Annotated in this window: 40 protein-coding genes and 1 tRNA gene (2 of these 41 only partly in view); 21 read left to right on the top strand and 20 right to left on the bottom strand. The window is 37.3% G+C overall.

What is annotated here, in order from left to right; genetic code table 11:
- Nucleotides 1-703, bottom strand: the 5' portion of a protein-coding gene (locus tag MR062_RS04100) for a LytR/AlgR family response regulator transcription factor (RefSeq protein ID WP_242202812.1). It extends 80 nt beyond the left edge of the window; only the first 703 of its 783 coding nucleotides appear in the window; the start codon lies at nt 701-703; the stop codon falls past the left edge of the window.
- A 510-nt stretch (nt 704-1,213) separates the two neighbouring features.
- Between MR062_RS04100 and MR062_RS04095 the strand changes: the two genes are divergently transcribed.
- Genes MR062_RS04095 through MR062_RS04085 form a run of 3 tightly spaced genes read left to right on the top strand, consistent with a single transcriptional unit; the run spans nt 1,214 to nt 7,037 of the window.
- Entirely contained in the window at nt 1,214-4,417 is a 3,204-nt protein-coding gene (locus MR062_RS04095) for a SusC/RagA family TonB-linked outer membrane protein (protein WP_242202811.1), read from the top strand.
- Between the two features lie 11 nt (nt 4,418-4,428).
- Nucleotides 4,429-6,129, top strand: a complete 1,701-nt coding sequence (locus MR062_RS04090) for a SusD/RagB family nutrient-binding outer membrane lipoprotein (protein ID WP_242202810.1) — start codon at nt 4,429-4,431, stop codon at nt 6,127-6,129.
- A 14-nt stretch (nt 6,130-6,143) separates the two neighbouring features.
- Entirely contained in the window at nt 6,144-7,037 is an 894-nt protein-coding gene (locus MR062_RS04085; protein ID WP_242202809.1) for a hypothetical protein, read from the top strand.
- Between the two features lie 72 nt (nt 7,038-7,109).
- On the opposite strand, the gene lspA is transcribed toward MR062_RS04085, so the two are convergent.
- The 4 genes from lspA to MR062_RS04065 are packed head-to-tail and all read right to left on the bottom strand — an operon-like array spanning nt 7,110 to nt 10,521.
- Nucleotides 7,110-7,604 carry a signal peptidase II gene (gene lspA, locus MR062_RS04080; protein WP_242202808.1) on the bottom strand — a complete coding sequence of 165 codons (495 nt, stop codon included), beginning with the start codon at nt 7,602-7,604 and terminating at the stop codon, nt 7,110-7,112.
- Nucleotides 7,605-8,498, bottom strand: a complete 894-nt coding sequence (gene fabD / locus MR062_RS04075; RefSeq protein ID WP_242202807.1) for an ACP S-malonyltransferase — start codon at nt 8,496-8,498, stop codon at nt 7,605-7,607.
- 53 nt (nt 8,499-8,551) lie between these two features.
- Nucleotides 8,552-9,598, bottom strand: a complete 1,047-nt coding sequence (locus MR062_RS04070; RefSeq protein WP_242202806.1) for a DUF6340 family protein — start codon at nt 9,596-9,598, stop codon at nt 8,552-8,554.
- A gap of 11 nt (nt 9,599-9,609) precedes the next feature.
- Complete coding sequence (locus MR062_RS04065) at nt 9,610-10,521, bottom strand: dihydrofolate reductase (RefSeq protein WP_242202805.1); 912 nt, start codon at nt 10,519-10,521, stop codon at nt 9,610-9,612.
- Between the two features lie 278 nt (nt 10,522-10,799).
- Between MR062_RS04065 and MR062_RS04060 the strand changes: the two genes are divergently transcribed.
- A complete protein-coding gene (locus tag MR062_RS04060) occupies nt 10,800-11,096 on the top strand; it encodes an isoamylase early set domain-containing protein (RefSeq protein ID WP_242202804.1) in 297 nt (98 codons plus the stop codon).
- A 44-nt stretch (nt 11,097-11,140) separates the two neighbouring features.
- Here MR062_RS04060 and MR062_RS04055 read toward each other — a convergent pair whose 3' ends face one another.
- The 5 genes from MR062_RS04055 to MR062_RS04035 form a co-directional block, all read right to left on the bottom strand.
- Nucleotides 11,141-11,965, bottom strand: coding sequence for a thymidylate synthase (locus tag MR062_RS04055; RefSeq protein WP_242202803.1), 825 nt, complete (start codon nt 11,963-11,965; stop codon nt 11,141-11,143).
- Nucleotides 11,966-12,217: 252 nt separating this feature from the next.
- Nucleotides 12,218-13,753, bottom strand: coding sequence for a NupC/NupG family nucleoside CNT transporter (locus tag MR062_RS04050; protein ID WP_242202802.1), 1,536 nt, complete (start codon nt 13,751-13,753; stop codon nt 12,218-12,220).
- 10 nt (nt 13,754-13,763) lie between these two features.
- The gene (locus MR062_RS04045) at nt 13,764-14,375 is read right to left on the bottom strand and encodes a bifunctional nuclease family protein (protein ID WP_242202801.1); all 612 of its coding nucleotides are present in this window, start codon (nt 14,373-14,375) and stop codon (nt 13,764-13,766) included.
- A 121-nt stretch (nt 14,376-14,496) separates the two neighbouring features.
- Nucleotides 14,497-15,456, bottom strand: coding sequence for an electron transfer flavoprotein subunit alpha/FixB family protein (locus MR062_RS04040; RefSeq protein WP_242202800.1), 960 nt, complete (start codon nt 15,454-15,456; stop codon nt 14,497-14,499).
- Between the two features lie 136 nt (nt 15,457-15,592).
- Complete coding sequence (locus MR062_RS04035) at nt 15,593-16,345, bottom strand: electron transfer flavoprotein subunit beta/FixA family protein (protein ID WP_242202799.1); 753 nt, start codon at nt 16,343-16,345, stop codon at nt 15,593-15,595.
- 233 nt (nt 16,346-16,578) lie between these two features.
- Here MR062_RS04035 and MR062_RS04030 point away from each other — a divergent pair, with 233 nt between their 5' ends.
- The 3 genes from MR062_RS04030 (at nt 16,579) to MR062_RS04020 (ending at nt 22,069) form a co-directional block, all read left to right on the top strand.
- Nucleotides 16,579-17,559: a pyruvate dehydrogenase complex E1 component subunit beta gene (locus MR062_RS04030; RefSeq protein WP_242202798.1), complete on the top strand. Its 981-nt coding sequence runs from the start codon at nt 16,579-16,581 to the stop codon at nt 17,557-17,559.
- Nucleotides 17,560-17,783: 224 nt separating this feature from the next.
- On the top strand, nt 17,784-20,288 hold the full coding sequence (locus MR062_RS04025) for a DUF5686 and carboxypeptidase-like regulatory domain-containing protein (RefSeq protein WP_242202797.1): 2,505 nt from the start codon (nt 17,784-17,786) through the stop codon (nt 20,286-20,288).
- A 221-nt stretch (nt 20,289-20,509) separates the two neighbouring features.
- Complete coding sequence (locus MR062_RS04020; RefSeq protein WP_242202796.1) at nt 20,510-22,069, top strand: beta-N-acetylhexosaminidase; 1,560 nt, start codon at nt 20,510-20,512, stop codon at nt 22,067-22,069.
- 70 nt (nt 22,070-22,139) lie between these two features.
- Here the strand turns inward: MR062_RS04020 and MR062_RS04015 are convergent, their stop codons facing one another.
- Both MR062_RS04015 and MR062_RS04010 read right to left on the bottom strand, forming a co-directional pair.
- Nucleotides 22,140-22,922 carry a 3-keto-disaccharide hydrolase gene (locus tag MR062_RS04015; RefSeq protein WP_242202795.1) on the bottom strand — a complete coding sequence of 261 codons (783 nt, stop codon included), beginning with the start codon at nt 22,920-22,922 and terminating at the stop codon, nt 22,140-22,142.
- A gap of 79 nt (nt 22,923-23,001) precedes the next feature.
- Nucleotides 23,002-25,221 (bottom strand): M1 family metallopeptidase, encoded by a 2,220-nt coding sequence (locus MR062_RS04010; RefSeq protein WP_242202794.1) that lies wholly within the window; start codon nt 25,219-25,221, stop codon nt 23,002-23,004.
- Between the two features lie 124 nt (nt 25,222-25,345).
- Between MR062_RS04010 and MR062_RS04005 the strand changes: the two genes are divergently transcribed.
- The 3 genes from MR062_RS04005 (at nt 25,346) to MR062_RS03995 (ending at nt 29,503) form a co-directional block, all read left to right on the top strand.
- A complete protein-coding gene (locus MR062_RS04005) occupies nt 25,346-25,873 on the top strand; it encodes an inorganic diphosphatase (RefSeq protein WP_242202793.1) in 528 nt (175 codons plus the stop codon).
- A 131-nt stretch (nt 25,874-26,004) separates the two neighbouring features.
- On the top strand, nt 26,005-28,395 hold the full coding sequence (locus MR062_RS04000; protein ID WP_242202792.1) for a sodium-translocating pyrophosphatase: 2,391 nt from the start codon (nt 26,005-26,007) through the stop codon (nt 28,393-28,395).
- Between the two features lie 112 nt (nt 28,396-28,507).
- Complete coding sequence (locus tag MR062_RS03995) at nt 28,508-29,503, top strand: App1 family protein (RefSeq protein WP_242202791.1); 996 nt, start codon at nt 28,508-28,510, stop codon at nt 29,501-29,503.
- A gap of 460 nt (nt 29,504-29,963) precedes the next feature.
- Here the strand turns inward: MR062_RS03995 and MR062_RS03990 are convergent, their stop codons facing one another.
- Genes MR062_RS03990 through MR062_RS03975 form a run of 4 tightly spaced genes read right to left on the bottom strand, consistent with a single transcriptional unit; the run spans nt 29,964 to nt 33,593 of the window.
- Nucleotides 29,964-30,578 (bottom strand): deoxynucleoside kinase, encoded by a 615-nt coding sequence (locus tag MR062_RS03990; protein ID WP_242202790.1) that lies wholly within the window; start codon nt 30,576-30,578, stop codon nt 29,964-29,966.
- A gap of 4 nt (nt 30,579-30,582) precedes the next feature.
- Nucleotides 30,583-31,362, bottom strand: coding sequence for a hypothetical protein (locus MR062_RS03985; RefSeq protein ID WP_242202789.1), 780 nt, complete (start codon nt 31,360-31,362; stop codon nt 30,583-30,585).
- Nucleotides 31,363-31,396: 34 nt separating this feature from the next.
- The gene (locus MR062_RS03980) at nt 31,397-32,080 is read right to left on the bottom strand and encodes a response regulator transcription factor (RefSeq protein ID WP_242202788.1); all 684 of its coding nucleotides are present in this window, start codon (nt 32,078-32,080) and stop codon (nt 31,397-31,399) included.
- Nucleotides 32,073-33,593, bottom strand: coding sequence for a sensor histidine kinase (locus MR062_RS03975; RefSeq protein WP_242202787.1), 1,521 nt, complete (start codon nt 33,591-33,593; stop codon nt 32,073-32,075). The genes MR062_RS03980 and MR062_RS03975 overlap by 8 nt, the downstream gene beginning before the upstream one ends.
- Nucleotides 33,594-33,716: 123 nt before the next feature.
- On the opposite strand from MR062_RS03975, the gene MR062_RS03970 reads away from it, so the two are divergent.
- The 5 genes from MR062_RS03970 (at nt 33,717) to MR062_RS03950 (ending at nt 42,398) form a co-directional block, all read left to right on the top strand.
- Nucleotides 33,717-34,565: a GLPGLI family protein gene (locus tag MR062_RS03970; RefSeq protein ID WP_242202786.1), complete on the top strand. Its 849-nt coding sequence runs from the start codon at nt 33,717-33,719 to the stop codon at nt 34,563-34,565.
- Nucleotides 34,566-34,666: 101 nt separating this feature from the next.
- Nucleotides 34,667-35,542, top strand: a complete 876-nt coding sequence (locus tag MR062_RS03965) for a GLPGLI family protein (protein WP_242202785.1) — start codon at nt 34,667-34,669, stop codon at nt 35,540-35,542.
- A gap of 45 nt (nt 35,543-35,587) precedes the next feature.
- Nucleotides 35,588-38,299 (top strand): carboxypeptidase-like regulatory domain-containing protein, encoded by a 2,712-nt coding sequence (locus MR062_RS03960; RefSeq protein WP_242202784.1) that lies wholly within the window; start codon nt 35,588-35,590, stop codon nt 38,297-38,299.
- A gap of 429 nt (nt 38,300-38,728) precedes the next feature.
- Nucleotides 38,729-38,811, top strand: a tRNA-Tyr gene (locus tag MR062_RS03955).
- Between the two features lie 803 nt (nt 38,812-39,614).
- Nucleotides 39,615-42,398 carry an alpha/beta hydrolase family protein gene (locus MR062_RS03950; RefSeq protein ID WP_242202783.1) on the top strand — a complete coding sequence of 928 codons (2,784 nt, stop codon included), beginning with the start codon at nt 39,615-39,617 and terminating at the stop codon, nt 42,396-42,398.
- 113 nt (nt 42,399-42,511) lie between these two features.
- Here MR062_RS03950 and metK read toward each other — a convergent pair whose 3' ends face one another.
- Nucleotides 42,512-43,765, bottom strand: coding sequence for a methionine adenosyltransferase (gene metK, locus MR062_RS03945; RefSeq protein WP_242202782.1), 1,254 nt, complete (start codon nt 43,763-43,765; stop codon nt 42,512-42,514).
- A gap of 652 nt (nt 43,766-44,417) precedes the next feature.
- Between metK and ilvD the strand changes: the two genes are divergently transcribed.
- The 5 genes from ilvD to ilvA all read left to right on the top strand — a co-directional run bounded on the left by ilvD (nt 44,418) and on the right by ilvA (nt 51,392).
- On the top strand, nt 44,418-46,103 hold the full coding sequence (gene ilvD / locus MR062_RS03940; protein WP_242202781.1) for a dihydroxy-acid dehydratase: 1,686 nt from the start codon (nt 44,418-44,420) through the stop codon (nt 46,101-46,103).
- A gap of 41 nt (nt 46,104-46,144) precedes the next feature.
- Nucleotides 46,145-47,881 carry a biosynthetic-type acetolactate synthase large subunit gene (gene ilvB / locus MR062_RS03935; protein ID WP_242202780.1) on the top strand — a complete coding sequence of 579 codons (1,737 nt, stop codon included), beginning with the start codon at nt 46,145-46,147 and terminating at the stop codon, nt 47,879-47,881.
- Between the two features lie 124 nt (nt 47,882-48,005).
- A complete protein-coding gene (gene ilvN, locus MR062_RS03930; RefSeq protein ID WP_242202779.1) occupies nt 48,006-48,539 on the top strand; it encodes an acetolactate synthase small subunit in 534 nt (177 codons plus the stop codon).
- A 15-nt stretch (nt 48,540-48,554) separates the two neighbouring features.
- Nucleotides 48,555-50,030: a ketol-acid reductoisomerase gene (ilvC, locus tag MR062_RS03925; protein WP_242202778.1), complete on the top strand. Its 1,476-nt coding sequence runs from the start codon at nt 48,555-48,557 to the stop codon at nt 50,028-50,030.
- Between the two features lie 96 nt (nt 50,031-50,126).
- Nucleotides 50,127-51,392: a threonine ammonia-lyase IlvA gene (ilvA, locus tag MR062_RS03920; RefSeq protein WP_242202777.1), complete on the top strand. Its 1,266-nt coding sequence runs from the start codon at nt 50,127-50,129 to the stop codon at nt 51,390-51,392.
- On the opposite strand, the gene MR062_RS03915 is transcribed toward ilvA, so the two are convergent.
- The 3 genes from MR062_RS03915 to MR062_RS03905 form a co-directional block, all read right to left on the bottom strand.
- A complete protein-coding gene (locus tag MR062_RS03915) occupies nt 51,389-53,632 on the bottom strand; it encodes a DUF7133 domain-containing protein (RefSeq protein ID WP_242202776.1) in 2,244 nt (747 codons plus the stop codon). The genes ilvA and MR062_RS03915 overlap by 4 nt on opposite strands.
- A 488-nt stretch (nt 53,633-54,120) precedes the next feature.
- Entirely contained in the window at nt 54,121-55,566 is a 1,446-nt protein-coding gene (locus MR062_RS03910) for a Gfo/Idh/MocA family protein (protein ID WP_242202775.1), read from the bottom strand.
- 20 nt (nt 55,567-55,586) lie between these two features.
- Nucleotides 55,587-56,351 carry a 3-keto-disaccharide hydrolase gene (locus MR062_RS03905; protein WP_242202774.1) on the bottom strand — a complete coding sequence of 255 codons (765 nt, stop codon included), beginning with the start codon at nt 56,349-56,351 and terminating at the stop codon, nt 55,587-55,589.
- Nucleotides 56,352-56,660: 309 nt separating this feature from the next.
- Between MR062_RS03905 and MR062_RS03900 the strand changes: the two genes are divergently transcribed.
- Nucleotides 56,661-57,671, top strand: the 5' portion of a protein-coding gene (locus MR062_RS03900) for an NADP-dependent glyceraldehyde-3-phosphate dehydrogenase (protein ID WP_242202773.1). The gene runs 582 nt beyond the window's last position; 1,011 of the gene's 1,593 nt are visible here — the first part of the coding sequence; its start codon is at nt 56,661-56,663; the stop codon falls past the right edge of the window.

The following is a 57,671-nucleotide window of genomic DNA, read 5'->3' as shown; positions in this document are numbered from 1 at the left end:
CAATTTCTCCATAATTGGAATAAAGCACTTCCTTAATTAATGAGATATTGATAATGGTCGATCTATGAATACGCTGAAATTTAAATGATTTGAGTTGCTCTAGTAATGAGTTTAAAGACTCACGTAAGACATGCTTTTTTTGTTCGGTAAAGATTTCTGCATAATAGCCCGATGCCAAAATATATTTAATGTCCTCTTTATTAATAAATGAAATTTTACCATTGGCTTTTATGGCCAATTTGGTTTGTTTGACTTCAGAAAATCCTTGATTGGGGTTTTCAATATATTTTAGTAAGTCGGTTATTTTATTATTCAAACCTTGCGATTTATTGGAATAAAAAAGATCAATAACTCTGTTGGTAGACTGAAAAAAGCGTTCGTCTTTAAATGGCTTTAATAAATAATCGAAAGCAAAAAAATCGAATGCTTTTAAAGCAAATTCATCAAAAGCAGTGATAAAAATTACCAGAGGCATGTTATTTTGGTCAATCTCCTTAAGAATGTCAAAGCCGGTCATATCGGTTAGTTTAATATCTAGGAATACCAAGTCGGGCTTAGTCGTATTTATTTTAGAAATGGCCTCTTTGCCAGAACTACATTCGTCTACAACATCAATTTCCTTAACTTCATTAAGTAAATTAAAGACCCTCTTTCTTGCTAAAAATTCATCATCTATTATTATTGCCTTAATTGTATTAGCCATAAGGAGGTACGCATTTAAAATTCTAAACTAGTATAAAAAAATGAATTAATAGGAATGGGCAATGAGTGTTCACATCAACAAATAGCTTTTTCAAATCAGTTTTGTGCCTATAAACTTCAAAAATAAGGGTGTTAACATCAATTGATAATAATTGAACAGTGTAAATTACAAAAATAATAACATGCATGCAATTAATTGGTATTCAATAGGTTGTGTTTGTGTTGTTAAAAACCGCTTTAAAACGTTCAAGTTGTAAAAAAAATCATAGCTAAAAAGTATTAATCCGCCTCATTTTAAGTATAGCTCAAATCATATTATTGTAAAGTGTACAATTAAACTATTTCCTTTACTAGTGCAATTGTAAAAGGTAAGGTGGTCTAGAGCTTTACTTAATTATGCTAAGGTTTCGCTAAACTTTGGTTTTTATGTATTTTTTTGAATTAGTCCTTTAAAAAAAACTTTACTACCTGCCTTTTTACAATCTGCTTAGACTAACTCAAATAATAAATTATGAAAACAAATCTTAGAGGAATTCTAACGTTATTCCTAGCGTTAGCTGTGCACTATGCTATTGCACAAGAAAAGACAATTTCAGGTTCAGTATCTGATGCTTCTGGTTTACCTCTACCTGGAGCTACGGTCTTAATAAAAGGAACATCTTCTGGTACTTCAACCGATTTTGATGGTAAATATTCAATTAGGGCCGGTCAAGGTGATGTACTTGTGTTTAGTTTTATTGGATATGTCGCCCAAGAAATTACGGTTGGGGCATCCAATACTATTAATGTTGCTATGAGTGAAGACACCGCTGTTCTGGAAGAAGTAGTGGTGACCGCTTTTGGAATTAAAAGAAATCCCAGGAATTTAGGTTACGCAGTAAGCAAAGTCGATTCTGGGGAAATCACAGAAAACTCAGAGCCAGATTTAATCCGTTCTTTATCAGGTAAGGTGGCCGGTGTTAATGTAAACTTTTCTACAGGTGTTGCAGGTGCTGCCAATTTAATAAATATTAGGGGGCAAACGACAATAGGTTCTTCTACACAACCTTTAATTATAGTTGATGGTATTGCCTATGATAATACACAGGCAGGTGATAATACAAATCTAAATTTTTCTAATCAGACATTAGGAGGGGGAAGTTACGAAACCGGGCTTTCTAGTTTGGATCCAAATGATATTGCATCGGTTAACGTATTGAAAAGTGTGGCGGCCTCAGCTTTGTATGGGTCTAGGGCAGCAAATGGTGTTATTGTAATTACTACTAAATCGGGTTCGGCAGCTTCTAATACTAATAAAAAACTAAGCGTTAATGTTAGTAGTGGAACCTATTTAGAAACGATTGCAAATTTACCTGAATATCAAAATACTTATGGGCCTGGAACAAACTTTAATTATGTTAATGCGAATGGTTCATGGGGGCCTAGATTTGATGCTTTAGCTACAATACCAACGTGGCCAAACTTGTTGAATGCCTTTCCAGAGTTGTTTGGGCCAACAGTACCATGGGAGCCTCAACCAGATAATGTTAAAAGTTTGTTTAAGACAGGCGTGGTTTTAGATAATTCTGTTAATATGGCTTATGGTGGTGAAAATGGAAGCTTTAGTGTAACGGTTTCCGATTTACAGCAAGAAGGTTATATTCCTTTTAATACCTACGATAGAACATCGCTTTCATCAGGAGGTAATTTTAAATTACAAAATGGATTAACCATTGGTGCATCTCTTAGCTTTTCAAATACAGACCAAGTAGGTGGTTTTTATGGTGAAAATCAATTTGGGGGTTCGGCGTCATCGTTCGCAAGAGCTTTGTGGTTAGGGAGATCTTGGGATTTAAGCCTGCCCTATGAAGATGCCAATGGTGCTTCGGTTACCCCAAATAATGGATGGGATCATCCGCTTTGGTCCTGGGAGCACGATCAAATAATAACAAAGACCAATAGAACTGTAGGTAATATAAACCTTAGTTTTCCTATTAATGATAATATATCTACTTCCTTAAGGCTTGGATTTAATAAGTATATTTTAAATAGAAGGCAAATAAGAGACCCTCAATCTAGAGCGTCTTTGGCAGATGGAGGGTCTATTGTAAATATTGATTTTACCAATGAGGATATCGAATCGACTTTTTTAATCAACTTCGATTATTCTTTAACAGATAATATAGGATTGACCGGCGTTGTAGGGGCAAATGTATTGCAAAATACTGCAGAAAATTTTGCATTGACCGGGAGTACTTTTATATCGCCTGGGATAAGATCTATAACCAACACGGTAACCCAAGCGATTAATTTTGATAGAAGTAGCAGGGAAAGAACTTTTGGAGCTTTTGGAGAAATAGGGTTGTCCTATAAAGACTTTTTATTTCTAAACGCTACTGGAAGAAACGACTGGTCGTCTACTTTGCCAAGAGATAATCGATCCTATTTTTATCCGTCGGTTAGTACCTCTTTAATTGTTACCGATGCTTTTAATATAGAGAGTGATGTTTTAACATTTGCTAAGTTAAGAGCTGGTTATGCCGAAGCAGGTAGGTCGGCTCCCGCAGAGTTTTTAAATACAACCTTTGCTACAGGAAACCCATTTAATAGCATACCGGTAGTAGGTAATAGAGTAGGGTTGGGGGACCAGGAAATTACACCAGAGTTTACCAAAGAATTTGAGATAGGTACAGATCTGGAATTTTTCAAGAGACGAATAGTGGTGGATTTTAGTTGGTACAAAAAAATTACAACCGATTTGATTTCCCCTGTAACCGTGCCCTCTTCAAGTGGTTTTACATCATTTAATACCAATATTGGAGAAATGCAGAATAAGGGGGTGGAAATTGGATTAACATTGGTGCCAATTCAAACAGAAGATTTTAAATGGTCTCTATTTACAACGTTTACAAAAAATGATAATGTTGTTACAGAACTTGTTGAAGGCTTGGATAGGATACAATTTGAAGGAAATGGGAACCAAGTGCCCCACGTTATTGCAGGGCAGCCTTTTGGCGTGTTCTATGGTTCAAAGTTCGCAAGGGATCCCGATGGAAACTTTATTATAGACCCAGCCACAGGTTTTGTATTTAATTCTGCCGATAATGAGGTTTTAGGGACTACAGCAAATGGGATTATTGGAGATCCAAACCCCGATTTCAAGATGAGCTTTATTAATACCATTACTTATAAAAACCTAACGCTTAGTGCTCAAATTGATTGGAGGGAAGGAGGCGATATTCATTCAACAAGTATCCAGTCATTATTAGGTAGAGGCGTGACCAAAGACACCGAGGATAGAGAGCGAACGGTTATAATACCGGGCTTTTATGGAGATTCTCAAGGAAATTTACTTTTAGACGGTAGTGGCAACCCAATTCCTAATACCACACAGCTCGACATAAATGCCTTATACTTTACTTCCGGTGGACCTAGTGGAACTTTTGGGCAAAATGCAGTAGATGAAGCTAGTGTATACGACGGTACTGTTTATAGGTTAAGAGAGCTAAGCTTATCTTATCAAGTCCCTTCTAATTGGTTAAAGAAAACCCCTTTTGGAAAAGTTTCCTTTAGCGCTATAGCAAACAATTTATGGTATTTCGCACCAAATGTGCCAAAATATACAAATTTTGATCCTGAGGTAACTTCACATGGAACATCAAGGTTACAAGGCGTAGAAATAGCTTCACCGCCAACAGCAACGAGATATGGCTTTAAAATTAATGTAACTTTTTAATAAAAATAACGATGAAAAATATAGCATATAATAAAGTCTTTAAATATTACATTTTGCTGTGTATTGCTTTTGTAACAGTATCATGTGATGAATTTTTAGATGTAGACACAGATAAAGATAACCCGACCACAGTTGCTTTAAATTTAATATTGCCAAACATTCAAGTAACGGTAGGTCAAATAGGGGACGCAAATAACTTTACAGCAGAAATACTATCTGTATATGTACACCAATTGGTGTCCAGAAGTGAGCAAGATCAATATGGTGCACAGGCAGATAATGTAACAACAAGGAATGATTGGAATAATGTTTATCTAGTTTTAACAGATATACAAACCCTAATTGATCAAGCAACTGAAAGTGGCGACAAAGTTTATTTGGGCATTGGCCAAGCACTTAAAGCTTATTTAGGATCTGTAGCTGTGGATTTATGGGGCGATGTTCCATTTTCAGAAGCTACACAGTTAAAAGGGGGTATTATTGCTCCTGTGTTTGATAATCAAGAAGCTATTTATCAAGCGGTATTTGCATTGTTGGATGAAGCCAAGACCAATATAAATAGTGGAGAAGGAAGTGTCTTTCCGTCTACGGACGATTTATTCTATGGGGGAAGTACTTCAAGGTGGATTAAGTTTATAAACACGCTGAAATTAAAATTATATAACCAGATCAGGTTATCGTCCATGTTTAATGCATCCGATTTAAGTGCATTGGTTGCTGAAGATAATTTCTTTACATCGTCTGCCGATGATTTTCAGTTTACCCATACGGCCAATATTACGCCTACAGATGAAAGAAACCAATTGTTTCAAAGCTCTTATGTTCAAGCGCAAGTCGACCATTACGTAAGTCCTTGGTTCTATGAAATTTTAAAAGGATGGAATCCTAATATCCATACTGGTAACCCAGACCCAAGAATCCCTTATTATTGGGCCAATCAATTAGCTCCAGGACAATTCCCAAGGGACCAAGGAGATACTACCACTGGTGATCCTAATGCAGATTATTGGGATGCGTCTACAGGATTTTTTACGATTAGGTTTGGAAGTATAGGACCCGATAGGGACCATGCTGTACAGAATGATGCTACTTTTCCTGGGATATATCCTTGTGGAGGTAGGTATGATGACGGTTTAGGGTTTGCGAGAAGTAATGCGACTAATGGAACGGGAGTGGCTCCAAAACGTATTTTAACCTACTATGAATATTTATATATTCAAGCCGAACTTATTCAAGTGGGGTTAATGTCTGGTGATGCCAGTGCCAAACTAAGAGAGGCCATGGTTGCCAGTTTTGAAAAAGTAGATGAAGTTGTAGCTAATTCTGGTACAACCCAAACAGTTCCTACATTGGCAGGGACTGCCGCTACTACCGATTTTATAGATAATGTTATTTCTGAATTTGATGCCGCTAATGCCGACAAGCAATTAGAAATTATTATGACCCAAAAATGGGTAGCTTCATTTGGTGATCCTTTAGATTCGTATACCGATTATAGAAGAACAGGATATCCCGTTTTGGCCAATCCGAATGGGCCTTCACCCGAATACCAATTAGATAATGGCGATGGTTTTCCAATAAATGACTCGCAAACCACTTTAGGAAATGGATTCCAGTTATCACTTCATTGGCCTTCCGATGAGATAAATAACAACAGCAATGCACCGAGTCAAAAGGATCCAACAGCATATAAAATATTTTGGGATAATTAAAAAAAGAGAAAGTCATGAAAAATTTTAAATATTTATTTTTAATACTAACGATTACAATTTTTAGTATTTCTTGTGATGATGATGGAGGCACTTCTGTGCGCATTTTGGAAGATGGTATTGTTCCCAATATGCAATTAGGAAACGATTCTGCGGTACTATTTGATTTAACAAAAATCAATGCAGGTTCTAATGTTGAGGTGTCGTTTAGTGCCGATGTCGCTCAAGGCGAACCTGTTGCAACCGATATTATGGGGTATTATACAACAGCTAGTGGTGGCGTATATAATGCCACTTTATTTAGTAATGTGTCATTGCCCAGTAACTTTACAATATCTATAAATGATGTTGTTTCTGCTTTTTCTGAATTAACAAGCGTTAATGATGTGCAATTGGGAGATGCTTTAGCTGTTACAACAAGATTTACCCGATCGGACGGTACGGTTTTAGATATCATAAACCCTAATGGATCAAGTAATGTTAATCAGAACATTACTAATTCTGGCCTTTATACTTCAGTGTTGAATTTTCCAGTGTCATGCCCTACTATGTTGGAAGGCAATTATACTTCTACGGTAATTGCTTCAAACCTTGATATAGCAACTAATTTTAGGAGCCCGCAACCTGTAACCATTACACAGCCCTCATCTGGAACATACCTTTTAAGTGATGGAACGGCTGATATTTTTGGGCCAGATTTTCCAATAGGACTTAATTTCACCGATGTCTGTGGAACAATTACGGTGTTGTCTCCTTCGGTAGATTTCCCCGGGCTAGTAGATTATATTGATCATGGGTCTAGTCTAGATCAAGATACTGGCGTTATTACTTTGGACTTAGAATATACTTCTGGCTCTTGTTGTGGTTTACCTGGTATTAAATGGACTCTGGAATTAACTCCTAACCCTTAGTTTGGAAACTAACTAACTAGCTAACTAAACTTAGAAGAGCACCTCTTATGGAGGTGCTTTTTTATTATGTATCTAAACAGTTTGTTTCTTCTTCCTAAAACTTCCCAAAACCAAAATAATCATTCCGGTAGTAACAAATAAATCGGCTACATTAAATATGCCGGTTCTTAAAACATCGGTAAGTTTAACAAAGAAAAAATCGGTTACAGAGCCAAAAGCGATGCGATCGAATACATTGGCGATACCACCCCCTATAATACCAGAAAAAGCAAATAAAGACCAATTATCTAAGGATTTGTCTTTTATGATATAACGCAAAACAAAACCTAAGACAACAATAGGCAAAATAAGCAATAAAATAATTCGCAATGGTTCGTTCAATTCACTTCCCATGCCTAAAAAGGCACCTTCATTTTCAACGTTGTGAAGGGAAAAATACTCTCCAATAACGGGGATAACATCTCTAGGGGAGATAGTTGCCCTAACAATAACTTTGCTTATTTGATCAAGGGCAATAGTAATAGCTATTGAGACAATAATAAAGATAGATCGCTTAGAAACTTTCATTTAGTTATTTGTTTCAAAAGTTGCCGAAACAGTTTGAGCTTCCCTGTTTATCTTTTTAACCAAGCCTTGTAGTACCTTTCCTGGGCCAACTTCAGTGAACAAAGTGGCGCCATCTGCAATCATTTGTTGCACAGATTGTGTCCAACGTACAGGAGCCGTTAATTGCGAAATTAAATTCGCTTTTATGGCAGCTTCATCGATAACCGCATTAGCCGTTACATTTTGATATATAGGGCAGTTAGGTTTACTAAATGTGGTATTTTCTATAGCTGCAGCAAGTTCTTCACGAGCAGGTTCCATTAATGGTGAATGGAAAGCCCCACCAACGGGCAAGACCAAAGCACGACGCGCGCCTTCTTCTTTTAATGCTTCACAAGCTTTGTTTATTGCCTCTACTTCTCCAGAAATCACTAATTGTCCAGGGCAGTTATAATTGGCTGCAACCACAATGCCTTCGGTAGTGGCACATATTTTTTCAACAATATCATCATCCAACCCTAAAACCGCTGCCATAGTGCTTGGTTGTAGTTCACAGGCTTTTTGCATGGCCAATGCACGTTGCGACACCAATTTTAAACCGTCTTCAAAATTTAAGGCGCCATTGGCAACCAGCGCAGAGAATTCACCAAGGGAATGCCCGGCAACCATATCGGGTTTAAAATTATCCCCTAAAGTTTTTGCTAAAATTACCGAATGTAAAAATATGGCTGGTTGGGTAACTTTGGTTTCTTTAAGGTCTTCAGCAGAACCTTCAAACATCACATCGGTAATGTTAAAACCAAGAATCTGGTTGGCTTGTTCAAATAACTCTTGTGCTAACGGTGAATTTTCGTAAAGGTCCAATCCCATCCCCGAAAATTGGGCACCTTGACCTGGAAATATATATGCGTTCATTTTAGTTCTTTTTTAGTGCTGCAAAAATAGGAATAAAATTAGAACTAAAATTATTATTGCTGTTGTTGTGCCAGTCTTTGGTTTTGGGATACCCTATACTTTAGAATATTTAAGTAGCGTAAAGCCTCTTTGTTATTGTAATCACTATAGGCTTTTGATGCCCATTCTATGGCGGTGTCCAAATTGCCATTAATTTCATTAATAATGGCCATATTGTAACAGGCCCTTCCAGCAATTTTAGATTTCGAATTGGTGAGTTCCCTTTCCCAATGTAATGCAGCGCCATCCCAATTGCCTGTCTGTGCTTTACGTTTTGCAATTTCAAATTGTTCAGTGCCTTTTACAAAATAATCACGGGCAACCCTAATTTTATAGGGTTCAATACCCAACGCATAATGCTCGCCAATTAATCGGCTGGCATCCATAACAAGGTCTTTTCGCATTTTTAGGGCTTCCAATGCCTTTGCCGGATTTATGCCTTTTCCCGAAGTGGTAACGCCTTTGGAAAAAGGAAAGACGTCTAAGATTAATTGGTTTGTGGGGTCATAAATTTTAAAGCCTCCTTTTATAAGGGTATTTGCCGTTGCATGATGTTCCAAAACGGGAATTTTAACACCCAACACATTTTGGGTAAAAGCTTGTTTTGTGCTGTAGCTTATCTTGGAATCGGTATCAAAATAGGATAGTACATAAATAGCATCTACATTATTGGTTTTGCAAAGGGTTTCAGCGGTGTCCCAAGATAAGGCCAATGGGAAAGTGCCGGTGTTGTCTGTGGCTAATGTAGCATCGGTAATTGTAACAATATCAAAACGATTTTGCTGTTTCAATACATCGGTTAAGCCTTCTATAACCTTGTTGGAAGCATCAGTGTCAAAGTTTTTACCTTCTGCAGAAAAGACTTCGTCAATTCTGTTGATGACATTTTTAGGGGCATTATTAAAACGGTTCAAAATGCCAATACGAGTAATGTTTTTAGGAATGGTTATAGGTGCAGGTTCGGTGACGCTCAGGGTTAATCTGTTAGTCGACGCACAACTAACCAATACAAATACAACGCTTAAGAGGGAAAGTTTTTTTAGTAGGGGCTTGGTTTCCATAATAATAGCATTTATTTACGCTTATAAGTAATAAAGGAATACTCATAATCGTTGTTTATGTCTTTGTCATGCAAACTATGTGCCACTTCTTTCCATTGCGTTTCATCGATGTCTGGGAAAAAGGTGTCTGCTTCAAAATTTTCATGTACTCTGGTGAGTTCAATTTTATCGGCAATACCCATGGCTTGTTTATAAATTTCACCACCACCAATAATAAAAGGTTGTGGGTCATTTTTTGAAGCATCTATGGCATCATCTAAATTATTAACTACAATAACATCGTCTGGTACAGGATAGTTTTCCTGTCTAGTAATTACTACATGCGTTCTATTAGGTAGTGGTTTGGGAAAACTTTCAAAGGTTTTCCGTCCCATAATAATATGGTGTCCATTGGTTAATGCTTTAAATCGTTTTAAATCATCGCTTAAATGCCAAATCAATTGATTGTCTTTGCCAATGGCATTGTTTTCGGCAGCGGCAACAATTATAGTGAGTTCAGGTGTGTTCTTAGAAGTTTTGGTCTTGTTTGTGGTTTCGCTTTGCTCTATGGATGCTTCTTCTTTAATGAACTCTGCTTTTAGCTTTTCTATGCGTTGCTGTTGTTTGGAAACCAATTTTTCCAATTGTTCTTTTTCCCAAGCTTTGCCCATAAATTTATGGGTAATAAACACATTGAAGGCATGATAAATAAAAAAGAAGCCCCATAATAAGATCGCATAAATAAACCAATCTTTTTCAAAAAGTGTGTATTCTTTTCCAATACCTAAAACAAGGTTGCAGATTATTAGAAGTAAAGAACCTATTAGGAAAAGGATAAAATGAATGAATAGTCTTTTTTTTTGTTTGATGCGCTTTTGGGCATTTTCCAAAAGTTCTAATTGCTCCTTGTCTATTGCTGAAACTGTTTTCTTTTTTCCGAACATATATAATGATTAATAGATGTAAAGTTATAACATTTTACTGAATTGTTTTAAGCGTTATTCTGAAATCGGTTAAATAGTGAAAGTTCTGAAAATCAGTATTGAACCGATTTTCAGCTGTGTTAATTTTATAATTTAACCAATAAATTTTTACAAACTTTAAATTAATGTAAAGCCAGATTATTAAATTGATAATTCTTTAGTCTATAGTGTGATAGAACATATGCTAACACGATTGTTGTTGTAAATTTGCAGAAAGAAAACATCTAAATCAAGGAATTATGGCTATTAAAAAACAATACTTAAAGAGTAAACCGGTTTGTAAAGTAACTTTTTCTATAGAAGCTGAAGAAGCAAAAAAAGTTTCAGTTGTTGGAAGTTTTAACGATTGGAATGATAAAAAAGCACCTTTAAAGAAATTAAAGAGTGGTGTGTTTAAAGGAACTATAGACTTAGAAAAAGACAATGCCTATGAGTTTAGGTACCTAGTTGATGGTAACTTCGTAAATGATGACGCTGCAGATGCTTATGCTTGGAACGATTATGCAGGAGCAGAGAACAGTGTTGTAAATGTTTAAAAACTAAAAAAGCTTTCCGACAGGAAAGCTTTTTTTTTAAAGTTTTACACAGCAACCACGCCTTTAATATGTGGATGCGGATCGTAGTCTGTTAAAGTAAAATCGTCAAAGGTAAAGTCGAAGATGTCTTTTATCTCTGGATTTAAAATCATTTTAGGTAAAGGACGAGGTGTACGGGACAGTTGTAGTTCCAGTTGCTCGTAATGGTTGCTATAAATGTGGGCATCGCCAAAGGTATGGATAAATTCTCCTGCTTCATAGCCGCAAACCTGTGCCATCATCATAGTAAATAAGGCATAAGACGCTATATTAAAAGGTACGCCTAAAAAAATATCGGCACTACGCTGGTACAACTGGCAGGACAGTTTGCCATTAGCTACATAAAACTGAAAAAAGGCATGGCACGGTGGTAGAGCCGCTTTGCCGTTGGCCACATTCTCACTAAAGCTTTTTGAAGTATCGGGTAAAACCGATGGGTTCCAAGCCGAGACAAGCATTCTTCGGCTATCTGGGTTATTTTTAAGTGTATTGACTACTTCTTTTATTTGGTCAATTTCATCGCTATTCCAGTTACGCCACTGATGACCATATACAGGACCTAAATTGCCATTTTCATCGGCCCATTCGTTCCAGATACGAACCCCATTTTCAGTTAAATAATTAATGTTGGTGTCACCTTTTAAAAACCAAAGCAACTCATAAATAATGGATTTTAAGTGGAGCTTTTTGGTGGTTACCATAGGGAATCCTTCACTCAAATCGAATCGCATTTGATAACCAAAAACACTTTTGGTGCCAGTACCGGTGCGGTCCGATTTTTCATTACCGTTTTCTAAAACGTGTTTAACAAGGTTGTGATATTGTTTCATAAGCCACATTCCTGCGCATGCAGGAATCTCTTAATTAGTTAAAAATTAGCTGCAATATTAGTGAGATTATGCAAGGACGAATTTAAATAAAATGATGTTTTCTAAATTGATTTTAACAAAGTTAAATATTAAAAGTTATTAACGTTTTTTGAATTCTTGATACTACTTATACTAACCATATGGAATCATTTGGTTTTTAAGAATGCATGCAGTTTTTATTAGTTAAGAGATTCCTGCGAAAGCAGGAATTATTTACCCTATGATCATTCCCGCTATAGTAGCCGAAACCAACGAAGCTATAGTCCCTCCAATTAATGCTTTCATACCAAATTGGGAAAGGGTTTTGCGTTGCCCCGGTGCTAAGGAGCCAATGCCGCCAATTTGAATACCGATAGACGCAAAGTTGGCAAAGCCACAAAGCATATAGGTTGCCATAATGATTGATTTTTCATAGTTAAGATGAATGGCATTCGACATGTTTTTTAAATCGGCTAATTGAATGTAACCAATAAATTCACTGGCCGCCAATTTAATACCCAACAATTGTCCCATAAGCGCCATATCTTCTTTAGCAACTCCAATAAGCCACATTAGAGGAGCAAAAGTGTAGCCTAAAATAAGTTCTAATGATAAACTGTCGTAAGTAGTATTACCGGCTATCCATGTATTTAAGGCTGTAACATCGCCTACCCATCCTAAAATGCCATTAAACATAGCAATAAACGCTACAAAAACCAGAAGCATAGCCCCAACATTTACAGCTAATTTTAGACCTTCAGTAGTACCATTGGCAATAGCATCTAAAAAGTTAGATCCTATTTTTTCTTGGGATACATGAACATCTGTATTTACCTTTTCGGTTTGTGGGTATAATATTTTTGAAATCACAATGGCACCTGGTGCAGCCATCACCGAAGCTGCTAAAAGATGCTTGGCATAAAACAAACGCATTTCGGGGTCACTGCCTCCTAGGAATCCAATGTAAGCAGCCAATACAGCTCCGGCAACGGTGGCCATACCACCAATCATGACCAAAAGCATTTCAGATTTATTCATTTTTTCCAAATAGGCCTTTATCAATAAAGGCGCTTCGGTTTGTCCTAAAAAAATATTGCCGGCAACACTTAGGCTTTCGGCACCGGAAATTTTTAGGGCTTTTGTTAGTAGCCAAGCCATGGCCCTAACCACTTTTTGTATGATGCCCAAATAAAATAACACAGAAGTTAATGCTGAAAAGAATATAATGGTTGGCAATACTTGAAATGCAAAAATGAAGCCGAAGGTATCCATGTCTACCACTAAACCTTCAAATAAAAATTTGCTGCCTGCTCGCGTGAAATCCAGGACGCTAACAAATAAGCTCCCAACAAATTCAAAAATGGATTTTATAAATTTAACTTTTAAAACCCCAATAGCAATTAATAATTGAAAACCTAACCCAATAGCTACAACACGCCAATTAATGGCTTTTCGGTTACTGCTAAATAGAAAGGCTATAATTATTAAGACAATCATGCCTAAAATACCACGCCATAAGCTATTAAAAGAAAACCCTTGACTAGGGATTAAGGTAGGGGCGACTTCCTCGGAAATTTTCGGTGTTTTTTCTAATGCGGTTGGCGTTTCAGAAACTTTAGCTACTGTAGTATTATCGTGAGGTGTAACACTATTTTCTGAAGTGATTATGGTATCAGAAGCAATAGGAGAATTAACATTAACATCTTGAGCGTGTATATTGGTAAAAAAGCATTGCAACAAGATGATTAAGGTCAAATAATACTGCTTCATATAAGTTAGCTTATCGTTTGGAAATTTCGTCGCGAATTTTTGCAGCTTTTTCATAATCTTCGTTGGCGACAGCTTCGTCTAAAAGTTTATGAAGTTCCTCTAGGGTTTTATGTTTGTAGGTTTCTTGTGGGGCTTCTTCTAGCTCATCGGCCATTAAATCGTCTGCTAAAACACTATCTTGTTCTTCTTCGTCTTCTTTTTTCGGATTTACCTTTAAATAGATACCTGCTTTATCCAAAATATTTTTATAGGTAAAAATAGGGGCATCGAAACGTAATGCCAATGCAATGGCATCGCTTGTTCGAGCATCGATAATCTCTTCAATTTTATCCCGTTCACAAATTAAACTGGAGTAAAAAACACCATCAACAAGTTTATGGATAATGACTTGCTTAACAAGGATATCAAACCTGTCGGCAAAATTTTTAAACAAATCATGGGTTAAAGGACGAGGTGGGCGAATTTCCTTTTCTAAAGCAATGGCTATGGACTGCGCTTCAAAAGCGCCAATAACTATAGGTAATTTACGATCTCCATCAACCTCATTTAGTATTAATGCGTAAGCACCGTTTTGCGTTTGGCTATATGAAATGCCTTTTATGTTTAACCTTACTAAGCTCATAATTTATAAAAACGCAAAGAACTGTTTAAATTAGGACTTTACCAACTGCCAGGGCAGAATTTGGAATTATTATGCTAACTTAAGCAGTTCTAATACGGTTATACAAGTTATAAAAAATAATTTATTGTTGGGCTTTAAAGGCCTTTAATTTTTCAATTAACGCAGGCACAACTTCAAAAGCATCGCCCACAACCCCATAGTCTGCTGCTTTAAAGAAAGGCGCTTCGGGGTCGGTATTAATAACCAATTTTACTTTAGAGGCATTTATACCTGCTAAATGCTGGATAGCACCCGAAATACCTATAGCGACATATAAATTTGAAGCAACGGGCTTACCGGTTTGGCCTACGTGCTCGCTGTGTGGTCTCCAGCCCAAATCGGATACAGGCTTAGAACATGCCGTGGCAGCGCCCAAAACATCAGCTAGTTCTTCAATCATGCCCCAGTTTTCAGGGCCTTTTAATCCGCGTCCACCAGAAACAACAATATCGGCATCGGCAATAGTTACTTTGTCTGTAGCTTTATCAACAGACTCTACTTTTATATTATTTTCAGAAAGTGAAGGTGAAAAGGTTTCAGTTGCTGCGTCACCTTTACTTTCAACCAATCCAAATGAATTATTCGAAATACCAACAATCTTTACATCGGTATTTATTTGGGTGATTTCAAAAGCTTTATTGGTAAAAGCACTGCGTTTTACAGAAAAAGGCGAAGTGCTTTCTGGGGCTGCTACCACATTGGAAGTGTAACCTGCCTTTAAACCAGCCGCCAATAAAGGAGCTATGTATTTACTGTTGGCCGATGAGCTAAGTACAATTACTTTTGCATTTTCTTTCTCAGTGGCTTGACTAATGACTTCAGCAAACGATTTGGCAATAAAACTATCCAGCTGTGGGTTGTTTACAGTCAAAACTTTATCTACGCCATAATTACTCAATTGGTCTGTGTTGTCACTATTAATACAAACGGCAGTAACGGTTGTGCCTAATTGGTTGGCTACAGCTTTGGCATAAGAAGCAACTTCAAATGCTGTTTTCTTAAATTTTCCTTGTTCAGATTCGGTATATACTAAAACGGACATAATTTTTTAGTTTGTTATCCTGAACTTGTTTCAGGGTCTTTGTTATTTTATATTGTTTGGGCACTGAGGCTCTCGAAGTGCCTTGAAATTGGTTAATTGTTCATTTATAGAGCCTCAATGAACAATTCTTGGCAGCTTAAATCACTTTAGCTTCATTATGAAGTAAGTCAACCAATTCATCCAAATTATCTGGAGACACTAGTTTTACAGCGCCTTTTGGAGCTGGTTTCTCAAACGACACAGAAGTAGTTTGGGCATTGGTTTCAATAGGTTCGGTAACTGTTAATGGTTTTTGGCGAGCCATCATAATACCACGCATGTTGGGGATGCGTAAATCACTTTCTTCAACCAGTCCCTTTTGGCCACCAATTACTAATGGTAATGTAGTAGAAACGGTTTCCTTACCGCCATCTATTTCCCTAGTTGCAGTTACTGCGTTTGATGAAGCATCAACTTCCAGACCAATACATTTATTTATAAAGTTCATATTGGTAAGCCCTGCAAGTATGCCGGGAACCATACCGCCGTTATAATCGATAGATTCACGACCAGCGATAATTAGGTCGAAACCACCATCTTCAACCACTTTTGCCAGTTGTTGTGCTACAGAAAATCCATCGGTAGCGGGTGTGTTTACTCTAATAGCAGCATCTGCACCAATGGCTAAAGCTTTACGTAAAGTGGGTTCGGTTTCAGGACCACCTACATTAACTACGGTTACGTTTGCTCCTTGTTTTTCCTTAAACCACATAGCACGAGTTAAACCAAACTCGTCGTTAGGGTTTATAACAAATTGCACACCATTGGTGTCAAATTTTGTATCACCATCGGTAAAATTGATTTTAGATGTGGTGTCAGGAACATGACTAATACATACTAATATTTTCATTTATGAATAGTTTTAAAAAGTTGTGTTTTAATGCAATATAAGTTAGAGACTTTTCATTTTTTAACCTAAAATGCTAAGAAAATAAGCTAAAAACAATCGACTAAATTTTAGGATACGAAGGTAAATATTTTATTTCGATTATTTATTATGCATGCATAATAAATTTACCTAATTCTTTTAATTAGATTATAGCATTTATTGTTATTTTTGCAACTCGATTAAAAATAAATTTAATGAAGACAATTCAATTTAGAGAGGCTATTTGTGAGGCCATGAGTGAAGAAATGCGCAGAGATGAGAGCATATACTTAATGGGAGAGGAAGTGGCTGAGTATAATGGTGCTTATAAGGCATCGAAGGGGATGTTAGATGAGTTTGGACCTAAACGTGTAATAGATACACCTATTGCGGAGCTAGGGTTTGCTGGGATTGCAGTAGGATCTACCATGACAGGCAACCGTCCAATAGTTGAATATATGACGTTTAACTTTTCTCTTGTTGGAATTGATCAAATTATAAATAATGCTGCTAAGATTAGGCAAATGTCCGGTGGACAGTTTAAATGTCCAATAGTATTCCGTGGCCCTACGGCTTCTGCAGGACAGTTAGGGGCAACACACTCCCAAGCTTTTGAAAATTGGTTTGCCAATACGCCTGGGTTGAAAGTGGTTGTGCCTTCAACACCTTACGATGCTAAGGGCTTATTGAAAGCAGCTATTAGAGACGACGATCCTGTTATTTTTATGGAGAGTGAGCAAATGTATGGCGATAAAGGCGAAGTGCCAGAAGGCGAATATATTTTACCACTAGGGGTTGCCGATATTAAGCGTGAGGGTTCCGATGTAACCATTGTATCCTTCGGAAAAATAATTAAGGAGGCACATAAAGCAGCAGACGAACTTGAAAAAGAAGGCATTTCCTGTGAAATAATCGATTTGCGTACCGTGCGTCCTATGGATAAGAAAGCCATATTGGAATCGGTTAAAAAAACCAATCGCTTAGTTATTTTAGAAGAAGCATGGCCTTTTGCTAATGTGGCTTCAGAAATAACCTATGTGGTACAAAACGAAGCATTCGATTACTTGGATGCACCAATCATTAAATTGAATACGGCCGATACACCAGCGCCTTATTCACCTGTATTATTAGAGGAATGGTTGCCAAACAGCAATGATGTTATCAAGGCCGTTAAAAAGGTGCTTTATGCCAGTTAATAATTGAATTTTTCATAAAAGAAAATAATGATTTTTGGCTTTATACAAAAAAGAAAAATGAAGTGTAGCCAAAGCTACATTGAAGTTTTATTTTACAGTAAAAATCCAAAAAGGGGATTTTATTATGAAAATTACAATTGATAAGTGGTATTTAAATAAATAAAGATTTTTTACGTTATATAAACTTCATTAGCATAGTTTTGTTGATGAAGTTTTTTTGTATTATGAACTTAAGATTACTTATAGCCCTATTTATTTTTGGAATAGTCACAATTCAGGCCCAAACCAAGGTGAGTGGTCATGTGTTTGATGAATTTGATGCCCCTATATCCTTTGCCAATGTGATATTTAAAGGATCTACACAAGGTACCATTACCGATGAAAACGGGAAATTCTATTTAGAGTCTGGCGAAACTTGGGAGGCTTTAACCGTATCGTTTATTGGGTTTGAGACCTTAACAGTACCTTTGGAAAAAAGGGTGAATTATAATTTAAAATTCATACTTAAGGAAGAGACTGCCCAATTGAACGAAGTGGTTATTATTTCAGGTAAACAATCCAAGAAAAATAACCCTGCCATAGATATCTTGCGAAAAATATGGGCCAATAAGCGCAGTAATGGGTTAAGGCAGTTTAAACAGTATGAATACGATAAGTATGAGAAAGTAGAATTCGATATAAATACTATTGATAGTGCCCTTATAAAAAGTAAACTGTTTCGGGGGATGGAATTTGTATTTAATGAGGTCGATACCTCTCGTGTTACAGGAAAAACCTATCTGCCTATGTTTATCAATGAGGCGGCATCAAAAGTTTATGGTGATAATACCATGAATAAGGAAAAAGAGGTTTTAAAAGGGAATAAGAATTCAGGGTTTAGTGATAATCAGGTTATTATTGATTTTGTGGACGACCTATACTCCGATTTTAACGTCTACGACAATTACCTGAAGTTTTTTGATAAAAGCTTTGTAAGTCCGCTGTCCAGGACCGGCATTAACACTTATAATTATGTGCTGTCCGATAGTACATTTATAGGCAATAAATGGTGTTACAATATTATATATTACCCACGTCGAAAAAACGAACTCACATTTAAAGGCGATTTTTGGGTGGCCGACACCACTTATGCCATTAAGGAAATTAATTTACAAGCCTCTAAGAGTGCCAATATTAACTGGGTAAAGGACATTTATATTGAACAGGAATTTGAAGTGCTGAATGATTCCTTGTTTTTGGTGACTCGCGATTATATGATGAGTGATTTCGCGTTGAATAAAAAGGAATCGTCCCGAGGTATTTATGGTAAACGCACCACTTTATATGATAACTACCAGTTCGATATAAAAAAGGACAAAAAGTTTTACGATACCGAAGTTTATAATTACGACCAAGATGTTTATGATAGGGATGATGCTTTTTGGGAAGCTAATAGGTTGGAGGTTTTAAGTAAAGATGAAAAGGGTGTATACAAAATGCTCGATACTTTAAAGACCGTTAAAAAGTTTAAGCGGCTATACAATTTAGGGAGTATTTTGGCTTCGGGGTATATTGAATTTAATTCCTTACCATTAGATTACGGTCCTATTTTTTCAACCTTTGGTTTTAATGAAGTTGAAGGTTTGCGACTTCGTACAGGTGGACGAACCTATTTTGGGAGAAACGATATCTGGCGTTTAGAAGGTTTTGTGGCTTATGGGTTTCGGGATGATAAGTTCAAGTATGGTATCTCAGGTAAATGGTTGATAGATAAAAAAAGCCGACTTATTATTTCTGGAGGCAATCGGCGCGATGTGGAACAAATAGGTGCTAGTTTAACCACCTCTACCGATGTTCTGGGACGCAGTTTGGCATCATCGTCTGTTGTGGGAACTGGAGCTAATGATAAATTAACCTCTATAAATTTAACCAGTTTAGCTATAGAGTCAGAACCTTGGCGAAACCTTATTTTTAGATTGGGAGCCAATTATAGAACTTTAGAATCGGCATCGCCAACCTTCAGTCTAGATTATAATACGCCAACTGGGATTGCATCTGAAATTAAGCAATTTGAAACTTCGCTGTCCTTATTTTATTTCCCGGGACGAAAAATGACAGGTTTTGGAGTTGAACGCCATGATGCTAACGACGATTATGCTCGCATATTTGCCCAAGTGAGCCGAGGTGATAAAGCTGTGTTTAACAGTGATTTTGATTATACTAAGGTGCAGTTCTCCTATGTGCAACCTTGGCAGTTAGGAGGTCTGGGGCGGTTGGTGTCTACAGTGGAAGCAGGAAAGACTTTTGGCGAAGTGCCATTGGGGTTGTTAAGTGTTATTCCCGGTAATCAATCGTATTTTTCCATTTATAAGACCTTTTCACAACTTGATTTTTATGAGTTTGTAAGCGATACCTATGCGTCTTTTCATTTTGAACATAATTTTAATGGACGGTTATTTTCCAGAATCCCGTTTTTGCGAAAATTTAATTTACGTGAAATTGTAAGTTTAAGAGGCGTATGGGGTGATATTTCACAAGAGAATATCGATTTAAACAAAACAGATAACCCTAATACCATTCCATTAATAGCACCAAATGGCAAACCCTATTACGAATACAGCTTTGGAGTGGGCAATATTTTTAAAGTGTTCCGTATAGATTTTAACTTTAGGGGTAACTACAAAGATCCGGTCTTAAATCCTGATGCCAGAAAATTTGGTGTTACAGGAAGTTTTGGTTTTTATTTTTAAAAGATTTTTCTCAAAAGTATTTTTAAGTGTGCTTTCAAAAATTAAATGTTGTAAGATGTCAGTTTTTGAAGGGTTAGGCGTGCTTTTGTCTAAATGTTATTAGGGCAGTTTTTGTAGCCTTTTTAAAATCATCATGTAAGATTAGTGATTTTAATGTATTTTTGGTCTTTTTCAAAAAAAATAAAAGCAAAAAAAGTATCATTTAATAAAAGTCATATCATATGAGGCAGTTAATCATTTTAATGGTTTTAATAGTAACACTCTTTAATTGTAAGCCAGAAGAACAACCAGAATGGGTCTTGGTGCCTTACCCTAATACCATAGAAACTGCCGATGGTGTTTTTACTTTTGAAAAAGGGATTAGCATTACAACTTCAGATGAGGAGTTACATGCACTTTCAGAGTTTTATACAAAGCGCTTCGAAGACTTGGGGGTTGTTGTTGAAACTAAATCCAATCGCGTTATCGAGTTACAATTGAAAACTTCAGAATTAGAAAATGAAGAAGCTTATCAAGTGACTATCAGTAAAAAGAAGATTACTGTTACAGCGGCTCATCCCAAAGGCATCTTTTATGGACTTACCACCCTGTGGCAACAATTACAGCTATCCCAAAATAAGGTTGTTTCTTGCGGAACTATTAGTGATGCACCGCGCTTTGGTTACCGCGGCTTTATGTTGGATGAGTCTAGGCATTTTTTTGGTAAAGAGAAGGTTAAGCAGTACATAGATTTAATGGCTTCCTTTAAATTAAATACTTTTCATTGGCATCTAACCGATGAGCCAGGATGGCGTATTGAAATTAAAGCATTGCCCAAATTGGCTACGATTGGTGGGAAAGGCTATTATAAAACGCCCGACGGACCAGTTAAATATTATACGCAGGAAGATATAAAAGAAGTGGTGGCCTATGCGGCAGAGCGTTTTATTACAATTATTCCCGAAATAGATATGCCTGGGCATGCCACGGCAGCCAATAAGGCTTATCCAGAGTTTTCTGGTGGCGGGAGCGAAAAGTATCCCGATTTTACTTTCGATCCCGGTAAAGAAGAAACCTATGCCTATTTAACAACCATCTTAAAAGAAGTGGCTACATTATTTCCTTCTAAATATGTGCATTTAGGAGGAGATGAGGTTCATTTTGGAAATGAGGCCTGGCATAGTAATGCAGGAATAAAAGAGTTGATGAAGCGGGAGCAGTTGGAGACCCTTGTAGATGTAGAGCATTATTTTATACGACGTATTACAGATAGCCTTAAAACCCTAGGAAAAGATCTTGCTGGATGGGATGAGATTGTAGCTTCTGGAGTTGATAAGCAAACAAGTATGATTTATTGGTGGCGACATGATAAGACCGATAAGCTAGAAGCTGCTTTAAAGGCAGGCTATAAGACGGTGCTTTGTCCGAGAAGACCGCTTTATTTCGATTTTGTGCAGCATGATTCCCTTAAAAATGGTCGTCGCTGGGATGGTTTTAATCCTTTAAAAGATGTTTACCAATATCCTGATGGTACCCATCAGTTTTCTGAAGGGGACTTAAAATTGATAGCGGGCATTCAGTCCAATTTATGGACAGAACGTTTGGCCACCGAAGACTGGATCGATTTCATGACTTTTCCAAGGTTAGTTGCTATGGCAGAATCGGCTTGGACTAATGAGGCATATAAGGATTGGCAGCGATTTGATGCTTACTTGCCAAAACTATATGCATATCTGGACAGTCAAGGCATCTATTATTTTGATGAAACCGACTTAGAACATCAAAAAGAACCTGAACTTTAAGCTGGGATCGTTTTTTAGTATAAAGCTATGGTTAAAGGTGTTTTAGTAGTATTGGGTTTGTCAATAACTGTTACTCTAGCTCCTTAATCAGGATGTCTTTAAACTCGATACCTTGCCCTTCTGCTTGTAAACCGATGAAACCCTCGGTAAGGGCTTTGCCATCAATTTTTACAGACGGATTGAATCGGTTGGCAACACCGCCACCTATGGTTGGTTTGCTATATTGTAATACAGTGTCTTTGTTTACAATATGAATAATTAAGGAGTCTTTGTAAACAATAAGTTCACCATTTACCCATTCGTCCCATGGGTAGGTCTTTGATGTTGAGTTGATACAATGTCTGGGGTCGATTTCATTATTATAAGTAACATCGGTTCCAGGAGAGCACATGTTGCCTGTTGGGCGCGGATTGCCATCATCGGCATCGGCAAGCATTTGATACTCTACTGAAATAGGCCAATCCTGTTCTTTTAAAATCGTTTTTGGGTCTTGGGAATGGAACATGATACCGCTATTTCTGTATGTGTAGGAAGGAGCATCTTCCATCCATTGATTAGTAAATCGGTATTTAAATTTTAAATGATAGGACGAGAATGGTTTATCGTAAAATAAGTGCCCGTAACGTTCATTAAAGGAGTCGTAATTATCATAGTTAACCTGTATAACACCATCTTTAACCCGGAATGTGTTGGCATAATTTTCACCTACTTCATGGTGGTGGATTTTGGGTGTCCAACCCTCAAGATCTTTTCCATTAAACAATACCTGCCAATCGTTGGTGTGTTTCTTTGAGTTGTTATTACCACATGAAAACATAAGTAGAACTCCGGTGAATAATAGGTAACGTTTCAATAGATGAAAATTAGTGATGCATTTGGGTTTGAAATAGTTGTTGAGGTGTGCTTTCAAAAGAATTTATTGGGAATTTATATTACTGTTTATTTTTAAAGGAGTCAAATTCACTAGCGGTTTCCTTTTTGGGGAAGCTATTATTGCCAGTATTGGTGTCGGCAAACTCAAAATTAGGGTCTAGGTTTACGGTTTTAACTTCTTTATCTTTTACAAAAGTGTGTTTGACTTCATATTCATTTCTACGCCAAATATCGGCTGGAAGTTGATTTATTTCAGAAGAGCCATCAGTATAAATCCATTCTATAGTAACGGGCATGACCAGCCCACCCACATTTTTAATGGTGACTTCGTAAAGGTTTTTGCCAGAAAGTTGCTGTCTTACGGCTTCATCATCTAGTCTAGATAAGAATCCGCCATAAGCATTATCGGGTGTATCTTTCATTTTGATGACTTCTGGTCCACTGGAAAAATCATGGGCTGTTGCGTTAGTGCTAGTGTCTTCTGTTTTAACCTGTATGTTCTGTTTTTGGTTTTCAATATTTTGTGCTTCTTCGTATACCTTAAACCATTTTACATTACTTAATTCCATATCTACATGGTCTGTGGTAAAAAACCAGCCTCTAAAAAACCAATCCAAGTCGGTGGCCGTAGCATCTTCAAGGGTTCTAAACAGGTCTGCAGGATTAGGGTGCTTGTATTTCCAGCGGTTGGCATATTCCTTAAAAGCAGCATCAAACAGCTCTTTTCCAACAATGGAATTTCTAAGCATTTGTAAGCCCACAGTAGGTTTTAGGTAAAAGTTAGCTCCAAATTGACTGAGCAGTTCATTGTCTGAAGTGGTCATTATGGGGCGTAAAATATTTTTATCACCACTCATAAAAGGAACGATACTTTTTGGTGTAGTACTGTTAAAATCAGGGTAACGTTCGGCTATGGTGCGTTGGTGTATAAAGGTGTTTAGGCCTTCGTCCATCCACATCCATTTGCGTTCATCTGAGCTTACAATCATGGGAAACCAATTGTGTCCTACTTCGTGGACTATAGTGCCTATCATACCGGCTTTGGCATTCTTAGACATCTTGCCATTTTTAGGTCTTCCGCCATTAAAGCTAATCATGGGAAACTCCATGCCAATATTAGAAGTGTTTACTGAAATAGCTACAGGATATGGGTAATCGAAAGTAGCTTCGGAATATACTTCTAGTGCATGCATAATAGCCTTGGTGGATTCTTCTTGCCACACAGGTAAGCCTTCTTTTGGGTAAAAGGACATGGCCATAACGGTATTGGAAGGGAGTTTAACAGCTTGTGCGTCCCACATAAATTTTCTGGAGGAAGCAAAAGCAAAGTCACGTACGTTTTTAGCAGTAAATCGCCATGTTTTTTGTTTTTTGGATTTTGTTTTTTCGTTGGCTTCAGCTTCTTTTTGGGTCACGATCATAACAGGTTGGTCAAACGATTGCCGCGCTTTATCCATGCGTTCCTGTTGGGTTTTAGTAAGAACGCTCTCAGGATTTTGTAATGATCCTGTTGAAGCTACAATATGGTCTTCTGGTACGGTGATTTCAACATCATAATCACCAAATTCCAAGGCAAATTCGCCAAGTCTTTGAAATTGCTGATTTTGCCAGCCTTCAGTGTCGTTATAAACGGCCATTCTGGGGAACCAATGTGCAATAAGATAAACTGTATTATCATCTTCAGGAAAATATTCATAGCCTTCCCTAGATAATAAAAATAGGCTGCGATCTGTAATAGGATAGGACCAGCTTATAGAGAAAGTTAAGGAGTCACCAGACTTTAAAGGTGTATTGAGTAGCACCTTCATCATGGTATTATTTACCAACGATTTCATAGCGTTGCCATCACTGTCTTTAATATACTTTATGGAATACCCAGCAGGGAAATCAATGGCCCTGGTTAAAAATTGCATTTGCCGAGTGGTCATGCCATCTTTTAAGCTATTTTTCATATTGCCAAAATCCTCACTGCCTTTTTTGTTGACGTTTTGTTCCAACTGAATCCATAAATAACTTAAATCGTCTGGAGAGTTATTATAATAGGTAATGGTCTCATGGCCCGAAATGGTATTATTGGTTTCATCCAAAACCACTTTAATATTATAATCGGCACGTTGTTGCCAATAAGCTTTTCCTGGAGCACCACTCGCAGTTCGGTAACTGTTAGGGGCTGTAATCATGTTATCAATGGGTTCAAATTTACCTTGCCATGGTTGGTTTTGTGAGTTTATATGGGATAAAGAGAAAATAGCAATACAGGCAAAAAAAAGATAACGCATAATCTATCATTTATTTATTTGAGTTAGTCTTGGGCAAGATAGGAAATAATAATGTAAATCGATTAAGTTTTTTATTGCTAAAAGCGTATGGGTTACGTACATTTGCAGCCCTAAAACAATAAAAATGAGTAAGAAAAAAGATGTGACTTTTGATGTATTGATAGAGATACCAAAAGGAAGTAGAAATAAATACGAATACGATTTTACGTTACATAAAATTAGATTTGACCGTACCTTGTTTTCATCTATGATGTATCCGGGAGATTACGGATTTGTACCAGAAACCTTAGCATTGGATAAAGATCCTTTAGATGTATTGGTTTTATCTACAGAGCCTTCGTATCCTATGGTTGTAATGGAAGTACGTCCAATAGGTGTTTTCCATATGACCGATGAAAAAGGACCTGATGAAAAAATTATTTGCGTACCTGTATCGGATCCTGTTTGGAGCAAGCGTAGCGATATAGCTGACTTAAATCCACATAGGTTAAAAGAAATAGAGCACTTTTTTCAAGTTTATAAGGATTTAGAAAAGAAAAAAGTAGATGTTGGTGGTTGGGGTAATGCCGAAGAAGCTACCAAGATATACCATGAATGTGTGAAACGTTACGAAGATAGCGAACATAAGAAAAAAAGAACATTTACCATCTAATTGAAAGATTCGCAATTTACACGTTAAAAAAATAAACCGTCTTTAATTTAAGGCGGTTTTTTTTATCACTTATATTTTCCTATTTTTAGCTCCGTTAAAAAAAATATTAACTAATAACTAATGAACTAATTATGGATTTAATAGTGAAATTTCTGCCGCTTTTTGGTGTGCTGGCATTGGTCTTTGTATTTGTTAAAAGTGCTTGGGTGACCAAGCAAGATCAGGGTGATGATAAAATGAAACGCATTGCAAAAAACATTGCCGATGGCGCCATGTCTTTCCTAAAAGCAGAATATAAGATTTTATCAATTTTTGTTATAGCTGTTGCGATACTACTCTTTGTTAAAGGGAATAGTGAAGCAGGGTCTAACGGTATGGTAGCTGTATCGTTTGTTGTGGGAGCTATATGTTCTGCACTGGCTGGTTTTATAGGAATGAAAGTGGCTACTAAAGCCAATGTAAGAACAACCAATGCCGCTAGAACCTCTTTGGGCAAAGCCTTAGAAGTGGCGTTTGCTGGAGGTGCTGTTATGGGATTAGGTGTTGTTGGCTTAGGCGTTTTAGGTCTTAGTGGTTTGTTTATGATTTATAGTGGGCAAGGATGGGATATAAGTGAAGTATTGAATGTGCTATCCGGTTTTTCACTTGGAGCCTCATCAATTGCACTTTTTGCCCGTGTTGGAGGAGGAATTTATACCAAGGCTGCCGATGTAGGAGCCGATTTGGTTGGAAAAGTAGAAGCAGGTATTCCTGAAGACCACCCATTAAACCCAGCAACAATTGCAGATAATGTTGGTGATAATGTTGGTGATGTTGCAGGAATGGGAGCCGATTTATTCGAGTCTTATGTAGGGTCTATTATTGGTACAATGGTATTAGGAGCACTTATTTCCACAGGAACTGAATTTGATGGTATAGGTGCCGTTTATTTGCCATTGGTTTTGGCTGCAGTTGGTATTATTATGTCTATTATAGGAACCTTTTTTGTAAAGGTAAAAGATGGTGGCTCGCCACATAAAGCGTTGAACTTGGGTGAATTTGGCTCAGCTGGATTAATGGTGGTAGCCTCTTACTTTATTATAAATGCTTTTATTCCTGAAACGTATTCTTTTAAAGGAGTTGAATATACATCGATGGGTGTGTTTTGGGCAACCATTACTGGTTTGATAGCTGGTTTATTGGTTGGAAAGGTTACCGAATATTACACGGGAACAGGTACAAAGCCTGTAAACTCTATTGTGAGACAATCTGAGACAGGAGCGGCAACAAATATTATTGCTGGTTTGGGGATTGGTATGATGTCTACCATGATCCCTATTCTTTTAATTGCTGCCGCTATTTTAGTGTCTCATCACTTTGCTGGGTTATATGGAATTGCTATTGCCGCTGTTGGAATGTTGGCCAATACTGGAATTCAATTAGCAGTTGATGCCTACGGGCCGATTTCCGATAATGCCGGTGGTATTGCAGAAATGGCCGAATTGCCAAGTGAAGTGCGTGAACGAACCGATAAGTTGGATGCCGTTGGAAATACCACTGCTGCTATTGGAAAAGGATTTGCCATTGCATCGGCAGCGTTAACAGCTTTAGCCTTATTTGCAGCTTTTATGGAGACTGCAGGTGTTACTGCTATTGATGTATCGAAACCCGATATCATGGCTGGTTTATTAGTAGGAGGCATGCTGCCTTTTGTGTTTTCTGCGTTGTCTATGAATGCCGTAGGGCGGGCCGCTATGGCTATGATAGAAGAAGTGCGTCGCCAATTTAGGGATATTCCTCAATTAAAAGCAGCATTAGAAGTGATGCGTAAATATGATTCTGATATTAGTAAAGCTTCAGAAGCTGATAGAAAAATATTTGATGCCGCCGATGGTGTTGCAGAATACGAAAAATGTGTAGCTATCTCTACTAAAGCCTCTATTAAAGAAATGGTGTTGCCAGGCTTGTTGGCCATTGCGGTGCCAGTTGCTGTAGGATTTATTGGCGGTGCAGAAATGTTAGGAGGCTTATTGGCAGGGGTAACTACCTGCGGTGTACTTATGGCGATTTTCCAATCGAATGCTGGAGGCGCATGGGATAATGCTAAAAAGACTATTGAAGAACAAGGCCGTAAAGGAACCGATGCCCATAAAGCGGCTGTTGTTGGTGATACGGTAGGAGATCCGTTTAAGGATACTTCTGGACCTTCATTAAATATCTTATTGAAGTTAATGAGTGTGGTGGCTTTAGTTATTGCACCAAGTTTAGTAGATAGTGATGCTGCAATGGCTTATGTTTCTGGTGATACTATAGCTAAGGAACAGGTTGAGGTATCTAAAGAAGTTAAAGTTAAGATGACGACTAATGATGATGGTACCGTTAAGGCTGTGGTTACAACGGTAACCACGGAAAATGGAGAAACATCAACAGCTTATGAAACTTTTGAAGGTACCGAAGCTGAAGTGAAAGCGAGCATCGAAACATTAGAAGGGGCTAAAACGAAAAAAGTAATTAAGGAAATAGAAAAAGAGGTAATTCAATAATTATTTTCTTTAAAAAATAGAACCACACTGTTCTCTTAGCGTAATTGGAGGATGGTGTGGTTTTTTTATTATTTTTAGTCAACCAATTTTTGTTTGCTCTTAGTACGATTACATGTTTAAAAAAGATCCACTCCAAATTATAGCGTTTCAAACGTATGGCACATCCAGTCATGTGTATTTGAGAGGAAGGGCAATTGAAGATGAGAATATAAATTTAGAGGAAAAGGGTGCTTTTAAGCTCCTTTTTAATGCATGGAAACGTTTCGAGACCGATGAAATAAAAAATACAGAACTTAAAATCAATATGGGAGACCATTTTGAGTTTTATACAAAGACCGATAATGACGGTTATTTTTTATTTGATGAAACAATAGATGATGTAGGAGGCTATGCCAATAGTGAAGGTTGGGTCAATTTTGAGGTTTCTTATAAAGTGAACCAAGTAAAGCGAACCATACAATCTGAAAACTGTTTCCCGGGAGAGATGCTAATTCCGTCCCAAACAGCTTCTTATGGTGTTATTAGTGATATAGACGATACTATTTTACATACTGGTTTAGTGTCGGTTTTAAAATGGCGGGTGCTATATAATACCTTGTTGACTTCGGCAGGACAACGCTTGCCCCTTGAATGCGCACCTGAGTTTTATCAAAAGTTACACGAAGGTAAAACAGGCCATGAAGCCAATCCTATTTTTTATGTAAGTCATAGTCCGTGGAATTTATACCGCTATTTGGAGTATTTCTTAAAGAAAAATAAATTTCCTAAGGGACCGATCATTTTAAGGAACTTTCCTAGGCCGTTTTCTAAAAGTAGAGGCGAAAAGCCAAGAAAACAACAAGAGATTATAAACTTATTAAAAGCCTATCCTAAATTAAAATTTATTTTAATTGGTGATAGTGGCGAACATGATCCGTATATTTATCTGGAAATAGCAAAGTTGTATCCCGAAAGGATTCTAGCCATTTATTTACTACGCGTAAACCATAAAAAGCGGATGCTTCGGGTAAATAAACTCTACAAAGATTACAAATTGACCCCTATGTTATTGGCTAAAAATAGCAAACTTGCCATGGAGCATGCCAGGAAACATGGGTTTATAAGTTGAATAGAGGCGGGAGCGACAAATTTCTTTTTTTAGGTTGAAAAGTACAATGAATCAAGTATCAAGTATCAAGTATCAAGTACAAAGTACAAAGTACAAAGTATTAAGGTTTATAGGCCTGAATGTCACTTCGAGTGAAATTCTGGAAGAATTTATTATCGAGAAGTTCTTTTTAGACAGTTTTAATTTTAAGGTTGAAAGTATTTAGTATTGAGTACAAAGTATTGAGTGTAGAAGTTTAGGGGTTTAATGGTTTAGGGGTTTAGGGGTTTAATGGTTTAGAAGTTTTAGGTAAATACTGTGAGCTGAGACTGAAAACAGAAGCCGTAAACCCTGCAAAAGCGATAGGAGCGACAGCTTTTTTAAAATTCCAAAAATTTTAAAAAACTATAGTGGATAGCGCGGTGGCTTGCCATTTGCCCAAAAAAAACAATTGCAATAGTGATCTTTAATGGTAGACCTCTTAAAATAGCCCGTGTATTTCGGCATCTATTTTATTGATAACATTGCCTAGGTCTTCTGGGTTATCCACAAAATTGAGTTTATCGACATCTATTACAAGCAATTTGCCATTATTGTAACCGTGGATCCAAGCTTCGTAACGTTCGTTTAAACGACTTAGGTAATCTATGCTAATCGTGTTTTCGTAATCGCGTCCCCGTTTATGTATTTGTGATACTAAATTAGGAATGGAACTGCGTAAATAAATTAATAAATCGGGGCCTTGTACCAGAGATTCCATTAAGTCGAACAAAGCGCGGTAATTTTCATAATCCCTATTGGTCATTAAGCCCATCGCATGCAAATTGGGCGCAAAAATATGGGCGTCCTCATAAATGGTTCGGTCTTGGATAATATCCTTGCCACTTTCATGAATTTGTAGCACCTGACGAAAACGGCTGTTTAAGAAATACACCTGTAAGTTAAAGCTCCAACGCTCCATTTGATTGTAAAAATCATCCAAGTAAGGGTTGTCCACAACATCTTCCAATTGGGGTTCCCATCTGTAGTGTTTGGCTAAAAGTTTAGTGAGTGTTGTTTTTCCAGCACCAATGTTTCCGGCAATTGCAATATGCATAGTATCAGTTAGTTTTTAAACGGTATGTGTAAAGAAATTTAGAATCGTAAATATACAAGGTTTCGTTGTTTACAAAAAACTGATTTATCAACAAATTTGGAGTTTCTATGGGGGCTAGGGTTTCGGTGCCATGCTCCAAATAGAGTAATTGGTGGCCTTTTTTGAAAATAATATTGTTATTGTCTTCAAAAAACTCCGTATATCCGTCATTTTTTATTTTCCGTAACAAACTTCCAAAATAATTGTAAACATACAAGTACGATTTGGTAAGCATCCAACAGGTGTTGTAGTTACTTTTTAGGGCTAAAACTTCGGTTTGTATGGGTAGGGTTTTGGCCCTAGAGGTGTTGGTTTTGTAATCGTAAAGTTCGAGTTGTTGGGTGTCTTGGTTAAATAGCCAAAGCGTATTATCGTGTCCCATCGATACGTGCGTAACATTTTTATATTCCGATAGGGTATTAAAATCTATTTTGAATATTTCGGCAAGCCTGTTGTCTAAAATAACAACGGTATTAAAGTCTTTGTAAAACAGGTTGATTTTAAGGGGGTTAAAAATATTGGCGCTGGTTAAATTCCCTAGCTGTAAATTGTTGTAGTTTATGGTTTTGGAAGGCGTTGTTTTATGGAACACATTGTTTTGAATGTAATAAATGGATTCAAAATGGTCTATTCCAACAAAGGTTTCGATATCGAGATTTGTTTTTTTTACAAGCGTAGGCACCATAGATTCTTGTGAAACTATGGGTAAGGACCATAACAACAGTAAATAAATAAGATGCTTCATGTACGACATGAAAAGTACAAAAATCAATCCATATTTAACAAATTAACTTATAGCCAAATCCTCTAATGTTAATGATTTGAATGTTTTCATCCAGATTTAGTTTTTTACGAAGTTTGGTAATGAACACATCCATACTTCGTGCACTAAAAAAATCGTCGTTGCCCCAGAGTTTATTAAGTATTAATGAGCGATCCAGTACTTGATTTTTATTTTTAATTAAGTGGAACAATAAATGGGCCTCACGATGTGTTAACTGTACTGCGGCTTCATTTTTATATTGCAGTAACTGTTTAGGAAAATTAAAGTTGTAATGTCCCAACTGTAAAATAGCACTTGTTTTTTGTAGTTTGGTTCGGTCTAACAGATTATTAATGCGAACGATGAGTTCTTCCATGCTAAAGGGCTTTTTTAAATAATCGTTGCCTCCAATGGTAAATCCTTCAACCACATCTTGGGTTTGCGATTTAGCCGTTAAAAAAATAATGGGAGTGGAATCGTTTATGGCCCTAATTTCTTTGGCAAGGGTGAAGCCATCTTTTTTGGGCATCATAACATCTAAAACCAATAATTCTGGTGATTCTTTTTGGAAGACATCAAAAGCTGTTTCGCCATTGTCGCATGGAAGCACCTTAAAATTTCTGGTTTCCAGACTTTCTTTTATGATTAGCCCTAATGCGGGTTCGTCTTCTGCTAAAAGTATGGTGGTTACTTTATCCATTGGGAAGCGTAATTTTAAAGGCTGTTTTGTTTTGGTCTATATTCACTGTAATACTACCGTTATGTTTTTCAATTATGGTTTTGGTATAATATAGTCCAATGCCAAAACCTTTAACATCATGTGTGTTGCCTCTAGGGACTCGATAGAACTTTTCAAATATTTTGTCTTTGTGGGCTTTTTTTAGGGTGTCTCCGTTATCGGAAATAACAATGTCCAATCTGGTGTTATGTTTAATTAGTACAATTTCAATGGTGTCTCCGCCGTACTTCACTGCATTGTCCAAAATATTGTTCAAGGCATTTTCAATATGAAAGGCATCAACATGAACAAGATGAGTTTCAGTATGAGCATCAAAAACAAATTGCTTTTCTGAATGTTGCACTTTATATCGATGCGTTAGCGTGCTTAACAAAGCAGTTAGGTCTACAGTGTCTTTGTTCAATTGTAATGTTTCACTATCTAAAGTTGCGGTTTCCAACAACTTTTCAACCATAACGTTTAGTTTGTTAAGTTGGTTGGAGGACAGGTCGATATAGGTTTTGGTTTTAGCCTTGTCGTCAATCACATTAAAACTTTTGATGCTTTCTAGGGCCACGCCAATAGTGGCTATAGGGGTTTTAAACTCGTGGGTGATGTTGCTTATTAAATCGTTCTTTACTTCAGCCAGTTGCTTTTGGTGTTTTATAATTTTCAATAAATAAAATAAACAACTGATAACAGCCAAAATTAAAAGAGCCGAAAGTAAGATGCCTGTAAGGCTTCTTTTTAAAATGGTTTTTACGGTATTGTTAAAGTATACTGTTAGTTTGCTCTGTCTTGGTAGGTAATTGGAGCTGGAAACAACACTTAAACTGGAAGGGGTGATATATTCTGATTTTAATTTCTGGGTTTCACTAAAGGCCGATTCTAAAGTTATACCGTAATCTACGTCAATTTGTTTTCTCAATAAGTCTTTGTGGAGTAGGCTATCAATAGTTTCCAATTTAAGGGAGTCCTTGGTCATGGAAATAATGACCTTTGTGGTTAGGTTTCTAAAATCCTTAAAATTAAGGATGGAATCTAAATCAAAATCAACAGCATGTTCTACGGCTATTTGCCTTGTGGTTCGCCAAGTAGAATTGCTATTGCCTCCGTGAGTAATATCAATTACGGAATCAATATTTTTTCCTTTAAAAATATAGATGTCTTTATTGTTTGTGTTTCCTAAGGAATCAATATTTATAATGCCATGTGTTTTAGAGGTCCTGACATTTATAAGGCTATCCACTGTTTGGCTATTGCTTAATGAATCTTCTGGTAATCGTCTCTCGACAGCATAGGCAATGGTGTTTTGTGCGGCAAGATTGGCAAAGTAAGTTTCAATGGCATTGTCTGCACTTTGTTGTACATCGTTGGTTAATTGTTGCTTGTTAACCAGATAGTTTTTGTAATTCCAATACACCTGAATACCTATTGTAGTAATAATTACAAATACAATAGCATAGAGTAACCATCTGTATTTCATGTTGTTCATAGTTCAAAAGTAGCAGTTAAAACCAAAGAAAACTAATGACTTAACACACGTTAACACTAGTTAACGGATTTATTTAAAACGATATAACATTTTTGTAGTGTCAATATAAAATCAAATCAAAAAATGCAACAGTTACTAATTATATGCTTTACACTAGGTTTGCTACAAAGTGTTTTGGCGCAGGATTTTCAAGGTATTGCAACCTATAAATCGACACGTAAATTGGATATTCAATTAGACAGTACACAAGTTAATTCTGAAATGCACCAACGCATGATGGACATGATGAAAAAACAATTTCAGAAAACCCACTTGTTATCGTTTAATAAAGAAGCTTCAATCTATAAGGAAGATAAAGAGTTGGAGGCGCCCCAGCCCATGGGAATGCAAATTGTGATGGTAAGCACGGGAGATTCGGATGTGTTGTATAAAAACCTCAAGGAAAATAGGTTTACGAATCAAAATGAATCGTTTAGTAGGTTGTTTTTAATTCAGGATAAACTACAAAAGCACGATTGGCAACTTACTGGCGAAAAGAAATTTATTGGTGAGTATGAATGTTTTAAAGCGACCAAAACAATAGAAGTTCAAGTTGTGGAATCTCGAATTAGCGTAAATGGTGATAGGGGTTTAGATGCTGAAGAAGAAAGCCTGGAGCCTCAAATGCGGCAACAGGAAGTTGTGGCGTGGTATGCCCCAACAATTCCCATAAGTAATGGTCCGGCAAACTATCATGGCTTGCCAGGGTTAATATTGGAAGTTAACGATGGAACAACAACCATTATCTGTAGTAAGATTGTCCTCAATCCAGAGAAGGAAGTGCGTATTGTTGAACCCAAAAAAGGGGATAAGATGAATCAGGAAGAGTACGATAAGATTATGGAAAAGAAAATGAATGAAATGCAAGAACGCATGTGGAACAATAGCCATGAAGATGGTGGAGAAAGTATTGAAATTAGAATAGGAGGTTGATTTTTAGAAGAATTTAGCCTTTGGTCTTTAAACCAAGTATCACAATTTAGGTCTAACAGGGATAAATACATTAGTTTGAAAGCTAGTTAAATATTATCTCAATGCGATATCGTACGTTAAGAACTTCAGTTTCATTTATTTTAATCATTGTTTCTTTTATTTCATACGCCCAAAACAATTTTCAGGGGAAAGCCTATTACGAATCCAAAACGACCATAGATATGAGCAATTTTGGAGGCAGGCAACTAAGTGAAGAACGTAAAAAGGAAATTGCCGATCGAATGAAAAGTGCATTGGAAAAAACCTTCGTCTTAACGTTTAACCAAGTAGAGTCCCTTTATAAAGAAGAAGAACATTTGGAAGCCCCTGGACAGGGAAAAGGTATGCGTTTTGGTATGATGGGCAATACTGGGGGTAATCTGTATAAAAACGTGAAGTTACACCAGCTTTTACAGGAACAGGAGTTTTTTGGAAAACAATTTTTGGTGAAAGATAGTTTGCAGACTTTAGATTGGCAACTGGGGGCAGAAACCAAAACCATAGGGCAGTATACCTGTTTTAAGGCTACAGCAATAAAGAAGATAACCGGTTTCGATTTCAATAGTTTTAGAAGAAGGCCATCTAGTGAGCAGCCCAAAGATTCAACGAAGACGCAAACCAAAGATGAAAAAAAGGAGGAAAGAGAACCATCTAGAGAGGTCGTGGTAACGGCTTGGTACACGCCGCAAATCCCCATTAATCAAGGGCCAGATGCTTATTGGGGCTTGCCAGGATTGATATTAGAGGTGAGTGCCGATAGAACGACCATTTTATGTTCTAAAATTATTTTAAACCCTTCAGAAAAAGAAACTATAAAAATGCCTTCCAAAGGGAAAGAAGTCACTCAAACTGAGTATGATGCCATTGTTAAGAAAAAGACCGAAGAAATGCGCGAAATGTTTAGGGGCAGAGGAGGTCGAGGTGGTAGCAGAAGATAGCCTTAATATGTTTTTCAATCAATCAAAACTATAATAATTTAATTAATGAAGAAACTCACCTTTTTAATGCTGCTTAGTGTGGTAAGTTCATCTTTTGCCCAACTAAAACTTGAGGGCGTGGTAAAGGATAGTATTGGAACACCGCTAGAATTGGCCAATGTTATTGCCATTAATCAAGAGTCCCAAAAATTGGATTCCTATGGGATAACCAATGAGGCAGGATATTTTAAATTGTCATTGGAGAAAAATACCAATTATAAAATCCAGGTGAGTTATATTGGAATGAAAACGATGCAAATAGAAGTGAAAACAGCGTCATCAAATTTAACCAAAGATGTCACATTGCAAAACGACAACACATTAGATGCAGTAGAGTTGGTTTATGAAATGCCCGTAACCATTAAAGGAGATACTATTGTGTATAATGCCGATTCTTTTAAATCGGGTACAGAGCGAAAGTTGGGCGATGTGCTTAACAAATTGCCAGGGGTTGAAGTAAACGACGACGGGCAAATTGAGGTCGAAGGAAAGGCCGTTAGCAAAGTGATGGTTGAAGGCAAGGACTTTTTTGATGGCGATTCTAAACTGGCCACCCAAAACATTCCTGCCAATGCAGTAGATAAGGTTGAAGTGCTTAAAAATTATGCCGAAATAGGCCAATTAAGCGGTGTAACCAACAATCAGGATAATATAGCCATCAATATTAAGCTCAAGGAAGGTAAAAAGAACTTTTGGTTTGGAAATATTACTGCTGGAGCTGGCGGGGCAGAAGATAAAACCTTGTATTTGGCACAACCCAAGTTATTTTATTACAGCCCTGAGTATAGTTTAAATTTTATAGGGGACTTAAATAATATAGGGGAAATAGCTTTTACCCGTCGTGACTATTTCAATTTTACTGGAGGCTTTAGGAACCCCAGTAGAAGTAGTGGGACAAACATTAACTTAGGAAGCAATAATTTAGGCTTTTTAACGCTGCAAAATAATAGGGCAAAGGATATCAATACCAAGTTTGGCGCAGCTAATTTTAGTTATTCCCCAAAGAAAACCTTGGACTTAAGTGGGTTTGCCATCTTTTTAAGCAGTAGAACCGATTTACAGGAAAACAGTTCGGTGATTTATACCGACCCCGATTTAAATATTCCAGACGAAACCACCGAAAGTAATACGAGCCAGCGTAGCGATTTGGCCATGGCTAAATTTAGTGCCAAGTATAAGCCAAACACCAATAACCAGTTAGATTACGATGTGTTGGCAAGGACTTCAAAAGAGTCCCAAGACCAATTGTTTTATTCTTCCGTAAACGGAAACATAAACGAATTGGAAAGTGCCAAACCCTATAGTATCAATCAAAATTTGAATTATTACTATACGTTGGACGATACCAATATTTTTGCTTTGGAAGTACAGCACTTATTGCAGGATGAAGACCCCTTTTACAATGCCTATTTAGAAGATAAGGCAAGCTATTCCAATACCGCCTCTGTTTTAGGATTCGACGACACACAGGTTGCCTATGATGTGGCTCAGCAAAAGCGTGTGAAATCAAACCAAATGGATGCCAAACTTGATTATTGGAACATTTTAAATACCAAAAGCGATATCAATTTTACTTTAGGTACTATTTTTAGTAAACAGGATTATAATTCTGATATCTTTCAAGATCTTGATGATGGATCAAAGTATGATAATACACCAACAATAAATGATGGACTGGATACAAACGATATTGCTTACCAATTTTCTGATGTGTATTTAGGCCTGCATTACCGTTTGAAATCGGGAATTTTCACATTCACACCAGGTTTTTCAGCCCATGCCTATAGTGCCAAGAACAGTCAGTTTAATAAGAACTATACCGATAATTTTTTCAGATTGTTACCCGATTTTAATACGCGAATCCAGTTAAAAAAGAGTGAGCAGATTATTTTCAATTATAGCATGCGTACCCAATTTACCGATGTGAACCAATTTGCTAAGGGCTTGGTGCTGAATAGCTATCGTTCTATATTTTCAGGTAACCCGGAATTGGAAAGTGCCTTGTCGCATAATGTGAGGTTGTCCTATTTCAGTTTTAACATGTTTAACTATACTAATGTAAACGCTGGTTTAAATTATAGTAAAACGGTTGATAGAATAAGGACCACATCCAATTTTCAACCAGGCAGTGTGGTACGGGTAAGTACCCCTTTCAATTCTGGTTTGGCCGATGAGAGTGCCAGTGCCAATGCGCGATTGCAAAAAACATGGGGAAAGTTTAGGGGTACCGTAAGCGGAAACTTTAACTACAGTAAATTTAACCAGATAATTAATGGTAAACCATCTGTAAACGAAAACTATTCCCATAGCTATCGCGGACAAATACGAACCAATTTTAGGGAAGCGCCTAATTTTGAATTAGGCTATCGCTATAGCATACAGGATAATGACCAAGGTGATAGACGTACCAAGTTTTTTACCAAAGCCCCTTCCATAGAGTTCGATGCCCTTATTTTTAAATCGTTTACTTTTAAAACAGATTACTCCTATAATAGTTTTAGTGATGAGGACAAGAAAATTAATTCCTTTGAGTTTTGGGATGCTTCTTTATCGTACCGAAAAAATGCGGACAGTAAATGGGAGTATGAGATTAAAGCCACCAATTTATTGGACACCAAATCGCAGAACACAAGCCGATCCAGCAACATTTCGGTAAGCGCTACAGAATACTTTATACAGCCCCGTTTTATTACCTTTAGGTTGCGGTATGAGCTTTGATTCTGGTGGCTTCGAGAACCTCAGCCACCAGAATCAAAGACGGAAGGGTAAAACGATAAAGTTTTTTTGAAGATTAAATAGAATCAAAAAAAACCACCTCGTCTTCATTCTGTTAAATCGGAATGAAGCCACTCCTCCTTATCAAGGAGGAGAACTATTTGTAGCATAAAAACCAGAAACCATAAGGGTTGTTTTGTGGTTAGGTCCTTAAATTTTTTTTTTTGTTCTTGGTGGCTTCGAGAGTACTTCAACAACACTTGATGCGAAATCCAGAATTGATCCATTCATTATTGGATTCCTGCGGGAGCAGGAATGACAATTATTGTCAAAAGAAACCAATTCTCATTTGCTATGGAAGGATTGAACTTATAAGTTATTTTATATTTCCTTTGTTTAATACAGAAACAATAATATATTTGCGCTCTCATTGGGAAGATACTCAAGCGGCCAACGAGGACAGACTGTAAATCTGTTGGTTTTCACCTTCGCAGGTTCGAATCCTGCTCTTCCCACTTAACTCGAAAAGCCTGCATGGAAATGCAGGCTTTTGGTTTTTATATGGAGCAGGAATTTATTCCGTGCTACATATAAAAACCAAAAGTAAGCTGTGAAGACAGCTTGGCTTTTCATTTTCAGGAGGGGGAAACCAGGATATACAATCCTGCTAATTTTTTCTCTCGTTTTGAGCTTAAAGGAGCAGGAATTTATTCCGTGATCCATATAAAAACCAAAAGAAAGCTGTGAAGACAGCATGGCTTTTCATTTTCAGGAGGGGGAAACCAGGATATACAATCCTGCTAATTTTTCCCTCGTTTTGAGCTTAAAGGAGCAGGAATTTATTCCGTGCTACATATAAAAACCAAAAGTAAGCTGTGAAGACAGCTTGGCTTTTCATTTTCAGGAGGGGGAAACCAGGATATACAATCCTGCTAATTTTTTCTCTCGTTTTGAGCTTAAAGGAGCAGGAATTTATTCCGTGCTCCATATAAAAACCAAAAGTAAGCTGTGAAGACAGCATGGCTTTTCATTTTCAGGAGGGGGAAACTAGGATATGTAATCCAGCTCTTTTCACTTCTTAAAAAAAGACTTTTTCAAGTTAAAACTACTATTTCCTTGAGTGTATTATAAAACATAAGTTTGGGTATTTAATCAGTGATTTTTGAATAAGTGACGGGCCATTTAGTATTTTTTAAAAATAAAAACTTAAAGTTTTGTTAAGGATATAGGGGAATCGCACTTAAAAATTGACTTACAATTATACGAATGCATTTTTTAAAGATAAATACGTTAATAAAATAATATCAATTCAAATTCTATGACAATTAATCGGTATCACCTCAATTCAAAAAACAGATTCGCACTTTTAGTGTTTATTTTATTCACATTGGCTTTTACAGCTCCAACTAACGCTCAGGATCAAGTAAAAAAACTTGTCCCTGTTGAAGATTATCTTAAATGGGAATCTGTGCGTACAACAAAGGTTTCTGAAAATGGGAATTGGTTAGCCACTATCATAAGGAATCAGGCTAATGATTACAAACTATTGTTAACTAATAGAATTACAAAAAAAGATACTGTATTTGAGAATATTAATGGCGTTACCTTTTCCAAAAACAGTGAATGGTTAGGGCTTCATGTTACTTTACCAGGTGATGAAATAAAAAAGATGAGAAAAGATAAAAAAGATATTCCGGTAAAGATGGCTTTGGTTGAGTTGTCTTCACTAAATTATAAGGAGTATAATGGAATTAATGAATTTAATTTTAGTGGTACAGGAAATTTTTTAGCTTCAAAAATAAAGAATAAAGAGGGTAGTATTTTATCTATAAAAGACCTTAGGGCCAATAAGGAGGTAACATTTGGTAGTGTAGAAAGTTTTAGTTGGAATACAGAAAATGATAACATTATTATTTACTTGAGTTCTGAAGATAAAATGGCTAATTCTATTCAGCTGTATAATGCTTCAACGGGGCTTCTGAAGGTTTTAGATAAAAAAGAAACTTCGTATAAATCCTTAAAATGGATTAATGAAGACGAAAGTATTATAGCATTAAGAGAATTAAAGACAGATGATTTTAAGGAGAGCACATATGAGATGTTGGTTTGGGATAATCCAACCGAAAATACCAGGCCTTTAATTTTCAGTCAAGAGGACTTTTCCTCTTTTCCAAAACTATCGAGAATAGCCAGTGGAGATATTCAAGTCTCTAAAGACGGAAAGAGAATATTCTTTGATATTATTTATAATACACCCAAGAATAATGGAAATGAAAAAGAGGGAGAAAATGAAAAAGAAGCCTCTAATACATCTAAGCCTGATACAAAGTCATCAGAAAAAAAAGATGAAGAGATTGCCGAAGTAGATATTTGGAATAGTCAAGACCGAATGGTGGTTAGTAATCAAAAAGCATCTCCATATAAAAGTAGTAAAAAAGCACAAAAAGGAGTTTGGCTGGTAGACACTAATAAATTTGCCTTACTTAATGATGAGTTTGTTGATGATGTAAAAGTTCAAGTAAATAATGATTTATTTATAGGTTATGATACTACGCCTTATGAGTTTGAAGCTATGTTTGGCCGCCCAAGCCAAGATGTTTATACTGTAAATGTGCTAACAGGTGAAACAAAAAAAGTTTTAACAGATGTGGCTAATACGTTTGAAATAGACCCCAATAACAAGTTTTTTATTTACTTAAAAAATAATAATTTGTTTTTATATGATATTGAGGGGACTATTTCAAAAAATATAACGCAAGGCCTGGAAGCTTCATTTATTCAAACAGATGACGATCACCCTCTACCTCAATTGCCAGCATATGGATTTGGAGGTTGGTTTGAAAATGGAAAATCTTGTTTAATCTATTCTGAATACGATATCTGGGAATGTTCAACCAACGGAAAGATGAAAAATGTAACCCAGGGAGCTAGTAGCAATTTGGTGTATAGGTTGGGAGGATACCAATTTACTGATGGCTTATTGGATCCAAAAGAAAATGTGTTCTTAAGTATATTGAACCAAAAGACCAAAGGCAGTGGGTTTGCTTCAGGCAGTTTTAGTAAAGGCTTTAAGACAAATATTTTTGAGGAAGCTCAGATAAATTTAGTGCATCAGGAAAAAGATCATGACTTTGTATTATATAGTAAGTCAAGCTATACAATGTCTCCAGATGTTTTGGTTGCCGATCTCAATTTTAAAAACACCTGGAAGGTAACCAATCTAAATCCATTTCAATCAGATTATTATTGGGGCAAAGCAGAGTTGATTACTTATACTAATGCGTTAGGTAATGAAGCCCATGGGATTTTATATTATCCTGCAAATTATAAAAAGGGAGAAAAATACCCTATGATAACTTACATATACGAAAGGTTGTCATATCGTTTTCATAGGTATATAGCTCCTTCAGAAGAAGATTATTATAATACGACAGTATGGGTGCAAAATGGGTATTTTGTATTTAATCCTGATATCGAATTTGAACCGGGAAACCCTGGTGTGTCTTCGGCAAAAAATTTAGAAATAGCTGTGGCGGAGGTGCTTAAAAATGGTGCAGTAGATAAAGGTAAGGTAGGTTTAGTGGGGCATTCTTGGGGAGGTTACCAAGCCGCCTATGTGCCTACCCAAACCAATATTTTTGCAGCTTCGGTTGCAGGAGCGGGCCTTACAGATTTAACAAGTATGAACTTAGCCATTACGCCTGCCTTTTCAGGTAAGCCAGAAAATGATCATTTTGAGGTAGGGCAGGAACGTATGGAAGTAGCCCCTTGGGTAGATCCGGATAGGTATATTAGAAATTCACCTGTAATGCAAATAGAATCCTTAGAAACACCTATGTTGTTCGAAGTAGGAGATCAGGACAGAAATGTGAATTGGGACCAGGGACTAGCTTATTATAATGCTGCTAGGCGAGCTGGTAAGCCATTTATATTGTTGGCTTATGCTAAAGAAGGTCATGGGTTAAGACAAGAAAAAAATCGTAAAGATTATCATCAAAGAATACTGCACTGGTTTGGTCATTATTTAAAAGGAGAGCCCGCAAAAGATTGGATGGTAAAAAGTATTCCGTATGATGAACAGCAAGAGATTTTAAAAAAATGAGGATGATGCATGTTTAATGGGGTGTTAACGCCATTAAGTGTGTTGCATGATATAGAAATTAAAAAACTCCATAAAGCTTTATGGAGTTTTTTAGTTTTATACAGAACTTTAGATTATAAGCTAAAAGCTTCTCTCACCTTATCTACATAATCCAATTTTTCCCAAGTAAACAACTCTACATCCAAGGTAACGCTTTCACCATTAGGTTGGGTAAAGGTTTTGGTAACGGTTTCGTTGGTACGTCCCATATGTCCATAAGCAGCCGTTTCACTGTACATTGGGGAGCGCAGTTTTAAGCGTTCTTCAATAGCGAATGGGCGCATATCAAAAATCTGGGATACTTTTTCGGCAATTTCACCATCGATCATGTTAAACGGACACGTACCGTAGGTGTCAATAAAAATACCCATTGGCTCTACCACGCCAATAGCATAACTTACCTGAACTAAAACTTCATCGGCAACACCGGCAGCAACCAGGTTTTTAGCAATATGGCGAGTAGCATAAGCAGCACTACGGTCTACCTTACTAGGGTCTTTACCAGAAAAGGCGCCACCACCATGGGCACCCTTGCCGCCGTAAGTGTCTACAATAATTTTACGTCCCGTTAATCCCGTATCGCCATGAGGTCCACCAATAACAAATTTTCCTGTGGGGTTAATATGGTACTTTATATCGCTGTTAAAAAGCGCTTGGGTGGCCTTAGGTAGTTTGGCAACTACCCTTGGAATTAAAATTTCTTTAATGTCTTGTCTTATTTTGGCAAGCATGGTGTCGTCATCGGCAAAATCGTCGTGCTGTGTCGATACTACAATGGCATCAATACGTTGTGGGATATTGTCGTCGCTGTATTCAATGGTTACCTGACTTTTACTATCGGGCCTTAAATAAGTAATCTCTTTATTTTCACGACGCAACAAGGCCAATTCCTTTAAAATGCGATGAGACAAATCTAATGCCAAAGGCATGTAGTTTTCGGTCTCGTTGGTGGCATAGCCAAACATCATACCTTGGTCGCCGGCACCCTGTTCTTCCTTGTTGGCTCTGTCTACCCCACGGTTAATGTCATCGGATTGCTCATGGATGGCAGAGAATACCCCGCACGAATTACCATCGAACATGTATTCGCCCTTGGTATAACCAATTTTATTAATGGTATCTCTGGCAATTTGCTGTACATCTAAATAGGTGTGCGACTTCACTTCTCCTGCAAGCACAACCTGACCAGTAGTAACCAATGTTTCACAGGCCACTTTAGAGTCTACATCAAAGGCCAAAAAGTTATCGATCAAAGCATCACTAATTTGGTCTGCAACCTTATCGGGGTGTCCTTCAGAAACACTTTCCGAAGTAAATAAATATGGCATAAAATAAAATTTAACGGAAGATCTGACGAGAGCGTCAAAGGAAGTTTATAACTGCCTTTAGCATTTTTAATGCCGTACTGTCACGCTGAGCTTGTCGAAGCGCTGTTATGGCATCTCCTCCTCGATTTTATCGATTCAGAAAGAGGTTGCAATCAGTCAAATCTATCCTCTATTGTTTTGTGTTGGCAAAAGTAAAAAAATAAAAAGAAACAAAAACCGATTTTAACTTTTTTCGAAAATAAATTGGTAGTTAAAATTTATTTATAAATATTTGTACCGATAAGATGAACAAGCAAATATTAAATATCATTTCTATTATTGTCATTGTGATTATGTCACGACGATAGGGAATGGTATGTATTAAATATAAAGCATTTAAAGCCTTCCCTAATCGGAAGGCTTTTTTGTTGCACATTTTTTAATTTTTTGGACATCATAAAAAATACAGTTTAAAATACTGATATGTAGCAGTTTACATTGGATTTGGTGATTGTGGATTTAACCTGTGTTTATAAAGGAAATGACGTATAAGGGTGTAATAATTTAATTTCGACAATTATTTGGGGAATTTGAAGATTTTTCACAAAAAAACTTAAAACACAAAGAATATTAAATCATAATAAGATAAAACGCAAAATTATCTGTAACAAAAATGAAGGAACTCAATAAATATAGTAAAAGACTAACGCAAGACCAATCACAACCTGCTTCGCAAGCCATGTTATATGCTGTTGGTTTGACCGATGAAGATATGCAAAAACCTCAAGTAGGTATAGCCAGTACAGGATATGATGGCAACCCATGTAATATGCATTTAAACGGTTTGGCCAGCGAGGTAAAAATCGAATGTAAGATTGCTGGTATGGTCGGTTTGGGCTTTAATACTATTGGAGTTAGTGACGGAATTTCTATGGGAACTTCGGGTATGAACTACTCATTGGCATCACGCGACATTATTGCAGATTCTATTGAGACTGTAATGAATGCACAAAGTTATGATGCATTGGTGTCAGTTGTTGGTTGTGATAAAAACATGCCAGGAGCCGTTATTGCCATGTTACGTTTAAACAGACCATCAATAATGATGTACGGTGGTACTATCGCCTCTGGAAATTACAAAGGAAGAAAATTGAATATCGTTTCGGCTTTTGAAGCATTAGGACAAAAAGTAGCGGGCGAAATTGATGATGATGAGTATAGAGAGATTATAAAAAGAGCCATTCCTGGAGCGGGTGCCTGTGGCGGAATGTACACGGCCAATACTATGGCTTCGGCTATAGAGTGTATGGGCTTTTCTTTGCCGTACAATTCATCCATTCCTGCTGAAAACCCTAATAAATTATCGGAAGCAGAAAGAACAGCAAGAGCGGTCAAAAATTTATTGGAATTAGATTTAAAACCATTGGACATCATTTCTAAAAAGTCTATCGAAAATGCTATTGCTTTAGTGAACGCCCTAGGAGGTTCTACCAATGCGGTATTGCACTTTTTAGCCATTGCCCATGCTGCCGATATCGAATTTACTTTAGAGGATTTCCAACGTGTAAGCGATAGGACGCCATTGATTGCCGATTTAAAACCTTCCGGAAAATATTTAATGGAAGATGTACATGGCATTGGCGGAACACCGGCGGTTATGAAATACTTATTGGATAATGGCTACTTGCATGGCGATTGTTTAACCGTAACAGGAAAGACTTTGGCCGAAAACTTAAAAGATGTTGCGCCGCTTGAATTTGAAAATGATCAGGATGTTATTTATCCAACAGATAAAGCCTTAAAATCATCAGGCAATTTGCAAATCCTTTACGGGAATTTAGCTTCTGAAGGTGCTGTTGCAAAAATATCTGGAAAAGAAGGTTTGGTATTCGAAGGTAAAGCAGTGGTTTACGATGGTGAGCAGGCAGCTAATACAGGAATATCTAATGGCGAGGTGGAAAAAGGCGATGTCGTCGTTATACGCTATGTAGGGCCTAAAGGAGGTCCTGGTATGCCAGAAATGTTAAAGCCTACATCCCTAATTATGGGAGCTGGTTTAGGGAAATCGGTGGCATTAATTACAGATGGTCGTTTCTCGGGAGGTACCCATGGTTTCGTAGTAGGTCATATTACGCCCGAAGCCCAAACAGGTGGCACCATCGGATTAATAAAAACAGGAGACAGAATTAGAATTAGCGCAGAAGACAACTCTATTAATGTATTGCTGTCTGATGAGGAATTGGCCGAAAGAAAGGCTCAATGGGTGGCTCCAGAATTGAAACACAAAAAAGGAATATTATATAAATATGCAAAATCGGTTGCGTCGGCTTCAAAAGGTTGTGTGACAGATGCATTTTAGTTTCCGCGAAAGCGGAAATCTCATAAACAATAATTGAGATTATGAAAGAAACAGAGACATTAGAAACAAAACAAACTTCAGCAGGTACAACAGAACGTATTAGTGGAAGTGAAGCCGTTGTAAAATGTTTGATAGCCGAAGGTGTTGATATACTTTATGGGTATCCAGGTGGCGCTATCATGCCAGTGTATGATGCGTTGTTCAAGTATCAAGATCAAATCCATCATGTACTTACACGCCATGAGCAAGGTGCTGCACATGCGGCTCAAGGTTTCGCAAGAATTTCTGGTAGAGTTGGTGTGGCTATGGCAACGTCTGGCCCTGGAGCTACCAATTTAATTACAGGAATTGCCGATGCCCAGATAGACTCTACGCCAGTGGTGTGTATTACAGGACAAGTGTTTTCACACTTGCTTGGGAGCGATGCCTTTCAGGAAACCGATATTGTAGGGATCTCTACGCCTGTTACCAAATGGAGTCATCAGGTCACTAAAGCTTCAGAAATACCAGAAGTTATGGCTAAGGCATTTTATATCGCTAAAAGTGGACGTCCAGGACCTGTTTTAATCGATATTACAAAAGATGCTCAAGTTTCTGAATTAGATTTTAAATATGAAAAATGTACAGGTGTAAGAAGTTATATTCCTGTGCCGAAGACCAATCCAGAATCAGTAAAGGCTGCAGCCGACTTAATTAATGCTGCAAAAAAGCCAATGATTGTTTGGGGACAGGGCGTTATTCTAGGTAAGGCAGAAGCAGAATTAAAGGCCGTTATTGAAAAAGCCGGAATTCCTGCGGCATGGACCATTATGGGAGCTTCGGCAATACCAACATCACATCCGTTAAATATTGGCATGGTAGGGATGCATGGTAATTATGCCCCTAATGTACTGACTAACCAATGCGATGTTTTGATTGCTATTGGTATGCGTTTTGACGATCGTGTGACAGGGGACTTAAAAACCTATGCCAAGCAAGCCAAAGTGATCCATTTTGAAATAGATCCAGCAGAGATTGATAAAAATGTAAAAACCGATGTGGCCGTTTTAGGAGATTCTAAGACAAGTTTAACTGCCTTGTTGCCATTGCTAAATGAAAATTCGCATGAGGCATGGTTGGAAGAGTTTAAAAAGCTATACGCCATAGAGTTTGAAAAAGTTATAAAGGATGATATTCACCCAACCAAAGAAGGATTGACTATGGGTGAGGTGCTTAAGGAAATAAACAAGCAAAGCGAAGGGAATGCCGCTATAGTTTCAGACGTAGGGCAACACCAAATGATTGCTTGTCGTTACTCCGAATTTAATAAAACCAAAAGTAACATTACTTCTGGAGGTTTGGGTACTATGGGCTTTGCACTTCCTGCAGCTATGGGAGCTAAAATGGCAGCGCCAGATCGTGACGTAGTAGCCATTATTGGAGATGGTGGTTTCCAGATGAATATTCAGGAACTGGGTACCATTTTCCAAACAAAAATACCCGTTAAGATTGTGGTGTTGAATAATGAGTTTTTAGGTATGGTACGTCAATGGCAACAATTGTTTTTCGATAAGCGTTATGCGTCTACCGAAATGATCAATCCAGATTTTATAACCATTGCCAAAGGGTATCACTTAAAAACCAAAAAGGTAACCAAAAGAGAAGAATTAGCCGATGCCGTTAAGGATATGATGGCTTCAGACAGTGCTTATTTCTTGGAGGTTTGTGTAGAAAAAGAAGATAATGTGTTCCCAATGATTCCGGCAGGAGCATCGGTTTCAGATATTCGCCTAAGTTAAATCAAGAAGCAAGAATATAGATCAAAGAAAACAGAAATTAACGAGAGATCATATTAAAGGGACATCAAGATTTTATTAAAGCAGTCTTTTCTCTTTCATCTTTATCTCATTCATCTTTAACAAAATGAACGAAGAAATAAAAACTTTTACGATTTCAATTTATACCGAAAACAATATTGGGTTGTTAAATCGTATATCAGCTATTTTTCAGCGTAGACACATCAATATAGAAAGTTTAACAACTTCACAATCTGAAATTGAAGGTGTAAACCGCTTTGTAATTGTTGTAAATATTACAGAGTCCCAGGCCAAAAAAATTATAGGGCAAATAGAAAAACAAGTAGAAGCCATAAAGGCTTATTACCATACCGATGAAGATATCATTTTTACAGAGTCTTGTATGTTTAAGATTAAATCGGACTTGTTATTTGAGGAGCCTCAAATTCAAAATATTATAAAGGACAGCGATACTAGAATCGTAACGGTAAATAAAGAGTTTTTCGTATTGGAAAAATCGGGAAGGCGCCATGAAATAGAGGCCTTGCACAAAGCGTTAAGTACATTTGGTATTATGCAGTTTGTGCGCTCTGGACGTATCGCAGTAACTAAAGAAGAAATGAAAATAACCGAAATGCTTTTGGCATTCAATAACCAATAATAATTAAAATTAGAAATGGGAAATTATTTTAACACCTTATCGTTAAGGGACAAATTAGAGCAATTGTCGAAATGTAGATTTATGGAATCTTCAGAGTTTGAAGATGGAGTAAATGCTCTAAAAGGTAAAAAAATTGTTATAGTAGGCTGTGGTGCGCAGGGGCTTAACCAAGGATTGAATATGAGAGATTCTGGGTTAGATATTTCTTATGCCTTACGTGATGCTGCAATTGCAGAAAAGCGTGCTTCCTATGTAAATGCAACAGAAAATGGATTTACAGTTGGTACTTATGAGGAATTAATTCCGACGGCTGATTTAGTGTTGAATTTAACTCCAGATAAACAACATACCAATGTAATTAATGCGGTAATGCCCTTAATGAAAAAAGGAGCAACATTATCTTACTCTCATGGTTTTAATATTGTAGAGGAAGGGATGCAAATTCGTGAGGATTTAACGGTTATAATGGTGGCGCCTAAATGTCCTGGAACAGAAGTTAGGGAAGAGTACAAGAGAGGCTTTGGTGTACCGACCTTAATTGCCGTACACGAAGAGAACGATCCAGAAGGAAAAGGATGGGCGCAAGCCAAGGCTTATGCCGTAGCTACAGGAGGTGATAGAGCAGGTGTGTTGGCATCGTCTTTTATTGCTGAAGTTAAATCTGATTTAATGGGTGAGCAAACCATCCTTTGTGGTTTGTTGCAAACAGGATCTATCCTTTCTTTCAATAAAATGGTTGAAAAAGGAATCGATCCAGGATATGCTTCAAAATTAATCCAATATGGATGGGAGACCATTACCGAAGGTCTTAAGTATGGTGGTGTTACTAACATGATGGATCGTTTGTCCAATCCTGCTAAAATAAAAGCTTTCGAATTGTCTGAAGAGTTAAAGGACATCATGCGTCCGTTATTCCAAAAGCATATGGACGATATCATGGAAGGAAACTTCTCTAAAGGTATGATGGAAGATTGGGCCAATGACGATAAAAACTTATTGGATTGGAGAGCCGCTACTGCAGAGACTGCTTTTGAAAAAACACCAGCTGGCGATGTTGAAATTTCAGAACAAGAATACTACGACAATGGCGTGTTAATGGTAGCTTTTGTTCGTGCAGGTGTAGAATTGGCATTTGAGGCGATGACTGAATCTGGTATTATAGACGAGTCGGCTTATTACGAATCATTGCACGAAACACCACTTATTGCTAATACCATTGCAAGAAAGAAATTATATGAAATGAACCGTGTGATTTCAGACACTGCAGAATACGGATGTTATTTGTTCGATCATGCTTGTAAGCCGTTGTTAACTGATTTCATGAAGACCATAGATACCAATGTTATTGGTAAACCTTATGCAAAAGATAACGGTGATAGCGTAGATAACGCTAAGCTAATTCAGGTGAATAAAGCCTTAAGAGAACATCCTGTTGAAAAAATCGGTACTTTCTTAAGAGCGTCTATGACCGCAATGAAACCTATTGTTTAAACTAAACGAGACCTGCAAGGTTTTTACAACCTTGTAGGTCTAATCTAACAGCTAACCTAATATCTCTAACCTTGCAGGTCTAAAACATAGTTTGTTATGAATAAGGAAAACCTAACATATTTTCCTAATCTTAGTGATATAAAGCAAGCTGCCGATACTATTAAAAAAGTATCGGCAGTTACGCCTTTAAGCCCTAGTTTGAGATTTTCAAAGCAGTTTGATGCCAATGTCTTGTTTAAACGTGAAGACCTTCAGCAAGTAAGATCTTATAAAATAAGAGGGGCTTATAATAAAATACATTCGCTTAGCTTAGAACAAGCAAAGCATGGTGTGGTTTGTGCCAGTGCAGGAAACCATGCGCAGGGCGTTGCCTTGTCCTGTAAATTACTGAAAATACAAGGGACTATTTACATGCCAACGCCAACACCAAAGCAGAAAGTGGAGCAGGTTGAAATGTTTGGTGAAGACTTTATTGAAATTAAGTTGGTTGGCGATACTTTCGACGATGCCTATCATGCGGCAATGCAAGAATGCAATGCTAAGCAAAAAGCTTTTATCCACCCTTTTGACGACCAAAAGGTGATAGAAGGACAAGCGACTATAGGACTGGAAATTATAGAGCAGACGAATACACCAATAGATTATATTTTTGTACCTGTTGGTGGTGGAGGATTGGCAGCAGGTTTATCTTCCGTTTTTAAAACTTTATCCCCACAAACCAAAATTATAGGGGTTGAACCCGAAGGCGCACCTTCCATGTTAACGTCTATAGAAAATAACATGAATACCGAACTGGACCATATTGAAAAGTTTATAGATGGGGCAGCGGTTAAGCGTGTAGGAGATTTAACTTTTGAGATATGTAAAGTTAATTTACATGAGGTTATTACCGTTCCAGAAGGGAAAGTCTGTGCCACTATTTTAGATTTATATAATAAAGATGCTATTGTAGTTGAACCAGCAGGAGCCTTAAGCATTTCGGCATTGGATTTTTATGCTGAAAAAATAAAAGGCAAAAACGTGGTTTGTGTGGTAAGTGGCAGTAATAATGATATTACCCGAACCTCTGAAATTAAGGAACGCGCCTTATTGTATGCCAATTTAAAGCATTATTTTATAGTGAAATTTCCTCAACGAGCTGGAGCCTTAAGGGAGTTTGTGGTAGATATTTTGGGACCTAATGATGATATTACCTATTTTCAATATGCTAAAAAAACCAGTAGGGAAAACGGTTCGGCAGTAGTAGGCATTCAATTAAAATCAACCGACGATTTAGAGCCTTTAATCACCAAAATGAAGCAGCGTAATTTTTATGGTGATTATTTGAACAATAAACCCGATCTGTTTCAGTTTTTGGTTTAGTGTTTCAATTCAAGTAACTCCTCCTCAGTATAAGTACTACCGTTAATAGGTTTTTTGTCCCTTAAACTTTTTAAGGTTTCTAGGCTTATATTTTCAATCGAGCCATCGGTAAAGGCATTGTTTAAATAACTAATGAGGTTTTGAATGTCCTCGTCGCTAAACTCTGGGTTATTGGCCAAACCGGGCATGGTAAGGGTTAAGTTATATTGCTCGCCATTAACATGAATTGGGCCGGACAAACCATGCAGAATAACCAAGGCCAATCTTTCGGTTGACTCCGTTACGTATTCCGAATTTTTTAATGGAGGGGCTAGCCCGTCTATGCCGTTACCGTCAATACCGTGACAAGTGGCACAAATGTTTTTAAATATCATGTATCCTGCAGTTCTTGAGTCGGTGCCAACCGAGGTTTGCGTGTAGATGGCATTTTTGGAATCATTTGTTTGATTCTTTAATGTTTGGTTTAATAATTCAAATAAAACAGATTTAGAAGCATCAGCTTGGGTGTTGTAATAATCCATAAACTCGTTTTCAAGACCTCTTAAGCTATTTATAATGGCTTCTTGATAAGCTTTCGTTTCATTGTATTTATTTGATAAATTTAAAAGTATTGGGAATAATTTATCAGGAGCTTGTTGTGCCCATTCGCCCAATGTACTGGCAAGATATAGGTCAATTTCAGTATTGTTCCTTTTTAGGAGATTGTTTATTAGACCGTATGCCGATTCTATATTGTTTTCCGAAGCAAATGCTTCCAATAAAACTATAGCGTGACAAATTACACTACTTTTACTGTTGGAAGAAAGCGCCTGTTCCAATAGTTTGAAATCAAGGGCGTTTAAACCATTTAAAGTATGTAAGGCATGTATTTGGGCTATGGCATTTTTTGGGTTTGAAGCAATGGCTTTTAAAAGCGGAATAGCTGCTTTGTCTTTTTTGAAAACGAGCAATTGTTGCACTCTGTCCCTTAGCCAACCATTAGGGCTGTTAAGTAAGTTAACCAAAGCTTTAGTGCCAAGTTTATCCAAAGCAATAGGCTTGTTGTTGGGAGTGCTTTTATTTTGGCTCACTTTTAAGATGCGTCCCATACCAATAATAGTGTCCAATTTTTTATTGGCGTAGTGTTTTTGTAAGTATGGCGTTAAAAAGGCTTTGTCCTGTATAATGCCACGGTGCATATCTACAACATACAAATTGCCGTCTGGCCCGTTAAAAAGATTTACTGGGCGGAACCCTTCGTCGGTGGAAGCGATGAACTCTTTTTGTGGAATTGCTTGTTTAGCCGATACTGTATGGTCTTTAAATGTTAATATGTGCCGCTTTACCAAATTGGCTTCTGGAGCACAAACAAAGGCGTTTTCAAGGTATTGATCAGGAAATTGATCACCCCTATAAATTAATGGGCCACAAGCCGATGTCACATTAATTAAAATGCTGTCTTGGTCCAAGACCCCTTTTTGGTAACCGCGATTCACAGAGGTTGGGTGTAACGGATAGACACGTTGGTCCGGTGTTAAGGTCTTGTTTAATGTTGTGCGGGGTTTATAATAAGGGTTTTTAATAGTAGTGTTGGGCAATACATAATCACCAATAAGTTGAACGGAATTGTTGTTGTAATAAAGTCGTCCAAAATTATCTTTGGTAATGCCCCACTGCCCTCGAAAAGAGGTGGGTTCCTTAATCCATTTTCCGTTTTTCATTTGATATCGGAAATTCGATTTGGCATTATAGATCCAATTGTCAATATGCATCATTAAGCCGTTGGGCTGGTGTTCAACATTGCCACCATCGGCATATAAGGAGTCGACCAATATTTTATTAACGGGTTTGTCGTTTTCTATAGAAACAAACCAAAGGTTTGGAGGTTCGGCATAGAGCAGGCCACCATAAACGTGGGCAATGGCTCTGGGCAATACGAGACTGTCCATAAATATTTTGGAATGGTCTGTAATGCCATCATGGTCTAAGTCTTCCAAAATGCTTATGGTGCCGTTGGGCATATCGGCACCAGAATTCTCTAAGTTTAGCATGTAGCCTTTCATTTCAACAACCCACATTCGGCCTTGGTTGTCGAAATCCATCGTTACAGGAGCTTCAATAAATGGTTCAGAAGCTATGGCCTCCAACTTAAAGCCATCTTCAATTTGGTAGTTGTCCAAAGAAATTATGGGTTCGTTATAGGTTACGGGATTACATCCAGTAATAAGTAGTAGAGGGGTTAATATCCATAAAAATTTCATGCAGGCGTTTTTTGTTTTCACAAATTGAAGGCATTAATTAAGTGGCAAAGGTCTTATTTTACTAAAACTTTTTATAATGTTTAAGGCTTTTTTTGTCTAAAATTTTAGAGCGTCCCAATAGTTTAAACATTTTGGCGTTCCCCTCCCTCGGGGTCGGGGCCGGGCTTTCGGCAGTCGCTCCTTGCAGGGAGCTCCAACAATGCCTCAATCCCTAACGCAAGGGCAGGACTCCCTTTGGACATGCTGTTCAGGGTCATCTGTTCATCAAAATTCAATATTTATATACTAAAAAGAAACTCATATAAAGTATTTGAAGTTTCTATATATTTTGGTTAGAAATAGATTGTAATCTTCTAGCTAAATATTTTGAGAGCATAATAAAAATCACTTGAATAAAAAGACCTCACAGGTTAAAAAAACTGAGAGGTCTATAATGTAAACTTATTGTTGCCAGTTAGAAGGCATTTTTATGTGCTAAAAAAGGATTATTAAAACTCACGATATTTACCTTCTAAATATTGGTTGGCCTCTGCTTCTTTAAATTTAGCATTTACGCTATCCCAATGCAATGTTTGGTTGGGGAAGCGTCCGGCGATAACGCCAAGAAGAATAGTTTCGGTCAATTTCGATGCATATGAAAACGGCGCACTACAAGTATCTTTGCCTAAACAGGCATCTATAAATTGGTGGTAATGCTTAGGGCCTTCAGAATCATAATTTCGAATGGGCTCCCCTAAATTGTTTGCTTTTGAAATAGCATCAATTTCCGAAGAAATATCAACATATTCCCCATCCACAATTTTTTGGGGCAGTTGCATAAAATGGGGCAAAAGTAAGCGCCCTTTTTCACCAACAAACATAGCACCTTGTTCGGGCAAGCTTCCCTCACTGGCCGTTTTGGCATCAAGAGAGACTTTGTCTTCTAAAGAAGCGTCTTCACTGTTTGGAGTATCGGCTTCTTTATTTGACATATCCATGCCCGGTAATATTAAGTCTTCATGGTCTTTAGGAGCTCCGGGACCGTCATACCAAATCCATTTTAAAGTTTCGGCTGTATAATTGGTCTGGGGAAATTCGTAGGTCACTATATTGTTTTCAGGATAACCAAAACCAGTAGTTGCACGACATTCATTTTTAATGGTTCTGGGGACGTCCAATTGAAGGGCGTTATAAGGTGTGTCAAAAATATGAACGCCCATATCACCAAGAGTGCCGCAGCCGTAATCCATTAATTTACGCCAATTACCAGGGTGGTAGTAGCCTTCTTTATAAGGTCTCTCTTTAGAAGTGCCTAACCAAAGGTTCCAGTCCAAAGTGTTTGGTGTTGGATCGCTGCCTTCTGGTGCAGGGCCATCATAACCCCAATTTTTTGGTGACCAGGCGTGTACGGTATGTACTTTGCCAATAATTCCCGATTGGATTAATAATGTAGCCAATTTATAGTCGTAAAACGAATGTACCTGAATGCCCATTTGTGTAATGAGATTCTTTTCTTTGGCTAGCTTTTTCATGGCTCTGGCTTCAGAAACATAATGCGTTAAAGGTTTTTGGCAATATACCGGTTTGCTCATGTTCATGGCTAACATAGCAGCAGGGGCATGGGTATGGTCTGGAGTAGATATAATAACAGCATCAATATCGTTTTTCATGTCTTTTAACATCACACGATAATCTGAAAACACTTTGGCATTTGGGTGCAAAGCCTTGGCTTCAGAAAGCATATTGGAGTCTACGTCACACAAGGCAACGATGTCTGTTAAAGGGTGTGATGCAATGGCATCAAGATCTGCTCTTCCCATACCACCAACGCCAATATGGGCAGTTCGGATGCGTTCATTTATTACCGTTTTTTCTTTACACATGACTAATGACGGAGCTAAGGTTATACCTGCTAATCCCAAACCACTTTTCTTTAAAAAGTCTCTTTTATCCATTTTTTGCTATCCTTAAATAATTATAATTTTCTTATTTTGATGTTTCGTAACCATAAAGGGCTGTCGTGGTCTTGAATTGCAATGTATCCAGATTTAAAAGTGCCATATTTTGGAGAATCTTTCCATTTTCCAGTTTTTTTTCGAGTTTCCCAATCTTCTGACCAAGGGACAAATTCAAGCAGTTTTTTTCCGTTTAGCCAATGTTCTACTTTTTCTGCTGTAAAAATGATGCGCGACGTATTCCATTCCATAGCTGGTTTTACTATTTTCTGGCTTAAATCTGGTACATACATAGCGTAGTCGGCTCCTGTCTTTTGCCATTCTTCTAAGGTGGCATTATTAATTTTCTCCCATTTTAAATCATCTAGCATTTGATATTCTGGAGATACCTCGTATGGCGGCCAATCGCCTTCTTTAACATGGTACATCAAGCCACTATTGCCACCCTCAGGAATCTTCCATTCCCAGTATAATTCAAAATTATCGAACTCCTCAGCGGCATAAACAATATCCTTGCCGCCTTTTCTGTTAGCTTCTGTACGTTTTTCGGTATCAAAAGTTAGTTCTCCATTTTTTATGACCCAACCAGAAGGCAAAGACTCTCCATTATAGGCACGCCACCCTTTGGTACTGGTGCCGTCAAAAAGGTGGATCCAGTCACTTTCTTTAGTCTGGGATACGTCTGTCGTTTCTTGTGTTAAAGGTGTCTGTTTTTTGTCTTCCTTATGCTTGCAGGAAGCTAATAAAAAGATACTAAAGGATAATGTAAAAAATAGGTGTTTCATGTTTGGAAAATTTTTAAAATCCTAAATATAAGAAATTGAATGATTTGTAAGGTAAGTTGTTAAGGTTTTGTGATCGGTCAAAATGTAATTAGGTTAAATTAATTTCGGCTTAAGGTATTGTTAGTTTAAAATTCTGGAATAAAATTAACAGCCGAAATCGATTTCGCAATACAGGTTTTATGGCCTTGTAATTAAAGCGTTAAGAATTCAATATTTCTTCCAAGATAGGTAATTTCTATAGGAGAATTCAGTAAAAAGATAGGTATCTTAGCTATTAGCTTAAAGATATAAATCAATAAAAACTACATTATGAAGACGTCTTTTACAGAGATACCAGAGGCTTATAAAATCGATTCACTTTTACACCAAAACAGTTATTTGGTTAATGGAGAATTGAAACAATGGAAGGGAGATACTGCCGAAGTTTTTTCTACGATTTCCTCATCTGAAGTTTATAACCCCACCCTTTTAGGTACCGTACCGCAATTAGGGGAAAAAGAAGCTTTGGAGGCTTTAGATTCTGCAGCTTTGGCATATAATAAGGGACAAGGATTATGGCCAACAATGAAAGTTTCGGACAGAATTGCCTGTATGGAAAAGTTTGTAGAGCAAATGAAAACCAAACGGGAAGAAGTGGTGAAGCTTTTAATGTGGGAAATAGGGAAAAACCTGTCCGATTCAGAAAAAGAATTCGATAGGACGGTAGACTATATATATGATACTATTGAAGCCTATAAGCAAATTGATAGGGATTCTGCGAAATTTGAAAAAGACAGTGGGGTTTATGCGCACATCCGTCGCGGACCGCTGGGCGTGGTGTTGTGTCTAGGGCCATATAATTATCCGTTAAATGAAACGTTTACACTGCTTATCCCAGCATTAATTATGGGTAACACAGTTATTTTTAAGCCTGCAAAATTGGGGGTATTATTAATTTCGCCGTTAATGGAAGCGTTTCAAAGCAGCTTTCCAAAGGGTGTTGTTAATATTGTTTATGGTCGTGGCCGTGTTTTGGCAACGCCCATAATGCAATCCGGCAAAATAGATGTTCTGGCTTTAATAGGGAACAGTAAGTCTGCCAATGCACTTCAAGCAGAACACCCTAAAGGAAACAGGTTGCGTATGGTTTTGGGACTAGAGGCTAAAAATCCTGCTATAGTGCTTCCAGATGCCGATTTAGATTTGGCTATAGACGAATGTATTGCAGGAACCTTGTCTTTTAATGGGCAGCGCTGTACAGCGCTTAAAGTATTGTACGTGCACGAATCTGTGGTGGAAGAATTTAATGGACGATTTGCAAACAAGGTCGACCAGCTTAAA

This window comes from Aestuariivivens insulae, assembly GCF_022662195.1.
Taxonomy (GTDB): domain Bacteria; phylum Bacteroidota; class Bacteroidia; order Flavobacteriales; family Flavobacteriaceae; genus Aestuariivivens; species Aestuariivivens insulae.
Note: the sequence above shows the minus strand (reverse complement) of the source record. Positions and strands in the feature narration are given on the sequence as shown.

What these genes read in the sequence shown, in the direction of transcription:
- MR062_RS04045 (WP_242202801.1), bottom strand. Translation starts at nt 14,375, where the DNA reads ATGAGCTTAGTAAGGTTAAACATAAAAGGCATTTCATATAGCCAAACG.
- MR062_RS03905 (WP_242202774.1), bottom strand. Translation starts at nt 56,351, where the DNA reads ATGAAACACCTATTTTTTACATTATCCTTTAGTATCTTTTTATTAGCT.
- MR062_RS04055 (WP_242202803.1), bottom strand. Translation starts at nt 11,965, where the DNA reads ATGAAACAATATCACAACCTTGTTAAACACGTTTTAGAAAACGGTAAT.
- MR062_RS03995 (WP_242202791.1), top strand. Translation starts at nt 28,508, where the DNA reads ATGTTTAAAAAAGATCCACTCCAAATTATAGCGTTTCAAACGTATGGC.
- ilvN (WP_242202779.1), top strand. Translation starts at nt 48,006, where the DNA reads ATGAACGAAGAAATAAAAACTTTTACGATTTCAATTTATACCGAAAAC.
- MR062_RS04070 (WP_242202806.1), bottom strand. Translation starts at nt 9,598, where the DNA reads ATGGAAACCAAGCCCCTACTAAAAAAACTTTCCCTCTTAAGCGTTGTA.
- MR062_RS03970 (WP_242202786.1), top strand. Translation starts at nt 33,717, where the DNA reads ATGCAACAGTTACTAATTATATGCTTTACACTAGGTTTGCTACAAAGT.
- MR062_RS03960 (WP_242202784.1), top strand. Translation starts at nt 35,588, where the DNA reads ATGAAGAAACTCACCTTTTTAATGCTGCTTAGTGTGGTAAGTTCATCT.
- metK (WP_242202782.1), bottom strand. Translation starts at nt 43,765, where the DNA reads ATGCCATATTTATTTACTTCGGAAAGTGTTTCTGAAGGACACCCCGAT.
- MR062_RS03915 (WP_242202776.1), bottom strand. Translation starts at nt 53,632, where the DNA reads ATGAAATTTTTATGGATATTAACCCCTCTACTACTTATTACTGGATGT.
- MR062_RS04030 (WP_242202798.1), top strand. Translation starts at nt 16,579, where the DNA reads ATGAAGACAATTCAATTTAGAGAGGCTATTTGTGAGGCCATGAGTGAA.
- lspA (WP_242202808.1), bottom strand. Translation starts at nt 7,604, where the DNA reads ATGAAAGTTTCTAAGCGATCTATCTTTATTATTGTCTCAATAGCTATT.
- MR062_RS04025 (WP_242202797.1), top strand. Translation starts at nt 17,784, where the DNA reads ATGAACTTAAGATTACTTATAGCCCTATTTATTTTTGGAATAGTCACA.
- MR062_RS03965 (WP_242202785.1), top strand. Translation starts at nt 34,667, where the DNA reads ATGCGATATCGTACGTTAAGAACTTCAGTTTCATTTATTTTAATCATT.
- MR062_RS04060 (WP_242202804.1), top strand. Translation starts at nt 10,800, where the DNA reads ATGGCTATTAAAAAACAATACTTAAAGAGTAAACCGGTTTGTAAAGTA.
- ilvD (WP_242202781.1), top strand. Translation starts at nt 44,418, where the DNA reads ATGAAGGAACTCAATAAATATAGTAAAAGACTAACGCAAGACCAATCA.
- ilvC (WP_242202778.1), top strand. Translation starts at nt 48,555, where the DNA reads ATGGGAAATTATTTTAACACCTTATCGTTAAGGGACAAATTAGAGCAA.
- MR062_RS03910 (WP_242202775.1), bottom strand. Translation starts at nt 55,566, where the DNA reads ATGGATAAAAGAGACTTTTTAAAGAAAAGTGGTTTGGGATTAGCAGGT.
- MR062_RS04040 (WP_242202800.1), bottom strand. Translation starts at nt 15,456, where the DNA reads ATGTCCGTTTTAGTATATACCGAATCTGAACAAGGAAAATTTAAGAAA.
- MR062_RS04010 (WP_242202794.1), bottom strand. Translation starts at nt 25,221, where the DNA reads ATGCGTTATCTTTTTTTTGCCTGTATTGCTATTTTCTCTTTATCCCAT.
- MR062_RS03975 (WP_242202787.1), bottom strand. Translation starts at nt 33,593, where the DNA reads ATGAACAACATGAAATACAGATGGTTACTCTATGCTATTGTATTTGTA.
- MR062_RS04065 (WP_242202805.1), bottom strand. Translation starts at nt 10,521, where the DNA reads ATGTTCGGAAAAAAGAAAACAGTTTCAGCAATAGACAAGGAGCAATTA.
- ilvA (WP_242202777.1), top strand. Translation starts at nt 50,127, where the DNA reads ATGAATAAGGAAAACCTAACATATTTTCCTAATCTTAGTGATATAAAG.
- MR062_RS04035 (WP_242202799.1), bottom strand. Translation starts at nt 16,345, where the DNA reads ATGAAAATATTAGTATGTATTAGTCATGTTCCTGACACCACATCTAAA.
- fabD (WP_242202807.1), bottom strand. Translation starts at nt 8,498, where the DNA reads ATGAACGCATATATATTTCCAGGTCAAGGTGCCCAATTTTCGGGGATG.
- MR062_RS04020 (WP_242202796.1), top strand. Translation starts at nt 20,510, where the DNA reads ATGAGGCAGTTAATCATTTTAATGGTTTTAATAGTAACACTCTTTAAT.
- MR062_RS03985 (WP_242202789.1), bottom strand. Translation starts at nt 31,362, where the DNA reads ATGAAGCATCTTATTTATTTACTGTTGTTATGGTCCTTACCCATAGTT.
- MR062_RS04090 (WP_242202810.1), top strand. Translation starts at nt 4,429, where the DNA reads ATGAAAAATATAGCATATAATAAAGTCTTTAAATATTACATTTTGCTG.
- MR062_RS04050 (WP_242202802.1), bottom strand. Translation starts at nt 13,753, where the DNA reads ATGAAGCAGTATTATTTGACCTTAATCATCTTGTTGCAATGCTTTTTT.
- MR062_RS04005 (WP_242202793.1), top strand. Translation starts at nt 25,346, where the DNA reads ATGAGTAAGAAAAAAGATGTGACTTTTGATGTATTGATAGAGATACCA.
- MR062_RS04000 (WP_242202792.1), top strand. Translation starts at nt 26,005, where the DNA reads ATGGATTTAATAGTGAAATTTCTGCCGCTTTTTGGTGTGCTGGCATTG.
- MR062_RS03990 (WP_242202790.1), bottom strand. Translation starts at nt 30,578, where the DNA reads ATGCATATTGCAATTGCCGGAAACATTGGTGCTGGAAAAACAACACTC.
- MR062_RS03980 (WP_242202788.1), bottom strand. Translation starts at nt 32,080, where the DNA reads ATGGATAAAGTAACCACCATACTTTTAGCAGAAGACGAACCCGCATTA.
- ilvB (WP_242202780.1), top strand. Translation starts at nt 46,145, where the DNA reads ATGAAAGAAACAGAGACATTAGAAACAAAACAAACTTCAGCAGGTACA.
- MR062_RS04085 (WP_242202809.1), top strand. Translation starts at nt 6,144, where the DNA reads ATGAAAAATTTTAAATATTTATTTTTAATACTAACGATTACAATTTTT.
- MR062_RS04095 (WP_242202811.1), top strand. Translation starts at nt 1,214, where the DNA reads ATGAAAACAAATCTTAGAGGAATTCTAACGTTATTCCTAGCGTTAGCT.
- MR062_RS03950 (WP_242202783.1), top strand. Translation starts at nt 39,615, where the DNA reads ATGACAATTAATCGGTATCACCTCAATTCAAAAAACAGATTCGCACTT.